The 55,334-nt window shown below is 66.4% G+C and carries 55 protein-coding genes, 2 tRNA genes and 2 pseudogenes (2 of these 59 cut by a window edge); 25 read left to right on the forward strand and 34 right to left on the reverse strand.

The window, feature by feature from the left end; all coding sequences use genetic code 11:
* Together purN and purM are read right to left on the reverse strand one after the other, a co-directional pair.
* Positions 1–298 carry the 5' portion of a phosphoribosylglycinamide formyltransferase gene (gene purN / locus F9288_RS14805; protein WP_174837492.1) on the reverse strand. The gene continues 266 nt to the left of window position 1, outside the view, so only the first 298 of its 564 coding nucleotides appear in the window; the start codon lies at positions 296–298; the stop codon falls past the left edge of the window.
* The gene (gene purM / locus F9288_RS14810; RefSeq protein ID WP_174837493.1) at positions 295–1,398 is read right to left on the reverse strand and encodes a phosphoribosylformylglycinamidine cyclo-ligase; all 1,104 of its coding nucleotides are present in this window, start codon (positions 1,396–1,398) and stop codon (positions 295–297) included. The genes purN and purM overlap by 4 nt, the downstream gene beginning before the upstream one ends.
* Positions 1,399–1,462: 64 nt before the next feature.
* On the opposite strand from purM, the gene F9288_RS14815 reads away from it, so the two are divergent.
* The 4 genes from F9288_RS14815 to F9288_RS14830 are packed head-to-tail and all read left to right on the forward strand — an operon-like array spanning position 1,463 to position 6,951.
* Complete coding sequence (locus F9288_RS14815; protein ID WP_174837494.1) at positions 1,463–2,695, forward strand: heavy-metal-associated domain-containing protein; 1,233 nt, start codon at positions 1,463–1,465, stop codon at positions 2,693–2,695.
* Positions 2,692–3,315 carry a DnaA/Hda family protein gene (locus F9288_RS14820; RefSeq protein ID WP_174837495.1) on the forward strand — a complete coding sequence of 208 codons (624 nt, stop codon included), beginning with the start codon at positions 2,692–2,694 and terminating at the stop codon, positions 3,313–3,315. The genes F9288_RS14815 and F9288_RS14820 overlap by 4 nt, the downstream gene beginning before the upstream one ends.
* A complete protein-coding gene (locus F9288_RS14825; RefSeq protein WP_174837496.1) occupies positions 3,312–5,489 on the forward strand; it encodes an RNA degradosome polyphosphate kinase in 2,178 nt (725 codons plus the stop codon). Before F9288_RS14820 ends, F9288_RS14825 begins: the two co-directional genes overlap by 4 nt.
* A 10-nt stretch (positions 5,490–5,499) precedes the next feature.
* Positions 5,500–6,951 carry a Ppx/GppA family phosphatase gene (locus tag F9288_RS14830; protein WP_174837497.1) on the forward strand — a complete coding sequence of 484 codons (1,452 nt, stop codon included), beginning with the start codon at positions 5,500–5,502 and terminating at the stop codon, positions 6,949–6,951.
* A 6-nt stretch (positions 6,952–6,957) separates the two neighbouring features.
* Here the strand turns inward: F9288_RS14830 and F9288_RS14835 are convergent, their stop codons facing one another.
* Positions 6,958–7,251 carry an I78 family peptidase inhibitor gene (locus F9288_RS14835; RefSeq protein ID WP_174837498.1) on the reverse strand — a complete coding sequence of 98 codons (294 nt, stop codon included), beginning with the start codon at positions 7,249–7,251 and terminating at the stop codon, positions 6,958–6,960.
* On the reverse strand, positions 7,248–8,426 hold the full coding sequence (rnd, locus tag F9288_RS14840; protein ID WP_174837499.1) for a ribonuclease D: 1,179 nt from the start codon (positions 8,424–8,426) through the stop codon (positions 7,248–7,250). The genes F9288_RS14835 and rnd overlap by 4 nt, the downstream gene beginning before the upstream one ends.
* A gap of 76 nt (positions 8,427–8,502) precedes the next feature.
* Between rnd and aspS the strand changes: the two genes are divergently transcribed.
* Positions 8,503–10,323, forward strand: coding sequence for an aspartate--tRNA ligase (gene aspS, locus F9288_RS14845; protein WP_174839111.1), 1,821 nt, complete (start codon positions 8,503–8,505; stop codon positions 10,321–10,323).
* Positions 10,324–10,377: 54 nt separating this feature from the next.
* Positions 10,378–11,148: a polyphosphate kinase 2 family protein gene (locus F9288_RS14850; protein ID WP_174837500.1), complete on the forward strand. Its 771-nt coding sequence runs from the start codon at positions 10,378–10,380 to the stop codon at positions 11,146–11,148.
* A 22-nt stretch (positions 11,149–11,170) separates the two neighbouring features.
* Here F9288_RS14850 and F9288_RS14855 read toward each other — a convergent pair whose 3' ends face one another.
* Positions 11,171–11,803 carry a carbonic anhydrase gene (locus F9288_RS14855; protein ID WP_174837501.1) on the reverse strand — a complete coding sequence of 211 codons (633 nt, stop codon included), beginning with the start codon at positions 11,801–11,803 and terminating at the stop codon, positions 11,171–11,173.
* A 54-nt stretch (positions 11,804–11,857) separates the two neighbouring features.
* Between F9288_RS14855 and lipA the strand changes: the two genes are divergently transcribed.
* Both lipA and F9288_RS14865 read left to right on the forward strand, forming a co-directional pair.
* Positions 11,858–12,775: a lipoyl synthase gene (gene lipA, locus F9288_RS14860; RefSeq protein WP_174837502.1), complete on the forward strand. Its 918-nt coding sequence runs from the start codon at positions 11,858–11,860 to the stop codon at positions 12,773–12,775.
* Entirely contained in the window at positions 12,762–13,253 is a 492-nt protein-coding gene (locus tag F9288_RS14865) for a type II toxin-antitoxin system RatA family toxin (protein WP_174837503.1), read from the forward strand. Before lipA ends, F9288_RS14865 begins: the two co-directional genes overlap by 14 nt.
* Here F9288_RS14865 and F9288_RS14870 read toward each other — a convergent pair.
* Genes F9288_RS14870 through F9288_RS14880 form a run of 3 tightly spaced genes read right to left on the reverse strand, consistent with a single transcriptional unit; the run spans position 13,181 to position 15,359 of the window.
* Complete coding sequence (locus F9288_RS14870; RefSeq protein ID WP_174837504.1) at positions 13,181–13,717, reverse strand: CinA family protein; 537 nt, start codon at positions 13,715–13,717, stop codon at positions 13,181–13,183. The genes F9288_RS14865 and F9288_RS14870 overlap by 73 nt on opposite strands.
* Positions 13,714–14,238 carry a hypothetical protein gene (locus F9288_RS14875; protein WP_174837505.1) on the reverse strand — a complete coding sequence of 175 codons (525 nt, stop codon included), beginning with the start codon at positions 14,236–14,238 and terminating at the stop codon, positions 13,714–13,716. Before F9288_RS14875 ends, F9288_RS14870 begins: the two co-directional genes overlap by 4 nt.
* A complete protein-coding gene (locus F9288_RS14880) occupies positions 14,235–15,359 on the reverse strand; it encodes a bifunctional 2-C-methyl-D-erythritol 4-phosphate cytidylyltransferase/2-C-methyl-D-erythritol 2,4-cyclodiphosphate synthase (protein ID WP_174837506.1) in 1,125 nt (374 codons plus the stop codon). Before F9288_RS14880 ends, F9288_RS14875 begins: the two co-directional genes overlap by 4 nt.
* Before the next feature lie 255 nt (positions 15,360–15,614).
* Here F9288_RS14880 and F9288_RS14885 point away from each other — a divergent pair, with 255 nt between their 5' ends.
* A complete protein-coding gene (locus F9288_RS14885) occupies positions 15,615–16,904 on the forward strand; it encodes an MFS transporter (RefSeq protein WP_174837507.1) in 1,290 nt (429 codons plus the stop codon).
* On the opposite strand, the gene rsmD is transcribed toward F9288_RS14885, so the two are convergent.
* On the reverse strand, positions 16,901–17,440 hold the full coding sequence (gene rsmD / locus F9288_RS14890) for a 16S rRNA (guanine(966)-N(2))-methyltransferase RsmD (RefSeq protein WP_174837508.1): 540 nt from the start codon (positions 17,438–17,440) through the stop codon (positions 16,901–16,903). The two genes, F9288_RS14885 and rsmD, sit on opposite strands and share 4 nt — an antisense overlap.
* A gap of 227 nt (positions 17,441–17,667) precedes the next feature.
* Positions 17,668–18,372: pseudogene (locus F9288_RS14895) on the reverse strand (pseudouridine synthase); the annotation flags it as partial.
* Between the two features lie 139 nt (positions 18,373–18,511).
* Here F9288_RS14895 and F9288_RS14900 point away from each other — a divergent pair.
* Complete coding sequence (locus F9288_RS14900) at positions 18,512–18,964, forward strand: response regulator (RefSeq protein ID WP_174839112.1); 453 nt, start codon at positions 18,512–18,514, stop codon at positions 18,962–18,964.
* Here F9288_RS14900 and F9288_RS14905 read toward each other — a convergent pair.
* The 10 genes from F9288_RS14905 to F9288_RS14950 all read right to left on the reverse strand — a co-directional run bounded on the left by F9288_RS14905 (position 18,961) and on the right by F9288_RS14950 (position 28,399).
* A complete protein-coding gene (locus F9288_RS14905; RefSeq protein ID WP_174837509.1) occupies positions 18,961–19,395 on the reverse strand; it encodes a DUF6628 family protein in 435 nt (144 codons plus the stop codon). The genes F9288_RS14900 and F9288_RS14905 overlap by 4 nt on opposite strands.
* 67 nt (positions 19,396–19,462) lie before the next feature.
* Entirely contained in the window at positions 19,463–20,812 is a 1,350-nt protein-coding gene (locus tag F9288_RS14910) for a folylpolyglutamate synthase/dihydrofolate synthase family protein (protein WP_174837510.1), read from the reverse strand.
* A 10-nt stretch (positions 20,813–20,822) separates the two neighbouring features.
* Positions 20,823–21,680 carry an acetyl-CoA carboxylase, carboxyltransferase subunit beta gene (gene accD, locus F9288_RS14915; protein WP_174837511.1) on the reverse strand — a complete coding sequence of 286 codons (858 nt, stop codon included), beginning with the start codon at positions 21,678–21,680 and terminating at the stop codon, positions 20,823–20,825.
* The gene (trpA, locus tag F9288_RS14920) at positions 21,677–22,477 is read right to left on the reverse strand and encodes a tryptophan synthase subunit alpha (protein WP_174837512.1); all 801 of its coding nucleotides are present in this window, start codon (positions 22,475–22,477) and stop codon (positions 21,677–21,679) included. The genes accD and trpA overlap by 4 nt, the downstream gene beginning before the upstream one ends.
* Positions 22,474–23,685, reverse strand: a complete 1,212-nt coding sequence (gene trpB / locus F9288_RS14925) for a tryptophan synthase subunit beta (protein WP_174837513.1) — start codon at positions 23,683–23,685, stop codon at positions 22,474–22,476. Before trpB ends, trpA begins: the two co-directional genes overlap by 4 nt.
* Positions 23,682–24,317, reverse strand: coding sequence for a phosphoribosylanthranilate isomerase (locus F9288_RS14930; protein ID WP_174837514.1), 636 nt, complete (start codon positions 24,315–24,317; stop codon positions 23,682–23,684). Before F9288_RS14930 ends, trpB begins: the two co-directional genes overlap by 4 nt.
* Positions 24,318–24,359: 42 nt before the next feature.
* Positions 24,360–25,034 (reverse strand): orotidine-5'-phosphate decarboxylase, encoded by a 675-nt coding sequence (gene pyrF / locus F9288_RS14935; protein WP_174837515.1) that lies wholly within the window; start codon positions 25,032–25,034, stop codon positions 24,360–24,362.
* Positions 25,031–25,345 carry a lipopolysaccharide assembly protein LapA domain-containing protein gene (locus tag F9288_RS14940; protein WP_174837516.1) on the reverse strand — a complete coding sequence of 105 codons (315 nt, stop codon included), beginning with the start codon at positions 25,343–25,345 and terminating at the stop codon, positions 25,031–25,033. Before F9288_RS14940 ends, pyrF begins: the two co-directional genes overlap by 4 nt.
* A gap of 55 nt (positions 25,346–25,400) precedes the next feature.
* Positions 25,401–27,707: a patatin-like protein gene (locus F9288_RS14945; RefSeq protein ID WP_174837517.1), complete on the reverse strand. Its 2,307-nt coding sequence runs from the start codon at positions 27,705–27,707 to the stop codon at positions 25,401–25,403.
* Positions 27,704–28,399 (reverse strand): endonuclease/exonuclease/phosphatase family protein, encoded by a 696-nt coding sequence (locus F9288_RS14950; RefSeq protein ID WP_174837518.1) that lies wholly within the window; start codon positions 28,397–28,399, stop codon positions 27,704–27,706. Before F9288_RS14950 ends, F9288_RS14945 begins: the two co-directional genes overlap by 4 nt.
* Before the next feature lie 282 nt (positions 28,400–28,681).
* On the opposite strand from F9288_RS14950, the gene F9288_RS14955 reads away from it, so the two are divergent.
* The 7 genes and pseudogenes from F9288_RS14955 (at position 28,682) to F9288_RS14980 (ending at position 32,333) form a co-directional block, all read left to right on the forward strand.
* Positions 28,682–28,757 (forward strand) — tRNA-Thr (locus F9288_RS14955).
* A 217-nt stretch (positions 28,758–28,974) separates the two neighbouring features.
* Positions 28,975–29,262 (forward strand): annotated as a pseudogene (locus tag F9288_RS14960) (transposase); the annotation flags it as partial.
* A gap of 425 nt (positions 29,263–29,687) precedes the next feature.
* A complete protein-coding gene (locus tag F9288_RS22200) occupies positions 29,688–30,140 on the forward strand; it encodes an Arm DNA-binding domain-containing protein (protein ID WP_254620899.1) in 453 nt (150 codons plus the stop codon).
* 93 nt (positions 30,141–30,233) lie between these two features.
* On the forward strand, positions 30,234–31,040 hold the full coding sequence (locus F9288_RS22205; protein ID WP_254620900.1) for a site-specific integrase: 807 nt from the start codon (positions 30,234–30,236) through the stop codon (positions 31,038–31,040).
* A gap of 165 nt (positions 31,041–31,205) precedes the next feature.
* Positions 31,206–31,595, forward strand: coding sequence for a type II toxin-antitoxin system RelE/ParE family toxin (locus tag F9288_RS14970; protein ID WP_174837519.1), 390 nt, complete (start codon positions 31,206–31,208; stop codon positions 31,593–31,595).
* The gene (locus F9288_RS14975; RefSeq protein WP_174837520.1) at positions 31,573–31,905 is read left to right on the forward strand and encodes a DNA-binding transcriptional regulator; all 333 of its coding nucleotides are present in this window, start codon (positions 31,573–31,575) and stop codon (positions 31,903–31,905) included. Before F9288_RS14970 ends, F9288_RS14975 begins: the two co-directional genes overlap by 23 nt.
* 188 nt (positions 31,906–32,093) lie before the next feature.
* Complete coding sequence (locus F9288_RS14980) at positions 32,094–32,333, forward strand: hypothetical protein (RefSeq protein WP_174837521.1); 240 nt, start codon at positions 32,094–32,096, stop codon at positions 32,331–32,333.
* Positions 32,334–32,404: 71 nt separating this feature from the next.
* Here the strand turns inward: F9288_RS14980 and F9288_RS14985 are convergent, their stop codons facing one another.
* Complete coding sequence (locus F9288_RS14985; protein ID WP_174837522.1) at positions 32,405–33,148, reverse strand: DUF5710 domain-containing protein; 744 nt, start codon at positions 33,146–33,148, stop codon at positions 32,405–32,407.
* 290 nt (positions 33,149–33,438) lie between these two features.
* Between F9288_RS14985 and F9288_RS14990 the strand changes: the two genes are divergently transcribed.
* Genes F9288_RS14990 through F9288_RS15000 form a run of 3 tightly spaced genes read left to right on the forward strand, consistent with a single transcriptional unit; the run spans position 33,439 to position 35,635 of the window.
* Positions 33,439–34,731 carry a hypothetical protein gene (locus tag F9288_RS14990; protein WP_174837523.1) on the forward strand — a complete coding sequence of 431 codons (1,293 nt, stop codon included), beginning with the start codon at positions 33,439–33,441 and terminating at the stop codon, positions 34,729–34,731.
* A gap of 2 nt (positions 34,732–34,733) precedes the next feature.
* Complete coding sequence (locus F9288_RS14995) at positions 34,734–35,072, forward strand: hypothetical protein (protein WP_174837524.1); 339 nt, start codon at positions 34,734–34,736, stop codon at positions 35,070–35,072.
* A gap of 2 nt (positions 35,073–35,074) precedes the next feature.
* On the forward strand, positions 35,075–35,635 hold the full coding sequence (locus F9288_RS15000; protein WP_174837525.1) for an RES family NAD+ phosphorylase: 561 nt from the start codon (positions 35,075–35,077) through the stop codon (positions 35,633–35,635).
* Positions 35,636–35,833: 198 nt separating this feature from the next.
* Here the strand turns inward: F9288_RS15000 and F9288_RS15005 are convergent, their stop codons facing one another.
* The 9 genes from F9288_RS15005 to dnaK form a co-directional block, all read right to left on the reverse strand.
* Entirely contained in the window at positions 35,834–37,198 is a 1,365-nt protein-coding gene (locus tag F9288_RS15005; protein WP_174837526.1) for an exonuclease domain-containing protein, read from the reverse strand.
* Between the two features lie 270 nt (positions 37,199–37,468).
* Positions 37,469–38,377 carry a hypothetical protein gene (locus F9288_RS15010; protein WP_174837527.1) on the reverse strand — a complete coding sequence of 303 codons (909 nt, stop codon included), beginning with the start codon at positions 38,375–38,377 and terminating at the stop codon, positions 37,469–37,471.
* Positions 38,367–41,309: an RNA-directed DNA polymerase gene (locus F9288_RS15015; RefSeq protein ID WP_174837528.1), complete on the reverse strand. Its 2,943-nt coding sequence runs from the start codon at positions 41,307–41,309 to the stop codon at positions 38,367–38,369. The genes F9288_RS15010 and F9288_RS15015 overlap by 11 nt, the downstream gene beginning before the upstream one ends.
* A gap of 36 nt (positions 41,310–41,345) precedes the next feature.
* Complete coding sequence (locus F9288_RS15020) at positions 41,346–41,627, reverse strand: hypothetical protein (RefSeq protein WP_174837529.1); 282 nt, start codon at positions 41,625–41,627, stop codon at positions 41,346–41,348.
* Positions 41,624–42,766 carry a toprim domain-containing protein gene (locus tag F9288_RS15025; protein ID WP_368076237.1) on the reverse strand — a complete coding sequence of 381 codons (1,143 nt, stop codon included), beginning with the start codon at positions 42,764–42,766 and terminating at the stop codon, positions 41,624–41,626. The genes F9288_RS15020 and F9288_RS15025 overlap by 4 nt, the downstream gene beginning before the upstream one ends.
* 429 nt (positions 42,767–43,195) lie before the next feature.
* Positions 43,196–43,272: transfer RNA gene (locus tag F9288_RS15030), tRNA-Arg, on the reverse strand.
* Between the two features lie 45 nt (positions 43,273–43,317).
* Positions 43,318–43,692 carry a hypothetical protein gene (locus F9288_RS15035; protein WP_174837531.1) on the reverse strand — a complete coding sequence of 125 codons (375 nt, stop codon included), beginning with the start codon at positions 43,690–43,692 and terminating at the stop codon, positions 43,318–43,320.
* Between the two features lie 19 nt (positions 43,693–43,711).
* Positions 43,712–44,824 (reverse strand): molecular chaperone DnaJ, encoded by a 1,113-nt coding sequence (gene dnaJ / locus F9288_RS15040; RefSeq protein ID WP_174837532.1) that lies wholly within the window; start codon positions 44,822–44,824, stop codon positions 43,712–43,714.
* Between the two features lie 63 nt (positions 44,825–44,887).
* On the reverse strand, positions 44,888–46,798 hold the full coding sequence (gene dnaK / locus F9288_RS15045) for a molecular chaperone DnaK (protein WP_174837533.1): 1,911 nt from the start codon (positions 46,796–46,798) through the stop codon (positions 44,888–44,890).
* Between the two features lie 164 nt (positions 46,799–46,962).
* On the opposite strand from dnaK, the gene F9288_RS15050 reads away from it, so the two are divergent.
* Both F9288_RS15050 and F9288_RS15055 read left to right on the forward strand, forming a co-directional pair.
* Positions 46,963–47,403 (forward strand): copper chaperone PCu(A)C, encoded by a 441-nt coding sequence (locus F9288_RS15050; protein ID WP_174837534.1) that lies wholly within the window; start codon positions 46,963–46,965, stop codon positions 47,401–47,403.
* Positions 47,366–47,872, forward strand: coding sequence for a vgr related protein (locus tag F9288_RS15055; RefSeq protein ID WP_174837535.1), 507 nt, complete (start codon positions 47,366–47,368; stop codon positions 47,870–47,872). Before F9288_RS15050 ends, F9288_RS15055 begins: the two co-directional genes overlap by 38 nt.
* On the opposite strand, the gene F9288_RS15060 is transcribed toward F9288_RS15055, so the two are convergent.
* Positions 47,869–48,636, reverse strand: a complete 768-nt coding sequence (locus F9288_RS15060) for a class I SAM-dependent methyltransferase (protein WP_254620901.1) — start codon at positions 48,634–48,636, stop codon at positions 47,869–47,871. The two genes, F9288_RS15055 and F9288_RS15060, sit on opposite strands and share 4 nt — an antisense overlap.
* A gap of 309 nt (positions 48,637–48,945) precedes the next feature.
* Complete coding sequence (gene purB / locus F9288_RS15065; protein WP_174837536.1) at positions 48,946–50,262, reverse strand: adenylosuccinate lyase; 1,317 nt, start codon at positions 50,260–50,262, stop codon at positions 48,946–48,948.
* A gap of 154 nt (positions 50,263–50,416) precedes the next feature.
* Between purB and F9288_RS15070 the strand changes: the two genes are divergently transcribed.
* Positions 50,417–51,853, forward strand: coding sequence for an NAD-dependent succinate-semialdehyde dehydrogenase (locus F9288_RS15070; RefSeq protein ID WP_174837537.1), 1,437 nt, complete (start codon positions 50,417–50,419; stop codon positions 51,851–51,853).
* Positions 51,854–51,877: 24 nt separating this feature from the next.
* Here F9288_RS15070 and F9288_RS15075 read toward each other — a convergent pair whose 3' ends face one another.
* Together F9288_RS15075 and F9288_RS15080 are read right to left on the reverse strand one after the other, a co-directional pair.
* On the reverse strand, positions 51,878–53,050 hold the full coding sequence (locus F9288_RS15075; RefSeq protein WP_254620902.1) for an acyl-CoA dehydrogenase family protein: 1,173 nt from the start codon (positions 53,048–53,050) through the stop codon (positions 51,878–51,880).
* The gene (locus F9288_RS15080; RefSeq protein WP_174837538.1) at positions 53,026–54,003 is read right to left on the reverse strand and encodes an acyl-CoA dehydrogenase family protein; all 978 of its coding nucleotides are present in this window, start codon (positions 54,001–54,003) and stop codon (positions 53,026–53,028) included. The genes F9288_RS15075 and F9288_RS15080 overlap by 25 nt, the downstream gene beginning before the upstream one ends.
* A 72-nt stretch (positions 54,004–54,075) precedes the next feature.
* On the opposite strand from F9288_RS15080, the gene F9288_RS15085 reads away from it, so the two are divergent.
* Positions 54,076–54,861: a metallophosphoesterase gene (locus F9288_RS15085; RefSeq protein WP_254620903.1), complete on the forward strand. Its 786-nt coding sequence runs from the start codon at positions 54,076–54,078 to the stop codon at positions 54,859–54,861.
* A 44-nt stretch (positions 54,862–54,905) separates the two neighbouring features.
* On the forward strand, positions 54,906–55,334 hold the 5' portion of the coding sequence (locus tag F9288_RS15090) for a bifunctional riboflavin kinase/FAD synthetase (RefSeq protein ID WP_174837539.1). Its footprint extends 498 nt past the window's final position; only the first 429 of its 927 coding nucleotides appear in the window; its start codon is at positions 54,906–54,908; its stop codon lies off the right edge, out of view.

Below are 55,334 nucleotides of genomic sequence, written 5' to 3' on the forward strand. Positions count from 1 at the left end.
AGTCCGCGACGAACTTGTCGGACAGCAGCCGCATATAGCCGGCGAGCGCGATATATTCGGCGCCCGCCGCGCGCAGCGCGCCGTCCAGCGCGGCCTCATAGGCGATCTTGCCGATGCCCTTGGGCGACAGCGCGAAGGTGGGGATACCCCGTTCGCGCGCCCAGGCCAGGCCGGCGGCCTCCGGTTTGTCGGAGGCGACCACCACCACCTGATAGACGTCGCCTGCCGCCTTCACCAGCGATTGCATGTTCGATCCGCGCCCGGAAACGAGGATCGCGATCTTCGCCGGCCCGCTCATGCGTTATGCGTCGCGGTCCAGTCGCCGCGCGCGCTCCACGTCTCGGCCGAGCCACGCACGGTACAGCCGCGCTCGCCCGCGGCGATCGCGCCGATGCGGAACACGGTTTCGCCGGCTTCCTCCAGCGCAATGGTCACCGCTCCGGCCGCATCGGCCGCGACGATCACCGCCATGCCGATGCCGCAGTTGAAGGTGCGCGCCATCTCCTCCGGCTCGATCGTGCCCTGCGCCTGGAGGAAAGCCATCAGGCGCGGTTGCGGCCAGGCATCCGCATCGATCGTCGCATGGCAGCCGGCGGGCAGCACGCGCGGGATATTCTCCAGCAGGCCGCCGCCGGTGATATGCGCCAGCCCCTTGACGCGGCGCTCGCGGACGAGTGGCAGCAGGCTTTTCACATAGATGCGGGTCGGCGCCATCAGCGTGTCGATCAGCAGCCGGTCCCGGTCGAACAGCGCGGGGCGATCGAGCTTCCAGCCCTTGTCGGCCGCCAGCCGCCGGACCAGCGAGAAGCCGTTGGAATGAACGCCGGACGAAGCGAGGCCGAGGATGACGTCGCCGGGCGCGATATCCGCCCCGGTCAGCACCGCCGACCGCTCCACCGCGCCGACGCAGAAGCCGGCGAGGTCGTAATCGCCCTCGGCATACATGCCGGGCATCTCCGCCGTCTCGCCGCCGATTAGCGCGCAGCCGGCGATCCTGCACCCTTCCGCGATCGAGGCGACGACCTGCTCGGCGACGCCATTGTCGAGCCGGCCGGTCGCGTAATAATCGAGGAAGAACAGCGGCTCCGCGCCCTGCACGATCAGGTCGTTGGCGCACATCGCGACCAGATCCACGCCGACGCCCTCATGCCGCTCATGCTCGATCGCGAGCTTCAGCTTGGTGCCGACACCGTCGTTCGCCGCGACCAGCAGCGGATCGGTGAACCCCGCCGCGCGCAGATCGAAGAAGCCGCCGAATCCGCCGAGGTCCGCGTCCGCGCCCGGCCGCCGCGTCGCGCGGGCGAGGGGGGCGATGGCGCGGACCAGCGCGTTGCCGCTGGCGATCGAAACGCCCGCATCGGCGTAGGTATAGGGCGTGTTGCCACGATCTTCGGTCATATGGCGTGCGACTAACCACATCTCGCTTGGATTTCCACGCCTGCTTCGCCAAAAGGCAGGCAAGATGCGTCTTCGTCTGTTTTTCCTCACGACCGCCGCTGTCGCGCTGCTGCTCGGCACCGGCATCGGCATCGCGCAGATCGAGGGCGGCGATCGCGGCGTCGCGCCGGTCGACAGCTCCTCGGACTATGAGGTGAGCGGCATCTCCGTCGACGTGGCGGCGAAGGATGCGGACAGCGCGCGCTACGGCGGCTGGCGGCTGGCGCAGCGCAAGGCGTGGGTGCAATTGTCGCAACGGCTCGGCGCGGGCGGCGGGCTGGTTTCGGACGGGACGCTTGATTCGCTCGTCTCCGGCATCGTCATCGGGAACGAGCAGATCGGGCCGAACCGCTATATCGCGACGCTCGGCGTGCTGTTCGATCGCGCCAAGGCCAGCGCGGCGCTCGGCGTCAGCGACTATGTCAGCCGGTCGGCGCCGATGGTGGTGATCCCGGTGATGTGGTCCGGCGGCACGGCCACCGTGTTCGAGCAGCGGACGCCGTGGCAGGAGGCGTGGGCGCGCTATCGCACCGGCAACAGCACGGTCGATTATATCCGCCCGGTCGGCAGCGGGCCGGACCCGCTGTTGCTCAATTACGGCCAGACCCAGCGTCCGGGGCGCGGCTGGTGGCGATCGGTGCTCAATCAATATGGCGGCAGCGACGTGCTGATGCCGACCGTCAGACTCTATCGCCAATGGCCGGGTGGGCCGGTGGTCGGCGTGTTCCAGGCGCGGGGCGGGCCGGACAACCGGCTGTTCGGCCAGGTCGCGCTGCGCGTCGGCTCGGCGGCGGGCGTGCCGCAATTGCTCGATGCGGGCGTGAAGCGGCTGGACGATCTGTATCAGGCGGCGCTGCGCGGCGGTCTGCTGCGCGGCGATCCGGGCCTGTCCTATGTCCCGCCGGTCGAGGCGGCGAGCGATGTGGTGACGCCCGACGATTCGCCCCCGGTGGAGAGCGCGACGATCGGCGGCACGACCATCTCGGTGCAGTTCGATTCGCCCGGCGCGCCGGCGGTGAACAGCACGGAAGCGGCGATGCGCGCGGTGCCCGGCGTCGCGTCGGCGGCGACCTCCAGCCTCGCGCTCGGCGGCATATCGGTGATGACGGTGACCTATGGCGGCACCCCCGACGCCTTCCGCGCCGCGTTGCAGTCGCGCGGTTGGCAGGTGTTCGGCACCGGCGCGACGATCCGCATCCGCCGCGCCCCCCAATTGCTCCCGCCCGACGTGGCGGCGGACAACGCGACCGCCGAATGAGCCAGATCGCGCTGCCGCTGGAGTGGCCCGCCGATCCGCGCGACGAGGAGTTCCTGGTGACGCCCTCGAACGCGCGGGCGGCGCATCTGGTCGAGCATTGGGGGGCGTGGCCGGTGATGACCGCGCTGCTCACCGGCCCGCGCAAGTCCGGCCGCAGCCTGCTGGCGCGCATCTTCGCCTCCAAGAGCGGCGGGACGATCATCGACGATGCGGAGAAGCGCCCCGAGGCGGAGCTGTTCCACGCCTGGAATCAGGCGCAGGCGGAGCGCAAGCCGCTGCTGATCGTCGCCGACGCCGCGCCGCCCGAATGGCGGATCAGGCTGCCCGACCTGCGCTCGCGGCTCGGCGCGTCGCCGGTGGCGGAGATCGGCGCGCCCGACGACGAACTGATGCGCGCGCTGCTGGAGCGGCAGTTCCACCGGCGCGGGCTGGATGCGCGGCCCGATCTGATCGACTGGCTCGTCGCACGGATCGAGCGTAGTCATATTACTGTCATGCGAACGGTCGATGCGCTGGATCAGGAAGTGCTGGAACGTCGCAAGCGGCTCTCGATCCCGCTGGCGCGGACCACGCTTGCCGACGCCGCGCTGATCCCGCCACCGCCGATGGACCCCGAATGACCCGCCCAGCCCATATCGCCGCCAGCATCAGGGAAGACGACGACCCGTTCGAGCCGAGTACGGCCGGGCGTTATTTCAACCGCGAGCTTTCGTGGCTGGCGTTCAACCGGCGGGTGCTGGAGGAAGCGTGCAATCCGGCGCATCCGCTATTGGAGCGGCTGCGCTTCCTGTCGATCTCCGGCTCGAACCTCGACGAATTCTTCATGGTCCGCGTCGCGGGGCTGAAGGGCCAGCAATTGCTGGAGGTGGAGGCGCGCTCCGCCGACGGGCTGACCCCCTCGCAGCAGCTTGTCGCGATCACGGAGGCGGCGGACAAGCTGCTGATGGATCAGGAGAATGTGTGGCGCGATATCCGCCACGCGCTCGCCGATGCGGGCATCCAGGTGCTTGGCTCGAGCAAGGTCGATGCGGTGCTGTCGCTGGAGGAGATCGGCTGGCTCGAAACGCATTTCCGCGAGCAATTGCTGCCGGTCCTGACGCCGCAGGCGCTCGATCCCGCGCATCCCTTCCCGTTCCTGCCCAACAAGGGGCTGGCGGTCATGTTCGACCTGATGCGCCTGTCCGACGACGAGCCGATCCGCGAGCTGGTGATGCTGCCCGCGTCGATGCGTCGCTTCGTCCGCCTGCCGGGGGAGAGGGCGCGCTACGTCGCGATCGAATCGATCGTGAAGCGTTTCTCGCCGGTGCTGTTCCCCGGCTATCGCGTGCTCGGCGCGGCCGAGTTCCGCGTGCTGCGCGACAGCGATATCGAGATCGAGGAGGAGGCGGAGGACCTCGTCCGCTATTTTGCCAACGCCATCAAGCGCCGCCGGCGCGGGCGGGTGATCCGGCTGGAGCTGGAGACCGGAATGCCGGAGGCGCTGGAGACGGTGCTGCGCGACGAGCTTGGCGAGGTCGGCGCGCTCGTCACCGAGAGCGGCACCTTCCTCGGCATCGGCGAACTGGACCAGCTTTACGAGGAGGACCGGCCGGACCTGAAGTTCCCACCCTTCACGCCGCGCTTCCCGGAACGCATCCGCGAGTTCGGCGGTGATTGCTTCGCGGCGATCCGCTCCAAGGACATCATCGTCCACCACCCCTACGAGACGTTCGACGTGGTGCTGGCCTTCCTGAAGCAGGCGGCGGCGGACCCGGACGTGGTGGCGATCAAGCAGACGCTCTATCGCGCCGGCAAGCAATCAGCCGTCATCAACGCGCTGATCGCGGCGGCTGAGGCGGGCAAGTCGGTGACGGCGGTGGTCGAGCTGAAGGCGCGGTTCGACGAGGAGCAGAACATGCTCTGGGCCAGCGCGCTGGAGCGGGCCGGCGTGCAGGTGGTCTATGGCTTCATCGACTGGAAGACCCACGCCAAGATCTCGATGGTGGTGCGGCGTGAGGGCGGGCAGTTCCGCACCTACTGCCATTTCGGCACGGGCAATTATCATCCGATCACCGCGCGCATCTACACCGATCTCAGCTTCTTCACCGCCGATCCGCGCATCGGGCGCGACGCGGCGCAGGTGTTCAACTACATCACCGGCTATGTCGAGCCGCATGGGATGGAGCTGCTGGTCATCTCGCCGCGTGGGTTGCGCGACCGGCTGATCGAGCTGATCGACGCGGAGATCGCCTTCGCGCGGGCGGGCAGGCCGGCGTCGATCTGGGCGAAGATGAATAGCCTCGTCGATCCGGCGATCATCGAGAAGCTCTATGAGGCGAGCGGCGCGGGGGTGGAGATCGATCTCGTCATTCGCGGCATCTGCTGCCTCAGGCCCAAGGTGCCGGGCATGTCGGACAATATCCGCGTGAAATCGGTGGTCGGGCGGTTCCTGGAGCATAGCCGCATCGCCTGTTTCGGCAATGGCGCTGCGCTGCCCAACGACGGCGCGCATGTGCTGATCTCCTCGGCGGACTGGATGCCGCGCAACTTCGATCGCCGCGTCGAATATATGCTGCCGCTCACCAACGAGACGGTGCATGATCAGGTGCTCGATCAGGTGATGGTCGCCAACCTGATCGACGACGAGCAGAGCTGGGAACTGGAGCCGGACGGCAGCTACATACGCCTGAAGCCGGGCGACAAACCTTTCAACCTGCACCGCTATTTCATGACCAACCCTTCGCTTTCCGGCCGCGGCGCGGCGCTGGAGGAGGGCGGGCAGGTGCCGACCCTCTCGTTGCGCCGGCAAGGCTGAAGGGCGCGGGATGGCGGCGCCGCGCACGGCGATCATCGACATCGGCTCGAACTCGATCCGTCTGGTCGTCTATCAGGGGCCGGCGCGTCTGCCGGCGATCCTGTTCAACGAGAAGGTGCTGGCAGGGCTGGGGCGCAGCCTCGCGCAGACCGGCGCGATCGACGCGGAGGCGATGGCCGCCGCCGCGACCGCGCTCGTCCGTTTCGCCGCGCTGGCGCGCGAGATGCGCTGCGACACGGTACGCACCGTCGCCACCGCCGCCGCGCGCGACGCCGCCAACGGGGCCGAACTGCTCGCGGTGGCGGAAGCGGCGGGGCTGACCGTGGAGCTTCTTTCCGGCGCGGCGGAGGCGCGCGGCGCGGGCTATGGCGTGCTTTCCGCGATACCGCAGGCGGACGGCATCGTCGGCGACCTTGGCGGCGGCAGCCTCGAACTGGTGCGGGTGAAGAACGGCAAGGTCGGCAAGCATGTCTCCTTTCCGCTCGGCGTGCTGCGGGTTGCGGCGCTGCGCGAGAAGGGCGGGCTGGACCGCCGCGTCGGGTGGCTGCTGCGCGAGGCCGGCTGGGGCGGCGCCGGCAAGGGGTTGCCGCTCTATCTGGTCGGCGGATCGTGGCGCGCGCTGGCGCGGCTGGACATGGACCGCACCCATTATCCGCTGCCGATCATCCACCAATATGCCATGACGGCCGAGACGGTCGCGCGGCTGGGGCGGACGATCTCCCACGTAGCGAAGGGGCGGCTGAAGGCGGTGCCAGGCTTGTCGTCCGGCCGCATCCCGACGCTGGGCGATGCGGCGGCGGTGCTGGCCTCGCTGCTCAAGCATCTGAAGAGCAAGGGCACGATCGTCTCCGCTTACGGACTGCGCGAGGGATTGCTCTATGACGCGCTCGACGAGCGGACGCGCGCGCAGGACCCTTTGGTGGTCGCGACACGCGATGAAGGACGACGCGCTGGCCGCTTTCCCGAGCATGGCGACTTGCTCCACGAGTGGATCGCGCCACTGTTCGCCGGGGAGGTGCCGGCCGATGCGCGGCTGCGCCATGCCGCCTGCCAACTCGCCGACGTCGGCTGGCGCGCCAACCCGGAGTTCCGCGCGGAACGGGGGCTGGAGATCGCGCTCCACGGCAATTGGGTTGGCGTCGATGCGCGCGGCCGGGCGATGATGGGGCAGGCGCTATGGACCGGCCTGGGCGGCGACACCGCCAGCCCGCCGCCGCTGCCGGCGCTGGCGAGCGATTCGGACCTGCGCCGCGCGACCGGCTGGGGATTGGCGATGCGGCTGGGGCAGCGGCTGTCAGGCGGCCTCGCCGGTCCGTTGCAGCGCTCCCGCCTGACGGTCGACGCGCGCGCGCTGACGCTCGGCCTCGATGCCGGTGACCACGGCCTCTACGGCGAGGCAGTGGAGAAGCGGCACAATGCGCTGGCGGCGGCGCTGGGCCGCGCGCCGATCCTCATCGCCTGAGCGCGATCAGCCGCAACTGATGCTGCGCACGATATTCCGCTCACCGATCATGATGTTGAGGCGCTCGACACGGTAATCCATTGTCGCCGCCTGGCCGGGGTAGAGCACGCGCACGATGCGCGAGCCGCTGACTCGCTGCGCCCGGCGCTGGAGCTGCGGCGTGAACGGCATCCCGACGAAGCGCTGCGCCGGCTCCGCACGGCATTGGCGATGCGGCGGCGGGCCGGGCATCCCGGGGCGATCATCGACACATCCGGCGAGCGCGATCAGCGGCAGCGCGGCGATCAGGGCCTTGTTCATGCGGCAGTCCCCTCCGTTCGGGTCATCTTGAGCCTGCCGCCCTGAACCGCGAAGCCGAGTCGGCCCTCGACCAGATCTAGCGCGTCATGCCCGAACTGATCGTAGCGCCAACCGTCGAGAATCGCGAGACCCTCGCGCTGCCCGGCGGCCAGCGCCTCCAGCTCGTCGCTGCGCGCGAGCAGGCGCGGCGCCACGTCGATATCGCGCGCGCGAATCTTGAGCAGCAGCTTGAGCAGGTCCGCGACCAGCGAGCCTTCCTTGCCCAGCCCCGGCTTGCGATCGTCGCGCGGCGGCATCTCGGCGGCGGAGAGCGGCTGCGCCTCCGCGATGGCGGTCATCAGGCGCTTGCCGATGTCGTTCGACGCCCATGTCGCGGAAAGCCCGCGCACCTTCGACAGGTCGACCTGCTTCTTCGGCGGGTGGCCGGCAAGGTCCGCCAGCGTCTCGTCCTTGACGATGCGGCCGCGCGGCAAATCCTTGCTCCGCGCCTCCAGTTCGCGCCAGCGGGCGATCGCCTTCAGCCGCCCCAGCACCTCGGGCTTGCGGCCGGAGACGCGGACGCGTTTCCATGCGAGGTCCGGATCGTTGGCATAATTCGCCGGATCGGCCAGCCGTTCCATCTCCTGATCGAGCCACGCGCCGCGCCCGGTTTTCTTGAGGCGCTCCAGCATCCGCGGGAATATCTTCGACAGATGCGTGACGTCGCCGATGGCGTAATCCACCTGCCGCTGATCGAGCGGCCGCCGCGACCAGTCCGTGAAGCGCGCGCCCTTGTCGATCTGGATGCCGAGCCAGCTGTCGACGAGGTTGGAATAGCCGATCTGTTCGCCTTGCCCCAGCGCCATCGCGGCGACCTGCGTGTCGAACAGCGGATGCGGGGTCTTGCCGGTGAGGTTGTAGATGATCTCGATATCCTGCCCGCCGGCATGGAATACCTTCAGCACCTCCTCGTTATCGACCAGCAGGTCGAGCAGCGGCGTCATGTCCAGCCCCGGCGCCTTGGGGTCGATCGCGGCCGCCTCCTCGGTATCGGCGATCTGGATCAGGCACAGCTCCGGCCAATAGGTGCTCTCGCGCATGAATTCGGTATCGACGCAGATGAAGGGGGCGTCGGCGAGGCGGGCGCAGAGATTGGCGAGCGTCGCGCTGTCGGTGATCAATGGGTGAACGTGCATATGTCGCGCCCATAGCTCCACGCGCGCGCCTTGACAAAGAGGGGATGGAAGGGGAGGGCGCCGCGCTATGACACAGATGCACGCTTATCGTTCCCACACCTGCGCCCAGCTTGCCGCCGCGAACGTCGGGGAGGCCGTCCGCCTTTCCGGCTGGGTCCACCGCAAGCGCGATCATGGCGGCGTGCTGTTCGTCGATCTGCGCGATCATTACGGCATCACGCAGATCGTCGCGGACAGCGATTCGCCCGCGCTGCCGGTGCTGGAATCGCTGCGCGCCGAATCGGTGGTGACGATCGACGGCAATGTGAAGAAGCGTTCCGACGCCACGATCAACCCGAACCTCGCGACCGGCGAGATCGAGGTGTTCGCGACCGGCGTGACCGTCCAGTCGATGGCGCAGGAGCTGCCGATGCCGGTGGCGGGCGAGGCGGAATATCCCGAGGAGATCCGCCTGCGCTATCGCTTCCTCGACCTGCGTCGCGAGACGCTGCACGCGAACATCATGCTGCGCTCGTCGGTGATCGCCTCGATCCGGCGGCGGATGATCGACCAGGGCTTCACCGAGTTCCAGACGCCGATCCTCACCGCCTCCAGCCCGGAAGGCGCGCGCGACTATCTGGTGCCGAGCCGCGTCCACCCCGGCAAGTTCTACGCGCTGCCGCAGGCGCCGCAGATGTTCAAGCAGCTGCTGATGGTCGCCGGCTTCGACCGTTATTTCCAGATCGCGCCGTGCTTTCGCGACGAGGATGCGCGCGCGGATCGTAGCCCAGGCGAATTCTACCAGCTCGATTTCGAGATGAGCTACGTCACGCAAGAGGACGTGTTCGCCGCGATCGAGCCGGTGCTGCATGGCGTGTTCGAGGAGTTCGCCGACTGGCAGGGCAAGGGCCGCAGCGTGTCGCCGCTGCCGTTCCGCCGCATCCCGTACCGCGAATCGATGCTGAAATACGGCAACGACAAGCCGGACCTGCGCAACCCGATCCTGATTTCGGACGTATCGGCGCATTTCGCCGGCTCCGGCTTCGGCCGCTTCGCCTCGATCGTGGAGGCGGGCGACGTGGTGCGCGCGATCCCCGCGCCGAAAACCGCCGAGAAGTCGCGCAAATTCTTCGACGACATGAACGCCTGGGCACAGTCGGAGGGCTTCGCGGGCCTCGGCTATGCCACACGCAAGCAGGGCGAATGGGGCGGCCCGATCGCCAAGAACCACGGCGAGGACAAGATGAACGCGCTGGCCGACGCGCTCGGCCTCGGCCCGGAGGACGGCATCTTCTTCGCCGCCGGCAAGGAAGCGCAGGCGGCCAAGCTCGCCGGCCTCGCCCGCACGCGCGTCGGCGAGCAGCTCGACCTGGTCGACCAGAACCGCTTCGAATTCTGCTGGATCGTCGATTTTCCGATGTTCGAATATGATGAGGACGCGAAGAAGATCGACTTCAGCCACAATCCGTTCAGCATGCCGCAGGGCGAGCTGGAGGCGCTGGAGACGAAGGACCCGCTCGATATCCTCGCCTATCAGTACGATATCGTCTGCAACGGCGTCGAATTGTCGTCCGGCGCGATCCGGAACCACCGCCCGGAGATCATGTACAAGGCGTTCGAGATCGCGGGCTATACGCGCGCGGACGTCGATACGAATTTCGCCGGCATGATAAATGCGTTCAAGTACGGCGCGCCGCCGCACGGCGGGTCCGCGCCGGGGATCGACCGCATCGTCATGCTGCTCGCCGACCAGCCGAACATCCGCGAGGTGATCGTCTTCCCGATGACGCAGAAGGCGGAGGACCTCATGATGGGCGCGCCGAGCTTCGTCTCCGCGAAGCAGCTTCGCGAGCTGAACCTGCGCTCCACGGCGGAGGTGGCGAACGTCGACAAGGCGGTCGCGCCCGACGCGGGCTGAGCCGCGAATCGAACATGGCTGGCGTCCGGCCCGCTTTCGCGGCAGGTTGGCGCCATGATTGATCTCGCCGATTACGAAAAGGGCAAGCGCTACAAGGGGCATTACCGCCGCGATCTGGCAGCGCTTCAGAAGAGGCTGAACCATATCCTCGTCGCGCATATTGTGCATGAGCGGCCGGCGGTGGTGATGCTGGAGGGCTGGGATGCCGCCGGGAAGGGCGGGATCATCCAACGCCTTGTGGATACATGGGACCCGCGGCATTTCGAGGTCTACCCGATCTCCGCGCCCACGCCGGAGGAAAAGGCCCATCCGTTCCTCTGGCGCTTCCGCAAGCACCTTCCGGAGCCGGGCGACATCACGGTGTTCGACCGCAGCTGGTACGGCCGCGTGCTGGTCGAGCGCGTCGAGGGTTTCGCGACTCGCGCGGAGTGGAAGCGCGCTTACGGCCAGATCAACGATTTCGAGACGCGGCTGATCGATTCGGGCACGACGCTGGTGAAGCTGTTCATCCACGTCGGCCAGAAGGAGCAGGACAAGCGCCTGCGCGAGCGCCTCGACGATCCGTGGAAGCGCTGGAAGACGGGGCTGGAGGATTATCGCAACCGGGCGAAGCGCGCCGCCTATCTGGAGGCGATGCACGAGATGTTCGAGCGCACCGATACCGGGGTCGCGCCGTGGCACGTTATCGACGGCAACGACAAGAAAGCGGCGCGAATCGCGGCGCTGACCGTGGTGGCGGACGTGCTTTCCGCCAATGTGCCGATGGACCCGCCGGTGCTCGATCCCGAACTGGCGCGGGTGGCGCACGAGGCGCTGGACGGATAGGTCGCCCTTCGACGGGCGCGTATCACGCCGCCGGCGCGAACTCTCCGTCCTCGCCCATCACCCACAGCACGCCGCCACGGATCGAGAACCACGCGCCGCGCAGGGTGAGCCGGCCCTCAGCCTCCGCCTCGCGCACGCAGGGGAAGGTGCGCAAGTTGCTGAGGCTGACGCGCACTGTTTCCAGTTCGAGCTGGTGCGCGGCTTCCTCGCCCTCGCCATATTCGGCGACGATGCGGTCGCGCGCCTCGTCGAGCATGTCGATCCAGCGCGCGATGAACCCGCCTTCGCCCGGCCGCGCATGGTGGAAACGGCGGGTGAGCGAGGCATTGACGCCGCCGCACATGCCGTGACCCATCACGACGATGTCCTGGACCTTGAGCTGCGTCACGGCGAATTCCAGCGCGGCGGAAACGCCGTGGCGCGCCTCGTCGATCTCCAGCGGCGGCACGAGGTTCGAGACGTTGCGCACGACGAATATCTCGCCCGGCGACACATCGAACACGGTGGCGGGATCGGTGCGGCTGTCGGAACAGGCGATCACCATCACCTTGGGGCTTTGCCCCTCGGACAGCTCCGCCCATCGATCATGCTGCTCGACCCAACCATGTTCACGAAAACGCCGGTAGCCGGCGACGAGATCGGTGAAGTCGGTCATGGCGCGGCTCTTAGCGCGTTGTTTCGCGCGAGGGCAGTCGCTATTTGCCCCCACATGAACGAAATGTCCCCCGTCGCCGCGCCGCGCCAGCGCAAGCCTGACTGGATTCGCGTCAAGGCGCCGACCTCGACCGGCTTCGCCGAGACGAAGCAGCTGATGCGCCGGCTGAACCTCGCCACCGTGTGCGAGGAGGCGGCCTGCCCGAACATCGGCGAGTGCTGGACGAAGAAGCACGCGACGGTGATGATCCTGGGCGACACCTGCACCCGCGCCTGCGCCTTCTGCAACGTCAAGACGGGGATGCCGCGCGCGATCGACCCACTGGAGCCGGAGCATGTCGCGGTGGCGGCGGCCGAGCTGGGGCTGGAGCATATCGTCATCACCTCGGTCGATCGCGACGACTTGCCGGACGGCGGCGCGTCGCAGTTCGTGAAGGTGATCGAGGCGCTGCGCCGCAACACGCCGAACACGACGATCGAGATCCTCACCCCCGATTTCCGCAACAAGGCGCAAGGAGCGGTCGAGTCGATCGTCGCCGCGCGGCCGGACGTCTATAACCACAACCTCGAGACCGTCCCACGGCTCTATCCGACGATCCGCCCCGGCGCGCGTTACTACGCGTCGCTGCGCCTGCTGGAGAGCGTGAAGCGGCACGATCCGTCGATCTTCACCAAGTCCGGCGTGATGCTCGGGCTGGGCGAGGAGCGGCTGGAGGTGCATCAGGTGATGGACGACATGCGCTCCGCCGACATCGATTTCCTGACGATGGGGCAATATCTCCAGCCGACGCCGCGCCATGCCAAGGTCGCCGATTTCGTCACGCCCAAGGCGTTCGACGCTTATGCCGCGATCGCGCGGGCCAAGGGCTTCCTGCTGGTCGCCAGCTCGCCGCTGACCCGGTCGAGCTATCACGCGGGCGACGATTTCGCGAAGATGAGGGCGGCGCGCGAGGCGCAACTTGCCAAGGCATAAGGAAACCCGCCGCCTGCCCTATACGCGGGAGCAGATGTTCGATCTGGTCGCGGACGTGGGGCGTTATGCCGAGTTCCTGCCGTGGGTGGTGGCGATGCGCGTGCGCAGCGACACGCCGACGGAGACGATCGCGGACATGATCGTCGGCTTCAAGGGGCTGCGCGAGACCTTCACCTCGCGCGTGGTGAAGGAACGGCCGGCGGCGGTGCATGTCGATTATGTCGACGGGCCGCTGAAGTTCCTGCACAACGACTGGGGCTTCCGCGCCGATGGCGATGGCTGTTTCGTCGATTTCTCGGTCGATTTCGCCTTCCGCAACCGCGTGTTCGAGGCGATGGCGGGACAGGTGTTCGCCGCCGCGCTGCGCAGGATGATCGGCGCGTTCGAGGATCGGGCGGCTGCGCTCTACGGCGTCGGGGGCGCTTCCGGGGAAGGCGACGGCGGCATCAGCAGGTCGAGCGCGCACAGCGCCGCCTGAAGGCGGATGCGGCCACGGCCGAGATCGCCGAACTGGTGCTTGTCGGCCACCACGTCCGAAGGATCGCCGCCGCGTTCGGCGCGGGCGAAGACGACGGTGCCGACCGGCTTCTTCTCCGATCCGCCGCCCGGCCCGGCGACGCCGGTGATCGCCACCGCGACATCGGCATGGGTCGCCTCCAGCGCCCCCTGCGCCATGCTCCATGCGACCGCGATCGAAACCGCGCCGAACGTCTCGATCACGTCGTTGCTGACGTTGAGCAGCCCGAGCTTGGCGTCGTTGGAATACGTGACGAGGCTCGCCTCCAGCACGTCCGACGAGCCGGGGATCTCGGTGAGCGCGGCCGCGACCAGCCCGCCGGTGCAGCTTTCCGCGATGGCGATGCGGCGCCCGGCGGCGCGATTCGCTTCCACCACGCGCGCGGCGGCGGCGATGAGTTCGGGGGGGAGGACACTATCGGTCATTGGGACACCGTGGGACATACCGGAAGATCGGGAACGGCGGCAACCTGCTTCCCGCGTACCTTCCTGGCTTTCAGATATTGCAGCGTGGCGACGATGATCCCCGCCGTGTTGCGCGCGGGCAGCGGCTCCAGCAGCGTCACCAGCCGGTCGATCGTCGGGCAGTCGCCGGGCTGGACATGGCCGACGATCTGCGGCGCGAAGATCGAGGTGAGCAGGGGCCGCGCGTAATCGGACTGGAGCAGCATATCGACCGCCGGATCGCTCAGCTTGACGATCGCGGCGCGGGCGGCGGGCCATGCCGAGTCGGCGGCGGCCTCGTAGCGGGCGAGGAAGGCGCTGTTCGGCCGCCGCACGAGGCTGGCGGGCGGCAGGGCGGTGCAGACGCGCCCCGTCTCGCGGATGATGTCCGGCATGGCGACCAGGGCGATCGCCTCGGCGTCGGAGGCGGTGAGGCACGGGGCCTGCGCGCTGGCGGCGGCGGGCATGGCGACGAGCGCCAGCAGCGCGGCGAGGCGTCTCACAGCGCGCTTCCCGGCAGCATCGCGGTGACGACGGCCTGCGCGGCGATGCCCTCGCCGCGGCCGGTGAAGCCGAGGCGCTCGGTGGTGGTGGCCTTCACGCTGATCCGATCGGCTGAAACCTCCAGAAGTTCCGCGATCCGCGCGCGGATCGCCTCGCGATGCGGGCCGATCTTCGGCGCCTCGCAGATCAGGGTGAGGTCGACGAAGGTGACGCGGCCGCCGCGCGCCCGGAGCAGCGAGAGGGCGTGGCGCAGGAATTGCCCCGATTCGGCCCCGCGCCATTGCGGGTCGCTCGGCGGAAAGTGCATCCCGATATCGCCCGCCGCGATCGTGCCGAGCAGCGCATCGGTGATGGCGTGGAGCGCCACGTCCGCGTCGCTGTGCCCCGACAGGCCCTGATGGTGCGGGATGAGCACGCCGCCCAGCCACAATCGCTCCCCGTCGGCGAGGCGGTGGACGTCGGAGCCCAGCGCCGAGCGGGTTTCCATGCCCAGCCGCGCCTCGGCGGCGGCGATGTCGCCCGGCCAGGTGATCTTTTCCAGCATCGCATCGCCCTGCACCAGCGCGACCGATCCGCCAAGCGCGCGGACCATCTGCGCGTCGTCTGTGGCGTCGCCGCCGGTCCAGCGGCGATGCGCCTCGGCCAGCGATGCGTAGCGGAAAGCCTGCGGCGTCTGCACGCGATGGAGCGATTCGCGCGGCACCGTCTCGCCATCGTCGCGCACCAGCGTGTCGGCCACCGGCAGCACCGGCACCGCGCCTTCGTGCGAATCGAGCGCGGCGAGCAGCCGGTCGATCACGGCGGCGGGGAGGAACGGGCGCGCGGCGTCGTGCACCAGGATGCGGTCGGCGCCCGCCAGCGCGGCCAGCCCCGCCGCGACCGACTCGCGGCGTGTCGCCCCGCCGGTGATGTATGCCGCGTCGGGCAGCGCCTCGGCGATCAGCGCTTCCTGCCCCGCGCCGATCGCGACCAGCACCGTGTCGATCATCGGATGGCGGCTGAGCGCCGCGTGGCTCCACGCCAGCATCGCGCGGCCGCCGATCGCGGCATATTGCTTGGGCAGGGCCGCGCCGGTGCGCTCTCCCTTGCCGGCGGCGACGATCAGGGCGACGGTCTTCATGGCGCGGCGCCTTAGTCCGGGAGCGGGCGGCGGGCAATGGAAGGGAAAATCCGGGGCGGCCAGACAGGGGGAGGGCCGCCCCGTAGTTCAGGGAACGACCGGGAAAAGGGAGACCCGGCCATCGTCGGCGCGAGGGGACGTCACCGACGCATTACGGGCTAGGCCCGCGATGTTGCGGGAATGTGTCCGCGGAGAACGATCGTGTTTCCGCCACGAAATGTTGACGCATCGGCGATCTGCGGGGATGGAAGGCGCATGACATCGGCCGCCTCGACCCGCCGCATCCTGATCGCCAGCCTCGTCGGCACGACGGTCGAATTCTATGATTTCTATATCTATGCGACCGCCGCCGCGCTGGTGTTCGGCCCGCTGTTCTTCCCCGCGGAGAGCGCCTCGGTGCAATTGCTCTCCTCCTATGCCAGCCTCGCGGTGGCGTTCATCGCGCGGCCGGTGGGGGCGTGGGTGTTCGGCCATTATGGCGACCGGATCGGGCGGAAATCGACGCTGGTCGCCTCGCTGATGCTGATGGGCGGATCGACGCTCGCGATCGCCTTCCTGCCCGTTTACGCGACGATCGGCTGGTGGGCGCCGCTGCTGCTGTGCGTGCTGCGCTTCGGCCAGGGCTTCGGCCTTGGCGGCGAATGGGGCGGGGCGGCGCTGCTCGCGGTGGAGAACGCCCCGCCGGGATGGCGCGGCCGCTACGGCATGGTGCCGCAGCTCGGCGCGCCGATCGGCTTCATCGCCGCGAACGGGCTGTTCCTCGTGCTCGGCCTGATGATGACGCCGGCCGAGTTCATGGCGTGGGGCTGGCGGGTGCCGTTCCTGCTCTCCGTCGTGCTGGTCGGGCTGGGGCTGTGGGTGCGGCTGCGCATCGCCGAGACGCCGGCCTTCGCGAGGATGCTGGAGGAAGGGCCGCCGCCCGCCGTGCCGATGGGCGAGCTGCTGCGCGATCACTGGCGCGCCGCGCTGGGCGGCACGTTCGGCGCGATCGCCTGTTTCGCGGTCTATTATATCGCGACCGCCTTCGCGCTCGGCTATGCCACCACGACGCTGGGAATCGACCGGCAGACCTTCCTCGCGCTCCAGCTCGGCGCGATCCTGTTCATGGCGGTGGGCATCGTGCTTTCGGGCATCTGGGCGGATCGCAGCTCGCCGGCGAACGTGCTGACCTGGGGGTGCATCGGCGCGATCCTCGCCGGCTTCCTGCTGGTGCCGGGGCTTGGCTCCGGCTCGCTGGCGACGATCTTCGCCGCGCTGGCCTTCGCGCTGCTGGTAATGGGGTTCGTCTATGGCCCGCTCGGGGCGTGGCTGCCGGGGTTGTTTCCGGCGCGCGTGCGCTACACGGGCGTGAGCCTCGCTTTCAACATGGCCGGGATCATCGGCGGCGGGCTGACCCCGGTGGCCGCGCAATGGCTGTCGCAGCGCGGCGGCGGGGTCGCGGCGGTCGGCCTATATCTGGCGGTGGCGGCGCTGCTGAGCCTGATCGCGCTGGTCGCGCTGCGCCCGCGACGCGGCGTCGCGCCGATGGTGGTCGAGGGGCCTTAGCTGGGCCGCAGCAGCGTGAGCCGAGCGCGGCCGTGCTTGCGGTCCGCCTCGATGGTGAATCCGGCGACGTCGACCGGTTCGTTATGCGCGGTCTCGATGCTGATCCACGTCCCCGCGCCGACCCAGCCGAGCCGTGCCAGCCGATCGAGCGCGACATTGCCCGCGCCGGTGCCATAGGGCGGATCCATCAGGATCAGGTCAAACGGTTGCTGCGTCTGCGCCAGCGACAGGACGGAGGTGGCGCGGACCTCCGCGCCGGTTGCGCCGAGTTTGGCGATATTCGCGCGCAGCGCGTCGAGCGCGGCCTTGTCCTGCTCGACGAACAGGCAATGCCCGGCGCCGCGCGACAGCGCCTCCAGCCCGAGCGCGCCGGAGCCGGCGAACAGATCCGCCACGGCCAGCCCCTCGAAGCTGCCGACGCGGCTGGCGAGCATCGAGAACAAGGCCTCGCGCGTGCGGTCGGCGGTGGGACGGGTGGTATCCCCCTTGGGCGCGACGAGCGGGCGGCCGCGCCATTGGCCGGCGATGATCCTCATTTGCGCGGCCTCGCCGGGCCGGAGCGCGGCTTGGGTTTCGCCCAGCCGGCCTTGCGGCGCGGCGGACGCGCCGGGCGGGCGGTGCGCTCCGCCGCCGGTGGCGGCGATGTCTCGGCGCGCGTTTCGGCCGGCTTGCGTGGCGCGGTCTGCGCGCGGCGCGGCGCGCGTCGTGCCGGCGGCGCGTCGCTGGAGACCGCGATCGGCTCCGGCGTCGGCCCCTTGCGGTCGAGCGACTGGCGGAAGGCGACCAGATCGTGCTGCCGCACCTCGCCGATTCCACCGGGCGGCAGGTCGCCGAGCACGAACGGGCCGTAGCGGATGCGGATCAGCCGGTTCACCTCCAGCCCGAGATGTTCGAGCACGCGGCGCACCTCGCGGTTCTTGCCCTCGGTCAGGATCATCTCGATCCACAGGTTCGCGCCGGTGCGCCGCTCGATATTCGCGTCGATCGAACCGTAGCGGACGCCGTCGATCTCCACGCCCTCGATCAACGATTCGAGCTGCGACTGCGACACCTGGCCGAAGGCGCGCGCGCGATAGGTGCGTTCCACGCCGGTCGAGGGCAATTCCAGTTGCCGCTTCAGCTCGCCGTCGTTGGTCATCAGCAGCAGGCCCTCGGTATTATAATCGAGCCGCCCGACCGGCATGAGGCGCGGCAGGTCCTTCGGCAGCCGGTCGTAGATCGTCGGCCGCCCACGCGGATCGCGCTCCGTGGTGAGCACGCCGGCCGGCTTGTGGAACAGGAACAGCCGCGCGGGCACCGCCGCCGCGACCGGCTGGCCATCGACCGTCACGCCGTGGAGCGAGGCGAGCAAGGTCGCGGGCGTCTCGATCGTCGCGCCGTCCTTCGCGACGCGGCCCTCCTCGATCATCCGCTCGATCTCACGGCGCGAGGCGACTCCGGCGCGGGCGAGGAGCTTGGCGATGCGCTGCATGGGGCGCTGGTCTGACGGGCGGCTCGGCATGACGCGGCTGATACATTGCTTGCGTTGCATGCGCGAAAAAATTTGCGTCGAAAGTGCAGTCGCGGCGTTAAGGCGTTGGGGTTTGGCAGGCGGCATGATTCACACGATGTTGTTCGAGCGGAAAAAGCGGCGGATCACACGCCTCCTGCTGGTCGAGGACGAGCCGCTCGTTGCGTTCGATGCAGAGCATTTGTTGATCGCGGAACATTATCAGGTGGTCGCCACCGTCGATCGCGTCGCGCGGGCGGTGTCGATCATCGCTGACGGGCAGGCGATCGATCTCGTGCTGGTCGACGTGGAACTAGCCGACGGCAGCGGCGTGGACGTGGCGCGCGCGGCGGCCGGGCGCGGCATCCCGGTGCTGTTCGTCACCGCCAATTGCCCGAGCGAGGCATCGGCGCTCGCCGTCGGCTGCCTCGTCAAGCCGTTCGCCCAGCGCGACCTGCTGGCGGCGATCCGCGCGATCGAGGCGACGCTGGAGGGCGCGGCGCCGCGCCGCCTGCCGAGCGGTTTCCGGCTGTTCGCGCGGGCCGGCTTGTCCGAACCCGACGCGGCCTAGCGGAAGATCGGCCGCCCCTCGTCGGCGAAGGCGGCGGAAACGGCGGCGATGCTCGCCAGCACTCCGTCGGGCCGGCGGATGCCGAGCAGGTCGCCGAGCAGCAATGCGGCGGTTTCGGGCGCGGTCTCGACGCGCGCGATAGTGGTCAGCAGCGCCGATTCGGCCACCGTCATCCGCGCGCAGCAGCATGGCGCGATGGCGATCGGCAGCGCGGCATTGCCGGCGAGATCGGCCATCAGCGCGCGCAGCAGGGTGAGCGGCCGGCGGAACCCTTCGCGAAACAGGGTGAACATCGCGTGCGCCGCGCGCGCGTCGGCGAGGCCATGCGCGCCCATCCGCCTGATCGCGAACAGCAGCACGCGCGCGTTCGGGCATGACGGCAGCGGATAGGGGAGCGCGGTGGCGGCGGTGGTAGCGGCAGGCAAGGTCATAGGGACGATTCCTCTCGTCCGCGACCTTCGCGGTTCAGCTATTGCAAGTCAATCGCAATTAGAAGGATCAGTTCGGCGGCTCGTCGTTCGCGGCAAGCACCTCACCGGCGAGATAGAGCGAGCCGGCGACCAGCGCCGATTCGCCGGCGCCGGAGCGGGCGAGCTGGTCGAAAGCCGCCGTGACGTCGCCCGCCGTCGTTGCGGTCGACGCGCCATATCGCCGCGCCAGTGCCGCGAGCGCGGCGGGCGGGTGGCAAGCGTGATGCGGCACCGGCACCGCGATGACCTCGCAATCCGCGCGTCCGCCGATCAGGAGCCGCAGCACGCCCTCCGCGTCCTTGTTGGCGAGCATCCCGATGACGATCGCCGTGGGCGCGCCTTCGCCCCACGCACCGGCGATCGCGGCGGCGGCGGATTCGTTGTGCGCGCCATCGAGCCACACGCCGAACCGGCGCTGTTCCGGGCGCAGGCGGCGAATGAGCGGACCGTCGCCGAGCCGTTGCATCCGCGCTGGCCACGTCGCCGCGCGGATGCCCGCCGCCAGCGCGGCCGGATCGACGCTCACCGCCTGCTGATGCCGCAGCATGGCGACGGCCAGCCCGGCATTGGCGGCCTGATGGGGGCCGGTGAGCGCCGGCCGGGGAAGGACGAGTTCACCGGCGGCGTCGCGGTAGCGCAGCGAGTCGCCTTCCGTCGCGATCTCCCATTCCACGCCGCGCGCGATGAGCGGCGCGCCGCGCTCGCTCGCCACCGCGGCGATGCTCGCGGCGACCGAAGCCGGATAATGCTGCGTGACAAGCGGGACGCCAGGCTTGGCGATGCCGGCCTTCTCGAAGCCGATGCGGTCGAGCGGTTCGCTCGGCGTGCCGACTTCCTCCGCGAGCAGAAACGCCTCGTGATCGATGCCGAGTGCGGCGATGCCGCACACCGCAGGTTCGGGAATGACATTGGTGGCGTCGAGCCGCCCGCCGAGTCCCACCTCGATCACGCAGGCGTCGGCCGGCGTCCGGGTGAAGGCGAGGAAGGCGGCCGCCGTCGTCACCTCGAAGAAGCTCGCGCAGATCCCGCCGCCGGCATCGAGCACCTCCGCCAGCAGCGGGGCGAGCGCGGCATCCTCGATCAGCTTGCCCGCGACGCGGATACGCTCGTTGAAGCGCATGAGATGCGGGCTGGTGTAAGCGTGGACGCGGAGGCCCGCCGCCTCCAGCGCCGCGCGCAGGAAGGCGCAGGTCGAGCCCTTGCCGTTGGTGCCCGCGACGTGGAACACCGGCGGCAGGCGCAGGTGCGGGTTGCCGACGCGCTCCAGCAGCCGCGTGATCCGCCCCAGCCCCAGCACGTCCGCGCCGGGCGAGAGCGACCACAAGCGGTCGAGCTGCGCCTGCACCGCCGGATCGGCGGATATCGCGTGATCCGCCATGTCGGCTGTCTCAGGCGGCGGCGCGCTGGTGGCAGAGATAGGCGATCACCGTCGCCAGTTGCGCGCGCAGGTCCTTGCGGTGGACGATCATGTCGAGCATCCCGTGCTCGAGCAGATATTCCGATGTCTGGAAATCGTCGGGCAGCTTCTCGCGGATCGTGCTCTCGATCACGCGCCGCCCGGTGAAGGCGAGCGTCGCCTTCGGCTCGGCGATGTGGATGTCGCCCAGCATGGCATAGGCCGCCATCACGCCGCCGGAGGTGGGATCGGTCAGCACGACGATATAGGGCAGGCCCGCATCGTGGAGCATCTGGATCGCGACGGTGGCGCGCGGCATCTGCATCAGGCTGAGGATGCCCTCCTGCATCCGCGCGCCGCCCGAGGCGGTGAAGACGATATAGGGCGCCTTGTCCGCGATCGCCGCCTCGACGCCCTGGATGAACGCCTCGCCGACCGCCTGGCCCATCGATCCGCCCATGAAGGCGAAATCCTGCACGCCGATCACGACGCGATGGCCCTCGATCGCGCCGCGCGCGTTGATGAAGGCATCGCTCTCGCCGGTCTGCGCGCGGGCGGCCTTCAGGCGCTCGGTATAACGCTTCGAATCGCGGAACCTGAGCGGGTCTTCCGGGGTGCGCGGGGCGGGCAGCTCGACGCAGCTTCCCTCGTCCAGCAGTTGCGCGAAACGCTGCTTCGGCCCGATCCGCTCATGGTGACCGCATTTCGGGCAGACGCTGAGATTCTCCTCCAGCTCTTTCGTGAACACCATCTGCCCGCACCCCTTGCACTTGTGCCAGAGGGTGTCCGGGGTGTCCTTCTTCGGAATGACGGAGGACAGCGCGTTGCGGACGCTCGAAAGCCAGCTCATTTCGGTTCCTTGCGGGCGGCGCGGATCGCGTCGCTCAGGGTGCGTATATAGGCGGTGACGGCGGCGGGCGCATCCTTGCCGTGCCTGCCGACGAGATCGACGATCGCCGAGCCGACCACCACGCCGTCCGCGACGCGGGCGATCGCGCCGGCCTGCTCGGGGGTGCGGACGCCGAAGCCGACCGCGACGGGGAGGGCGGTCGCCGCCTTGAGCCGCGCCACCGCTTCCTCGATCGAAGCCTGCGCCGCCTGTTGCAGCCCGGTGATCCCCGCGACCGAGACGTAATAGAGGAACCCGCCCGCGCCATCGAGCACCGCCGGGAGCCGTGCGGCGTCGCTGGTCGGCGTGGCGAGGCGGACGAGGTCGATGCCCGCCGCGCGCAGTGCCGGGCCGATTGCGTCATCCTCCTCCGGCGGCACGTCGACGCAGATCACGCCGTCCACGCCGGCGTCGCGTGCCGCCTGCGCGAACCATTCCGCGCCACGCCGCAGCATCGGGTTGGCATAGCCCATCAGCACCAGCGGCACGTCGGGATGCCGCGCGCGGAAATCGCGGGCGATGTTCAGGATATCCGCCGTGGTGGTGCCCGCCGCGAGGCTGCGCAGGTTGGCCGCCTGGATCGCCGGGCCGTCCGCCATCGGATCGGTGAAGGGCATCCCCAGTTCGATCACGTCCGCGCCGCCGTCGACCAGGGCGTCGAGGATCGCGCCCGTCGCGGCCGGAGTCGGATCGCCCGCGGTGACGAAGCACACCAGAGCGGCGCGGTCGGCCGGGAAGGCGTTGGTGAGGCGGCTCATATCTCCACCCCCAGCGCTTCGGCGACGGTGAAGATGTCCTTGTCCCCCCGGCCGGAGACGTTGACGAGGATCATCGCGTCCTTGCCGTAATCCTTCACCACCTTGGGCAGCGCGGCGAGCGCATGGGCGCTTTCCAGTGCGGGGATGATCCCTTCCAGTCGGCAGCAGAGCTGGAACGCCTCCAGTGCTTCCCTGTCGGTGATCGGCAGGTAGCGGACGCGGCCGATCTCGTGCAGCCAGCTATGCTCCGGGCCGATGCCGGGATAGTCGAGGCCGGCGCTGATCGAATGCGCCTCGGTGATCTGGCCGTCCTCGTCCTGCAGCAGATAGGTCTTGTTGCCGTGGAGGATGCCCGGCGCGCCGCCGGTGAGGCTGGCGGCGTGCTGTCCCGTCTCGATGCCGTGGCCCGCCGCCTCCACGCCGATCATCGCCACGCCGGCATCGTCGAGGAAGGGGTGGAACAGCCCGATCGCGTTCGATCCGCCGCCCACCGCCGCGATCAGCAGGTCGGGCAGGCGGCCGGTGCGGGCGAGCATCTGCGCGCGCGCCTCCTTGCCGATCACGCTCTGGAAATCGCGCACCAGCTCCGGATAGGGATGCGGGCCGGCGGCGGTGCCGATGATGTAGAAAGTGTCGTGAACGTTGGCGACCCAGTCGCGCATCGCCTCGTTCATCGCATCCTTCAGCGTCATCGCGCCGGAGGTGACGGGCACTACCTGAGCGCCGAGCAATTTCATGCGGAACACATTGGGCTTCTGCCGCTCGACATCCTTCGCGCCCATGTAGATCACGCAGGGGATGCCGAAGCGCGCGCAGACGGTGGCGGTGGCGACGCCGTGCTGGCCCGCGCCGGTTTCCGCGATGATCCGCGTCTTGCCCATGCGGATCGCGAGCAGGATCTGGCCGATGCAATTGTTGATCTTGTGCGCGCCGGTGTGGTTCAGCTCCTCGCGCTTGAACCAGATCTGCGCGCCGCCGAGTTCCTCGGTGAGCCGGGGCGCGAAATAGAGCGGGCTGGGGCGGCCGACATAATGTTCGAGCAGGTCGTCGAACTCGGCCTGGAAGGCGGAATCGGCCTTGGCCGCGCGATATTCGCGTTCGAGATCGAGGATCAGCGGCATCAGCGTCTCGGCGACATAGCGGCCGCCGAACGCGCCGAAATGCCCGCGTTCGTCGGGCTGCGCGCGGAAGGAATTGGGGGTGGTCATCGCGACACCGCCTTAAGGAAAGCGGCGATCTTGTCCACGTCCTTCACGCCCGGCGCGGATTCCACACCGGAGGATACGTCGACCAATGTCGCGCCGGTGCGGCCGATCGCCTCCGCCACATTGCTCGCGTCCAGCCCGCCGGAGAGCGCCCAGGGCAGCGGGTGGCGGAAGCCGTCGAGCAGCGACCAGTCGAAGCGCAAACCCATGCCACCGGGAAGCGAGGCGCCGTCCGGCGTCCTGGCGTCATAGAGGATGCGGTGCGCCGCCCCGGTGAAATCGCGCGCGCGATCGAGGTCGGCGCGCGTCTTCACCGCGACGGCGGCCCAGCTTTCCAGCCCGGTGCGGCGGGCAAGCTCGGCGACGCGCATGGGCGCGGTCTTGTGGAGTTGCAGCGCATCGAGCCGGCCGGCGGTGACCGCCGTGTCGATCAGCGCGTCTTCGGGGTCCACGAACACGCCCACGCGGCGGACGTGGCCCGGCACACGCCCCGCCAGCGCCCGCGCGCGATCGGCGTCGAGGTTGCGGGGGGAGGGCGGGAAGAACACGAAGCCGACATGGCTCGCCCCGCCCGCGACGGCGGCGTCGAGCGTCTCGCGCGTGGTGAGGCCGCAGATCTTGGCGGTGATAAGCATGATCTTGCCTTTAGTCCGTTCGCCCGGACGGCAGGGGTTTGATTACAACGTGGCCCCGATCGCGCGCGCCGCCGCGTCCGGGTCTTCGGCCTGCGTGATCGGCCGGCCGACGACGAGGATCGACGCGCCGTTGTCCAGCGCCGCGCGCGGCGTCACCACGCGCTTCTGGTCCGCGACCACGCCGTCGGCGGGGCGCACGCCGGGGACGACGAAGAAGCCCTTCGGCCAGAGCTTGTGCGCCGCCTTCACCTCCTCGCCGGAGCAGACGATGCCGTCGACGCCCGCGCGCATAGCCAACTCGGTCAGTCGCAGCACCTGATCGTGTGGCGAGCCGCTGATGCCGGTCGCGTCGAGGTCGCGCTGGTCGAGGCTGGTGAGCATCGTCACCGCCACCACCTTCGTCCCCGCCGGCGCGGCGGCCTTGGCATCCTCCAGCATCGCCTGACCGCCCGAGGCATGGACCGTCAGGATCGCCGGCTCCAGCCCGCGCAGCGCCTGCACCGCCTTGGCGACGGTGTTCGGGATGTCGTGCAGCTTTAGGTCGAGGAAGATGGGGAGGCCGAGGTCCGCCATCTCGCGCACCCCGCTGCGCCCGTTGGCGGCGAAGAACTCCAGCCCCAGCTTGATCCCGCCGACATGGTGGCGCACGCGCTCCGCCACCGCCCTGGCGCGGTCGATGTCGGGCGTGTCGAGGGCGACGAAGATGCGGTTGCTCACGACGAGGCTACTCCGGCTGCGGGGACGTGGGCCTCGGTCGCCGGCGCGACGACCGGCGGCGCGGCGCGCAGATCGGCCAGCGCGCGCTCGGCGTTGTTCAGCCGCTGCCTGAGGCGCCAGCGCATCGCCCGCTGATAGATCAGGGTCGGCACGAAACCGACGAGGAAGGTGACGAGCAGGAGGAACGGCAGGTTCACCTCCGCGACGAGGTTGCCGAACAACTGGATCGTCACCCACTTCCAGTTGCCGAAGGTGAACACCGCCGCGATGAAGGCGATCAGGCACCAGAACAGGATTTTCAGAAACTGCATTCGGTGATCTCCCGCGCGAAAGGGAACTAGCGGCGGTCGCGCGGTTTTTCCAGCCTCAGCCGATCTCGCGCCGCAACTCCTCGATCAGCGCGATGGCGGTGTGGAGGCGCGGCGCTTCCTCGTCGAGGATCGCGTGGAACGCGGCGCGCTTGATTTCCGCGACGCGCCCCGGCCGCAGCCGCGCGTCGCGGGGCAGGGTGGAAACGGCGATGTCGATCATCCGCTCCGCGCCGTGCAGGCGGCCCCACAGATAGTCGTTCTCGCGATAGGCGCGGCTGAAGAACGCGCCGAAGCTGTTGAACTGGATGCCTTTCAGCGTCGCCTCCGCCCCGCCGCCGCGGATCGTGCGCGCGTCGTCCGGCGCGATGCGATCGACCTGGATCGGATCATATTCGTCCATTCCCTCGCCCTGTAGCAGCGGCAGGGTGGCGACGTCGAAATAAGGAAAGCCGAGATAGCGCAGCAGCAGCGCGCGGCGCAGACCGCGCGGCAGCCCGGCGAGCGCCTCCGCCAGCCGCTCGTCGGTTTCCGCGTCGAGCCGCTTCAGGTCCATCGATTCGGCCAGCCGGTCGAGCAGCGGGCCGGCGTCGCCGCTCAGCGCGCGCACCTCGCCGCGCAGCATGCGGTGCGATCGCGGGTTCTGGCAATCGAGATAGGCGGACAGCGATTCGTAGATCGCGTCGCGGATCGGCTGGAGTAGCGCGTCGTCCACGCCCGCCTCCAGTTCGGTCAGCCGGCGCGACATCAGCCGCAATCGGCGGATGCGGAAGCCGAGATCGAAGGTGCGCAGGAAGTCGATCGTCTCCGCGCTGCCCGATACGTTGGGCGCGGCTTCATCATAGCCGCGATCGACCAGCGCGGCGTCGATCCGGCGGCGGATGCGTTGCCAGCGCTGCGGACCCGGCTCGCCGCCGATGCCGTGGAGCAGCGCGGTGATCGTCTCGATCACGCCGACGAGCTTGAGATGGGCGTAGGCGGCATAGCTGTAGCCGGCGTGCTCCACCGCCGCCACCTGCGCGCGCCGCCGCCACGCGGCCATGCGCGTCGCGGTCGGGCGATCGAGGAACAGGGTGCGGCCGAACAGCGCCTCCACCTTCGCCTCCACCTCCGGGCGCACGGCGGCGAGGATGCCGCGCATCCGCTCGATCCGGGCGGAGCGGCCGTTGATCGCCTCCAGATTGTCGCGTATCGGCTGCTGGCGCGGCAATTCGCTGATCGCGCCAAGGATCGTCTGGAAGAAGCCGGGCACGCCCTCGCTCTCGCCGGAGAGGCGGAATTTCGTGCCGGGCGAGGGGTCGATATAGACGAAGCGTCGGTCGATCTGCCGCCGCGCCGGCCGCTTGCGCAAGGCATCGAGCGCGGGGCGGAACGGCGCGTTGGCCAGCACCGATCCGTCGATCAGCACCGCCTTGTCCGCCGCATTGGCCGCCGCCTGACGCGGCAGCACGCGATAGAGGAAGGCGTCGCGCGTCGGCCAGTCCACCCCGCGATCCCTCAGCACCCCGTCAAGCTCGGCGACGGTGAAGGGCGGGAAGGCGCCGGGGAAGCTGGAGGTGGCGCGCGCCGCGAAGGCGAGTTCGGCCGCCGGCGCCAGCGTGTCGCGCTCCTCGCCATAGTCGCTGAACGGGAAGACCAGCCGATGCTCCGTCTCCACCACCTCCGGCGGCGAATGGAGCCGCAGCCGCTCGGGATGGCCGGTGAAGTCGGTGACGGTGACGAACAGGTCCAGCGGCTGGCCCGGCGGTAGCAGGCGCGGGCCGCACGGCGCGGCGGCCATCGCATCGAACGCGTCGAGCAGCATCCCGGTGAAGCCGGCGCCGCTGAACGGCGGCTCGAACCAGCGCGAGCGCACGAAATGGGAGAGCTTGCTGCGCACCTCCTCGCGCGTGCTCTCGTCCAGCGCCTCCAGCTTGTCCGCGCTGCGCCCGGCCGCCATCCATGCCAGCGGCAGCGCCCAGGCCTTCGAGAAGCGTGAGGCGGGGGCGGCGGCGGCGTCGATCAGCGCCTCCACGTCGCCGCGCTCCAGCCACATGTCGGTCAGCGGATCGAGCGACTGGCCGGAGGAGATCGCCTGCGCCAGGAAGATGCCGTTGATGCCCCCGGCGCTCGCCCCGGCGAGAATGTCGGGCAGGACCCGCACGCGCAGCCCGCCGTCCCGCGCCATCTCGTCGAGCAGTTCGGCATAGACGCCGGCGGTGCCGCCCGGCCGCTCGCCGTCATGGCTCGCGCGGCTGGCGCGGGCGAGATGCCACACCTCCTTGGTGATGCCGTGCATATAGACCGCGAGGCTGATCCCGCCGTAGCAGACCAGCGCCAGCCGCAATTCCTTTTCGCGCGCGTGGGGGGGCCGGGGCGTGCTCATGCGGCGGCGATGTCCGCCCAGATCGGCAGATGGTCGCTCGCCTTGCGCGCCGCATAGGAGGCGTGGACGCCGCAATCGACCACCTTCAGTCCCGACGACACCATGATCCGGTCGAGTCGCCCGACCGGCCGCCGGGCGTGGAAGCTCGGGCCGGTATCGGCGAAGGAGAACTCGCGGTCGAAATCCTGGAGGCAGCCCGCCGCGCGCGTCCATTCGTTGAGATCGCCCATCATCACGGTGGGATGCTGGCGCAGGCTGGCGGCGACATGGGTGAGGATCGCGTGCGCCTGCCGCCGCCGCCACAGGCCGGAAAGGTCGAGGTGCATGCCGACGACGCGGATCGTCTGCCCGTTGATCGCGAGGTCCGCCATCACCGCGCCTCGCGGCTCCAGCGCGGGTAGATGGATCACCTCGCGATCGATCACCTCGGCGCTCTTCGGCACGAGCAATGCGTTGCCGTGCCAGCCCATCGAGGCGGCGCGGGTGCCGAAATCGACCGGCTTCCACGCGCTATGCTCGTCGATCAGGTGCGGCGGGATCACCGCCGATCGCATGCCGAAGCGGCGATCCGCCTCCTGCAAGGCGACCACGTCGGCGTCGATTTCGCGCAGCACCTCCAGCGTGCGATCTGGATTGCGGCGCCGGTCGGTGCCGATGCCTTTGCGCATGTTGTAGCTGGCGACGCGGATCATTGATCCTGTCCAACGCCCGTGACGCGCGCCGGGTTGCCTGCGCGCGGGCGGGGACGGGACGAAAGGATGGTGCCGGTTGCAGGGATCGAACCCGCGGCCCCCTGATTACAAAACAAAATGGCAACCGCTATCTCAGGGCGATGAAAGTGGCAGAAAACCGCCATTTCCGAAGCCTAGTTAGTTCCGGGTTTCCTTTCAAGGGTACAATTTGAGCACACGTTTTTTGCGTCGGTGGAACGAGCGCTTGGCGTTGAGCGCGACTGCGATTATTGGGCGGCGAGCGCCGGCTTAGCTCAGTTGGTAGAGCGCGAGTTTTGTAAACTCGATGTCGCGGGTTCGATTCCTGCAGCCGGCACCAATCCCCTCGACTCCACCATTTCCAGTTGAATTTGCTGCATTATTTATCAATCTTCCGTTTGCGTCCTAATTCCGGTTTGGCAGTTAATCCTCACAGCATTCGACGGTTGGTGATGTCACCAACCGGGATTTGGAGGATTTAAACGAGTCGTGGTGGAAACGTGATCTCGTCCGACGCGGAGGTTAGGGCAGTTCATCGACGTCGGTGACCTATGAAAGGCGTCGTGCTGGACTTCTCGCGGCCCGGCACGCCCACCGACAACGCGTTCATCGAAAGCTTCAATGGCAAGTTCCGGGCGGAATGCCTGAACCAGCACTGGTTCATGAGCCTCGACGGCGCGGTCGGAAAATGCGAGACTTGGCGTAGAGATTATAACGAGGCGCGACCACGCAGCGCGATCGGCAATAAGCCGCTGATATCGTTGGTGAACCGGTCAGCGGCACACTGCCCGCCCTCGCCGGCAGGAACTGGATGGCGCCCAGTTGGGTGGTCCAAGAATGGGTAGCGGCTCACATCGGGCCGGACTCTAATCGCACTTGGAGGAAAATCAGGGGGTCACGTCAGCCCATCCGATTCGGCTATCATTCGAGGCTCGCCATTCTCGAAATGGATAAAGCCGCTTTGATTCGTCGCAGCCAGATTTTGTTAATGATTTGTCGGCGGCGGAAATCGCTGTTTCATGAAGTGAGCGATTTCTTATCTCGTTGATTTTCTTTTAAAAAAATGGCGCACTCGACAGGATTCGAACCTGTGGCCTCTGCCTTCGGAGCAAGTACAGGGACCATACCCATATATATCCGAAAGTATCCGGAACTACGATATGGCATTGAATCGAAAAGATAATTCTTGACGTTTCGCAGCCGGTGCTACGATCTGGCCATCGCTCAAGCGCTTCCTACACGCTTACGCGAGGTGTTGCCAGAAAGGTGATTGCAGTTGGTCAAGCTTACAAAACGAACCGTCGACGCGGCCCAAAGCCAGGAAGTGGACTATATCATCTGGGATGATGGTCTGCCCGGCTTTGGGCTGCGTGTCTTTGCTTCCGGCAAGCGGAGCTACGTCATCCAGTACCGGGCGGCGGGCCGCTCCCGCCGCTATACGATCGGCCTGCACGGAATCTGGACTCCAGAAGCTGCCCGGCGGGAAGCCAAGGATCTGCTGGGGCGAGTGGCGCGAGGCGGCAATCCCGCCGAGGACCGTCACCTCGATCGTCAGGCGATGTCCGTGGCGGAACTGTGCGAACGCTATCTGGAGGATCTCGATCGCGGACTCATTCTCGGGAAAGGTGATCGGCCAAAGAAGGCGAGCACGACGTCACCGATCGCGGCCGGATCAATCGGCACATCGTCCCCCTGCTCGGCAACCGAAAGGTCAAGGATCTGACCAAGGCTGATATCAGCCAAGCCTTGAGGGACATCATGGCCGGCAAGACGAAGGCCGATGTCAAAACGGAGAAAATTGCGCGGGCGGGCGATCGTGAAGGGAGGTGCGGGTACGGCAACGCGCACGATTGGCCTTCTCGGAGGAATTCTGACCTACGCCATCGAACTCGGGGTTCTCGACCAGAATCCCACGCATGGAATCCGCCGGCCGAAGGACAATGCCAGCAAGCGGCGGCTAAGCGAGGAGGAGTATCGCCTGCTCGGCGACATCCTCCGCGGCGCGGTCGCGGATGGGGCATACGCAACGGCGGCCGAGATGATCCGGCTCCTCGCGCTGACCGGTTGCCGCCGCAGCGAGATCATCAAGCTGAGCTGGGAGGAGGTCGATCGGGAGGGAAGCTGTCTGCGTCTGACAGACAGCAAGGAAGGAGCGTCCGTGCGCCCCATCGGACTGGCTGCCCTGGAACATCTCGAAGCCCGCTACGCGGAAGGTGCCGAGGGTTATGCTTTCCCAGGCTGGTCCGACGATACGCCGTTCGGAGCGCTGCCCGGGCATTGGTCGAAGATATTCGGCGAGACCAGCCTGGCCGACATCACCCCACATGTGCTGCGACACAGCTTTGCCAGCATCGCCAACGATCTCGGCTTCACCGAAGCGACGATTGCCGCGCTCGTCGGGCATTCGCGCGGGACGATGACGAGCCGGTACATTCATACCATCGATACGGCGCTCGTTATGGCGGCGGACAATGTCGCCGGTTATATTCAGGGTCTGCTCGACGGGCTCAAGCTCAAGCACATATCATATGCGCTCGATCGAGCGTCGCGGAAGGCATCGCTGGCCCATTTCCTGGGAACGGCAGATCATACCCCTGACGAGGCGTTTGAACTCGCGGCATGATGCCTCGGCTCCTGCGATCCGGGAGAACAGCGGGATGTGTAGGCGCTCGACGCAGGGCCTTCCCCGCGCCACAGCGGTCCGACCCCGGGACATGGCGGCGGCGTAGCGGTGTGGCGTCCGCACTTGAAATATGTAGCTCTGAGAGCTATAGGTATGGAGCATTGAATGTCGGTCTTCCTGACCAAGAGCTTCGCGCGCTTTGCCCGCAAGTCGGGTCTGGCCGACGAGGCGCTGATCGAAGCGGCCTCCGCGGTGGCATCTGGCCAGGCTGATGCCGATCTCGGCAGCGGCGTGTTCAAGCAGCGCGTTGCGCGAGCGGGTGGCGGGAAGTCTGGCGGGTATCGGACGATCATTCTGTTCAAGGTCGGTGGGCACAGCTTCTTTGCCCATGGCTTTGCCAAGAATGAGAAGGCCAACATCAGCGCGAAGGAACTGAAAGCGCTGAAGCAACTGGCGGTGCTCTATCTGGGCTACTCCGCCGACGAAATTAGCGCCGCCGTCAACGGAGGCGCGCTGATAGAGGTGATGGAAGATGGTCGCGAAGACGAAGAGTAAGCCAGCCGCCAGCCCGATCCTGGCGTCGGTGCATGAGGCGGCTGCCGACCTCCACAAGCTCGGACTCGTGGACAAATCGACGATGCGCGAATTCGATGCGCTTTGCCTGACGCCCGTCGAGCCGCTGTCGCCCGCCGAGATCCGCTTTCTGCGGGAACGCGAGCATGTGTCCCAGCCCGTGTTCGCGCACTATCTCAACGTACGGAAAGATGCGGTGAGCAAATGGGAGCGCGGCGAGAAGAAGCCGGATGGCCCGTCGCTCAAGCTGCTCAACCTTGTTCGGGCAAAGGGGCTGCAAGCCATCGCGTGAGCGGCCCGAGGCCGATTACCGAAACGCGGGTCGACAGAGGGTATCGCTGGCCCATTTCCCCGGAGCGGCGGAGGATGTCCATAACGAAGGGCTCGAGCCGGCGGCATGATTGTGGCGCCGGCATTGCAACTGGTGTCTGGGTCCGCACCTGGCTGGTTAGGAAGACTCCCTTCGCCTATGCTTGACCCATGACCGCGTCGCCGAGCAATCCAGTAGTTCCCGAGGTCGATCTTTGGTCGGAAATCGAAGCCGCGCTACAGGAGGATGATGGCGCCGCCGCCCGCGAGCATTTGGCTGCGGGTTTTCCCATCTACTATAGCGAACCCAACACGCCGGGGGATGTCGTCATCAAGGAATATCCTGACGGCCATCGTGAACTGGTACGCTTCGATCATGACGGCGAGCATCTCGTCTCGGTAATTGTGTAATTCAGCACGGCACGACGTGCTCGAGGTAGCAATCGCGAGTTGAAAGCAGGCCGCTAAACAGGGGGAACTGGCTAATCCCTGAACCGCGACGCCAATCGTGACCAGAAGGATTGGCGCTTCGGGAAAGGCTGAGGAGCGACGGGTCTCGCAACACGCTCGACCGGCACAGTTATCGGATGGCCGAGATCGCCGACGCCGGGGATGGCCGTTGCCACGTCGATGCCCAGCGAGAAATCGCCCGTCGCTTCGAAATAGGGGCCGAGAACCGCAGCTCGACTGCGTCGAGCCTCGTACTCGGTCGTGGGCATGAAGGCGCCGCCAGGCTTGCAAAACAGATTGAAGTCACCTTGACGAACACCGCACGATGGACAGTGATTTGCCCAATAGCGGCATTCCACAGCCTTGCTGTAGACCTGTCGGTAGGTCGGTGATCGGAACGTCGCAATCCGGGCAATCTCCGGCGAAAGCGCCCTGATGTAATGCGCGAAGCTCCAATCGTCATACTGGGTCCAATAACCGATCACCTCCTCTGGGCCGCTCTCCCATGAATCCTGCACCTCGAAGCCGGGGGCAAGCAGAAAGCCGATGACGGTGATGGAAGCCTTGCATCGCCAGCAATGCTCGGGCACGGTAACCAGGTAGGCCTCGCCGGCGCGGATATCCAGATCGAAGGTTTTCTCGGTGGTTTTCCACCAGCGCGAAAACGGGGTGAGGCTGAGCCCCTCGGGAATATACCAGCATCGACGCTCCGGACTCCACCGCGCGCCAAGTCGTTTGGCTTCATCTTTCTCGGAATAGGGGACTTTTAGGTCCATACGCCATACGCTTTCAGTCCACGAAATCTCGTTTCCGGTGATTCCACTCCGACGATCTTAATACAGAAACTTCGCAGGTTCAGCATAATCAGCCTGTTAGCTCACCGGCCACTCCGGTCAGGTGGCAGCTTCGCGCCGATTCTTACCCATCGAGTTGGGCAAAGGCAGGGGGCATCTTTGCCTGAGGCTCCGTCCAAAAACATGGATTTATATTTCTATTTCACATATTGATTTTGTGAAATGAAAATGTTAGATACTGCCTTGTGGCCAGCTAGGCCCGGAGAACCGTCATGGCAGCTACGCTACACGTCCTTCGCCCAACGACACCCACGATCGCGGGCTACCTCCGCGTCGGACACACTGGTCATAGAAAGCTGGCGGATCTGCATGCTGCGGGTCGGCTGCCATATCGGCGGGTTGTTTTCGACGCCGCGCATCTTGCCGAACAGCTAGAACTGGCCAAGACGCTCAAAGCGAGCGGTTGCGAGATCGTTCTGGATCCGAATTTCGCCGAGATGGCGACCCTCGGCCGATTTGGATCATCTGCAATCCAGAAGCTGGCTTGGGCAAACCTGGATCGGCCATGGGAGCCGTCGGACTTTGATCGACGCCGCAATCATGACGCGGCCAAGGCGATTGCCGAGTTCGCTGTAAATGCTGGCGTCCATGCCATCCTCGCTCCGACGCATCTCGTCGAGAATGTGAACGATGCGTGGCGGACGACTGACCTGCGCATGTGCGAAGCGCTGCGATATGAGCTTGATCGTTGCGGGGGCTCGGATATCGCCGTCGACTATCAGCTTATCACAACCTCGGCGCTGTTGAAGGATGCGGCAGTTAGGGCCGCATTCGTCGCCGATATCGAGGCGATGCCCGTCGAGAACGTATGGCTCCGGGCGTCCGGGTTTGGCGCCACTGCGACGGGTGCTGGAACGCGCCACTTCATCGAGTCCGTTCGGGCCCTCCACGGCATCGGCCGGCCCCTTATCGCTGACATGGCGGGAGGGTTTGCGGCGCTCGGAGCCGCCGCCTTCGGCGCGGTGGCAGGCATCAGCCATGGCGTTGGACAGAAGGAAAGCTTCAAGGCCGCCGATTGGCGCAAGCCTCCTACCGGCGGAGGCGGTGCTGCGGCGCGGGCCTATGTTCAGGAGCTCGATCGCTATTTCAAGGAGGATCAATTGCAGGCCATTTTCGAGGCAAAAGGCGGACGTTCACGGTTTAGTTGTGCGGATACGAGCTGCTGCACGCATGGCGGCGAGGACATGATTGAGAATGGACATGCTCACTTTGTCACGCAGCGTCATCGTCAGCTCGATGATCTATCCGGGGTGCCGGAAGATCGGCGAGCAAGCCACTTCCTCCTTCGTCACCTCGATCCTGCAATTCGCACGGCGCGTCACGCTGCCAAGCTCAAGATCGTGGACGACAAGGTTCTAGCCGCTGTAGGGCAGGCCAAAGTTCGGATGGTACGTCTTCGTGACGCGCTGGCGGACCTCGATGCAAAGGGGGCTGGCGAGACGCGCTCACGTGCGCCCAATTTCAGGGGCGGCACGAGGGCTGTCAGCGCAGTCCTGGGACGGTAATCATGGCAAGTGCAGTAGCGAATCTGATCGACGATCTTAGGCAGCGCGGAGGCCTAAAGGGCAGCGACGTTGCCAATATCGCGGCGGTGTCACCGGCCACCGTGTCACGGTGGACTTCTGGTGCATCGTTTCCGCATCCGAAGACCCAGCTTCTCATCTCCGATCTTCGTTATGTCGTCGATCGGCTGGCTGAACTGTATGATCCTGAGGAAACGCGCGTTTGGCTCTATTCTAAGCATCGCCTGCTCAACGGTGAGCGCGCGATCGATCTGATCCATTCGGGGCGAGCCGATGAGGTGCTTACTGTTATCGAGAGCCTGAACGAGGGATCCTACACCTGATCATGGCTACCTCTGGACGGGTTCACGATCGGGCCATCCTCGATGCGTTGGATGCGATGGATCCGGTACCGTTCGAAGGGACGGTCTGGCGCATCACGAGAACGGGTCGTGAGGCGACCCGAGGATCAGCGGCGAATGGCCGTTGGAGCCCGGGAGGCACGGTAGAGGTGCTCTATACGAGCCTAGAGCGTGACGGTGCGCTGGCGGAAATCGGATACAGGCTCTCGCTGGAACCGGTCTGGCCCAGTCGCCTGCAGCATGAAATCCACGAGCTGGCCGCCCAAAGCGAACGCACCTTGCAGTTTGCCGATGTCGCCAGCCTCACCACGCTCGGGGTCGACGCATCGAAATACGAGTCGTTCGATTATAGCGCCACACAAGCATTGGCTGCTGCTGCTCACTTCTTGGAGTTTGATGGCTTGCTCGTCCCGAGCGCACGCCATAGTTCCACAAACTTAGTTCTGTTTATGGACCGTGGTTTCCCTGGCTCACTCGAAATCAAGTCGAGCGAATCGGTCAATTGGGCGACTTGGCGTCGTCAACGAGCTCGGCCAACCTCCTAAAGCTCGTGCTTTGTCAACGAAGGTGCTCGCGTGCAATCGCTTTGCACCAATGTAAACGTCGGAACTTACCACAACGAACGGCTAACGGATGAGGATAGGACGAGTGCCTCTTAGCTGCAGAACATACCTGCATAGTTTAACTTCATGATCAGCTACCAAATCAGTACGTCTGCTTGCGCCGCTTTAATTGACCGGTGATCATCGATTGATGAGCCAAGTCATAATTTCCAATTCTTCAACTGTTGGAGTTCGCTCGGAATTAGCTTCAAGTTCCGCAATCGCATCCGAAATCGACCGCCAGCGATGCCCCCCGGCCTCGTCGCCGTCGAGGCGTCGCCGGATCCCTAACCGCATCTGCTCCAGCTCGCGTTCTCCCAGAAGATTTTGCGCGCGGACATAGAGAACGCGTATGGCGAGATGGCGAAAACGCGGATCTGAAAAGGCGCGGGCGATCATCAGCTGCTCGGGCGGATCGGCGAGCTGGAATTCCGCCATCAGCTGCTCGTCCTGGGCGCTTGCGAAACCGTCGAAAATCGTCTCCTCGACCTGTGCGCCAGCGATCGGCTCGGGTCGTGCGAAAGGCGCGACCATCTCCGTAAGCCGCAGGCAATAGTCGCTGTCTCCAGCGAGAAATTCGGCTTGCGCGAGCTCAGCAGCCTCGGGCGTAAGGCCGGCGATCGCTTCGGCCTCGCTGAGCGTGAATAGAAGCGGCGCCTTGTTGAGCGCGATGCGGTGCAGCGCCTTGCGCAAGGCAGCGGATTCGCCCGGTTTGAAAGAATCGATCTTCGCTTTCGCGCTCGTCCAGTCATAGCCGAGTTGGGCCAGCACCGCATGCGATCCGCGCCCATAGCCCTTGTCGATCCGATGATAGCAGGTGACCGGCGGCGTGCCGCCATGCCGAAATAGAAACACCGGTGCTCCCGAGCCAAGCAGCGCGGTCAGCTCGGCCTTCGGCGCACGCATCGACAGCGGACCCCAGAGTTCGGGAAACCCTTGCGCGATCTTCCGGGCAAGAAAGAGCGTTGCCTCGACGTCGCCCATCGCATCGTGTGCGCGATGGGCGTTGAAACCATTTGCAGGCGCGAGGCCGTCGAGCCGGAAGCTCGGTGCGCCCTTCTCGCCGAATGGAATATTGAGAAGGCCGGGCCGGAAACAGGCGGCGGCACGGATCAGCGGCAGGAGATCGAGGCGGGCGTTGCCGCCGGTCACCGTCAGATAGGGCGGGAGAAGCGCCTGCCAAAAAGCGCGCTGCAGGAAAGGCTCGTCGAAGCGCATCGAATTATAGCCGATAAAAGTTGCCGGACCCCAAGCGGCAAGCCGCTCGGCGATTTTTTGCATCATCGCGTAGAAATCTGGGAGCGAGGCATCTTCGAGACGGCCGACCGGCGTCGCGGTCACGATAAGCGCGTCCGGCGAGGGAACAATCCATGGAAGGAGCTGGCAGCGGATCTCGAACCGGTCGACCTCGACAAGATCCTCGTCGGTAAGGATCGCGCCAAATTGAAGGATTTGGTCATGGACGATATCGATGCCCGTCGTCTCGATGTCGTAGAAGATAAACATCGTCGGCCGTTCATTCGCATTCCGCCGGCTCGCCGGCGCAGCGTAGACGGACTGAGGACAGTTGGCTGCGACGTGGTTGAGCCGGGCCTGGCCGGCTCGGGCGCGAGCGGGTGGGGGCGGTCGATCTTGGCGTAAACAGCCCACGCATGAACGGCGGGGGCGTGCCCGCTCCGTGTACCTGTGGGCGAGGAGGCGGGAACCCTGGCGCCGGGATCCTCATACGTTCCAGCGTGCTCGGCGTTTGCGCGCGAGCGCAATGCTGCGCGGCGCTCACAATGCTTCGGTTATAGCCGCGAGCGGCTGGACCTCTTCGAACCCCGGCGGCAGGCTCTTGAAATCCTTGCCCTCTATGCCCTGCTGATGCGCCGCGAGCGCTGCCAGCGGCAGTTCGATAAGCTGCGCGTGTGGTAAGCATTGGCCGCTGTGCCGGTAGATCGAGCGCCGAAAAGGCTCTCGAAACGGACTGACCGCGAGCGACCCGCCGAACTGGCCGCAATTGCACACGACGACATTGCAAAAAAGCATACGCGACAAGGCTTCGGCGAGATGATCGAATGACGTCGTATCCCGGTTATAGGCGAGAATGAACAAGGTCTGGATCTTGTTGCGGTACATGACGATCCTGTCGAGATCCATGAAATCATAGCAGATCGCGACCGCGAATTTTCCGAGCTCGGCACTCTCGAAAATCCACACCGTTGGATGCGCGAGGAAAGCGACACTCGCCCCCGTGATAAGCTGGAGCTTTGTCTTTTCGGCAGGTGCCGGGTAGGTCTTGCCAACCCGGCGCACTTCGGTGTTCCGCGCAATCTGGCGTCCGCGCAGCCGCCTCGGCACGATCACGACCGCCTCGTTTGAAACTGTCGGTCGGGATTCGCCGGTCTGGATGCGATAGTCGAGCCCCGCGATGATGATCGCTTCGAGCTTTTCCGCAGCCTTTTTTAGCTTCGGCTCGAAGCCGAGTGGCACCGAAAGCTCAGGCAGCAGAATGACATCGGGCAAGCGGTCGACCCCACGCAGGGAGGCAAGGAAATGCCGGATTTCCCTCTTCGCGCGCCGCTCCTCGATTTCGGACATCTGGACGCATTGCTGCCAATTTCCCGACTTGTCGTCGACCCAGGCCGCACTGGCATGAAGCGAGGTTTGAATGACCCCGATATGGAACCGGTCATTCAGCATCGCTGCCTCCTTCGCCATCATTTGCGTTCGTGCCTTCCATCCCTGCGGCAAAATCGCTGAGGCGGAAGGGAATGAGCTGACGCGGCTGATTCCGTGCGACCGCGAGCTGATTGTCTTCAAGGATTTTTTGCGCGTGCCGGATTTCCTCGAGAAGGTCGGTCGATCCGAAGAAAAGCGGCGGATCGAAGGTTGCATCATTGGGACTTACGCCGTCACGCCAGCCAAACAGGCTGGGCTGGCGGGCAATCGCACGAGTTTCGGCCGGGCGGGCGCCGAGACAGCCGGCGAGGATGAGTGTCGTCGGCGACGATATGGCAAGCGTTTCGAACCATCGCGCGCGGGGCAGCTGGAATATGAGTTCGTTGCCGCGCAGATTCCAGATTCGCGGCGCTGCATGATCGTTACGTAGGAGTCCTAAAAGGAGGCGCCCTACCGACACTAGCCGTCGCTCGGCGTCTGGGATCGGCATGCCCGCCTTGCTTTCGATCGTATAGCGGTAGTCGGCGAGCGAGGTAGATGGCTCGCGCAGCCTCGCGCGATGTTTTGCATGCGTATTGTCGGTATTCTGAGCGAAATGCCGCCAAGTCTCCCAGCTGAGATCGGTACTCTCGCGACAACAGGGGAAATCCGTGACCCATTGCCGCGGAAGCAGCACATTATTGGGATGGAGCCGGTCGAGCATCGCCTCTTCGCCATCCGCCGATGTTGCCTCTTCGAGTAGCTGCGCGGTGATTTCCAGCGCGGTCCATTCGCCACGGCGCGGATCGAAGGGATTGCAAGCGTGGACGCTCCTTGTCCATTCGGTGATCGTCATCCAGTTCTTCGGCGCCGGCTCAAGTGAACGCGCAGCCCGGGTGAAGGCGTTCTTGCCGGTCGCTTGGGCTGCAGCGCGCTTATCCACGTCGTCGCCGATCACTTCGCTGAGCCAGGCCGAGTCATTCTCGGGCAACGGCTCGCGTGCCGCGAGCAGTTGCTGCCATCCGGCAGCGGGAAGCCATTCGGGATATCGCCGCGCGGCTTGTATATCGGATCGGTGATCGAAGGCAAAATGAGGGGCGAGCGCCTGCCAGGCGGCTGAAGGGCCTTCGTCGCGCCCTAAGTTGTTCTCGGCGAGATGCGCCCATACGCCCGATGTCTGGCCCGTCTCGGCCAGCCAGACATCGGCAGACGCGCCCGGCAAGACACGAGTATAGCTCTGCGAAAGCTCCGCCAGCCGCCGTGCGAGGGCTGCATATTCGGTCCGCGGCGCAAGCATCTCGGCGGCATGGATCAGGGCCACTCCAAATTCGCGGCGGCCGGCGGCATGATACCAAGTCTCGCGCGAAGGATGCACGTGGAAGTCTTTCGCGCCGAGCGTCGCGATATCCTCGAGATGGCTGATGGCCGCTTTGGTGTCCGACCGGAGTGCATCGGGTGCCTCGATCCGGCGCATTGTCACCAATATGCCGCTCGCCATAATCTGGAGCGAAAGTGCGATATAATAATCGGCCCAGACATCGTGCCCGGCGGTGCGGCTTTCCTTCAACCATTCGATAATCGCGTCAAGCCCGCGATGCCCTGTCATGCGGCAATATTGGTGAATGCGATAGAAAAGCCGGGCTTTACCCGGATGCTCGCGAAGCGACTGGAGGAGAAGCGCGAAGCAGCGATTGAGGAGTGCGAGCTCTGCCTCGTCATGTCGCTCGAGGCATATTTTGCGCTCTTCGATGAGCCTAGCAAGCTTTTCCTTATACTGCGTCCAGTCGGCCTCGGTCGCCCGCTCGGCGTCTGGTTGACGCAGGCGACAGACCGCGAGCGCGCGCTCTGCGTCGACAAGGCCGTCGGCTTCCTGGACGAGGACGGGCACGAGCGATGCAATCTGCCCGGCGGCAAAGGCCGCCCGCGTATCGGGGCGAATTTCGCGCTCGGGAATGTCGGCAAGCAGCAGCCATTCAAGCATCTTCAAACGCTCGCCGAGATCATCATCGTCGAGGATATGGATGTCGGCCGCGGCAATCGCCGAGACTTGCGCCAATGTCTTGGTCATGAGCTTGGTCGGGTTTTTCCCGTCGAGCCGTGTATCACGGACCGCTGCGCCGTAGAGGTCGGGCTTCTTCGCGCGAAGATCCGAAAATGGCCTACCCATCTTGATGAGCTTTATCCACTCGGCCAAGCTCGGCGGATCATATTTGTCGGGATTAATCTTGGCGCCGATATCCTGGTCGATCAGCAATTGTTCATACCAAGCGATCCAGTCGCACAGTGTCTCAAAATCATAGGCGATGACCGTATGATCGTCGACGAAACGGAAATGCGCGATATTCCGCTGCTCGTCGACCTTCTTCGCGACGATCTTGTCGACGGGAAGCATCGCGGCATTGGCGAGAAATCCCGCTACAAAAAGTCCTGTCGGAATGCCTTTGATGCCGCTCTTAAGAAAAGGCGGCTCGACATGTTCGAGCGCGGTATCGGGCATTCCCGCCATGTCGATCTGGAAATTCAACATGCCGTTGACAAGCTCCAAAATGCGTGGATCGCCCATCGCGCCGGCTTCGGCGAGCCCCGCGACAACTGCTTCGGTCTTCAGCTCCGGATAAAATTGCTTGAGATCAATCGAGGCGTGATAGAGATCGCTTTTCGCATCCGGTGCCGCCTTCTCCGGCCAGAAACCGCGAGTGAAATAGGCGAGATTGGCGCGCTCGGCCGTTGCTGCGGCAAGCTGATCGGACTCGTCCATTTCATCGCGCCGCAACTGGCGCCTCAGCACCATCATTCGCGCGGTCAGCGTGATATGGCGGCGGAACAAGGGCCAGCTATGCTGGAACTTGCGGTAGAGATGGCCGCTCGCATGGCGATAGGGTCCGATTTCGAGCGTCGAGATGCTTGCCTCATCTTTTTCGTACCAGGCGGGCCGATAGAGGCGATTTCCGTAGCTCCAGGGCTCCATTGTCATGTCGAGATCGGGTCCGAGCGCATTAACGAGCGCAATCTATGCGACCTGATCCTCGACCGCGACATGATAATATTGGCGGTTGACGGGTTGCTCTTCGTAAAGCTTCTTCGGCCGGGGAAGCGGTCGTAATTTCTTCAGCCGGTAGCTCCCGCGTTCGAACTGGCGGCGGATTTCAAGCAGGCACCGCTCGAGATCGAGTTCGAACGCAGCAAGCTCTGCGGTGTCGATATAGCCATCGACGCTGCGATAGAGGTTTTTAGCTTTAATCCAGGCATAATTGAGATTTTCGGGCAGAAGCAGCCGATCATAGACATTCATAGGCTGATATTCCCCTCCCGGAGATAATCATTGACGTCTTTCGCGCCGCTTCTGGGGGCGGTTCTGCGGGTTACTGCGACGCCGAAGCGGGCAAGTTCCTTGCGCAATGTCACGGCGCGCTTGTCGCCAGCTTCGTCCCAGTCAAGCAGTAGATTAACCTGCCTCCCGCGCAGAGCCATCATCTCGATATCGGTGAGCCGGGCGCTGACCCCGATCAGGCCGATCGCATCGCACCCGAGTTGCGCAGCCGAAAGCACGTCGATCGCGCCTTCGCAGATCGCTACGCGTTTTATTCTGGGCGCTGCGAGTATATCGGTATTGTAAAGGCGCCGTCTGCGATGGTTCAGATTGCGCCAGCGGCTGCCCTTCACTTCGCCTGTAATGATGCGTGCTTGGAGGTAAGCGATCTGACCCGCCTCCAGATAGGGAAAGAGCGGCGCATCTGCGGGAAAGATCGGTCGGTATCGATCTTGCGTCGATGACCGGACAAGTAGCCCGCCCGCCTCAACCCGCGCGAAACCGAAATGGCCGATAAGCTCGGTCGTCGCCGCGGCGCCGGGCATCTGGCCCACGGCAAAGCGCGCGATCACTGGGTCCAAAAGACTGCGGCCATGCAGATAGTTTCTGCCGGCCGATAAGAGCGGGGCGCGAGCAAGCAGCGCAGCGTAGAGTTCATGATCGGCTTGGGTTTCGGGCGCTTCGTTTGGCGCAACGGGCGAGGAAAACGACGACGGCCGCGGGAGTGGTCGTGGCGCGGCGGACTGAGGCAAGCTAGGGAGCTTTGTGGAGAAAGGTTGACGCGCGGTGCCTTCTGGATCGCGGCATTGATGCTCTGGCCAAACGCCTTGGCGTTCGTTCCGACCGAGCAGGCCGCTTGCTTCGGCAAGCCATCGCTTCGCCGTGGGAAACAGGAGGCCGCGGACAGCCATGACAAGATCAATGGCACCGCCTTTCTCGTTGCAGCCATAGCAGATCCAGCGACGCCCGCCCGGGCGGACTTCGAATGACGGCGTCGCGTCGTCATGAGTCGGCAAGGGGCAGCGTGCCATACCTTTGGTGGGCAGTCTGAGACCAAGAAGGCCGCCGACGGTTTGTACCGTCAGGTTGTTCAGTGCCCGAGTGTCCTCCCTTGCCCCCATAGTTTTACCTAGCGCGCGATTGCCGCGAACCAAAACTATATTGCATCTGGTACGGACGCCAAAGCTTACCGGTTGATCGCTTACTTTGGAGATCTCAAACCGGTTTTCCTGCTATCTCGTTTCGCGTCGCTAAGGTCGTCAGGTTCTGCAATCTTCAGCAAAAAGCCGGCAGGCCGCTAATGGCCAACCGCGTCGGGCGGTCGGAAAAGGCACTGCTGCCCACAAAGGCAACGCTCAATCTGGTTTATGCGATGCAGTGCATCATGTTTCCTTCAGGAAGGACGTTTACTCGTCTCTTAGATCTCCAGAAAGCGCCCTAAATCTATCGTCGACCGCCTGTGAAATAGGACGCAGTGCTTCCGCGAGCATCAACGGAGAAATTTCAAGGCTTACTTAGCCTAGAATAAGGTACTGAATTTATTAGAAAAATGGCGCACCCGACAGGATTCGAACCTGTGACCTCTGCCTTCGGAGGGCAGCGCTCTATCCAGCTGAGCTACGAGTGCGTGGTCCGGCGCGCCTAGCAGCCGGCGCGTGCGAATGCCAGAGGCTTATCTCTTTGCGATCTTCACCGGCTGAAATTCACCCAGCCCGCAGCTCGCGCCGCGCATCGGCGGGCTTTGGTAGAGCACCGTGATGATATCGGTCGAGCACAATTGGCTGAGCGAGGTCGAATAGGCAAAGCGCCGCTCAAAGCCCAGGCTCGGACAGGATTGTGGCAGCGTGACGCGATAGTAACGGTCGCCGGAGATATGGAAGTCGATCACGCGATCGTTGCGCACCAGACTCTCGCGGAGCTGGGTGATCGGTACGCAGCTCTGCGGCTTGCCGTCCGGCGTGGCGGCGGGAACTTCGTTACGGTCGCGCGCGGCGCCCGGGGCGGCAATGGCGGCTATCGCAATGGCGGCTGGTAACAGGATACGCATGATCCACCTCTCCGTTTGATCAATCCCCCGCAAAAGCATTCTTGAGCCGGGCGAAGAACCCCTGCGCTTCGGGGCATTCCTCGCCCGTCTCCGTCTCGCGGAACATCTCCAGCAACTCGCGCTGGCGCGTGGAGAGGCGCGTGGGCGTCTCCACGTCGATCTGGATGACGAGATCGCCGTGACCGCGCCCCTGCAGCACCGGCATCCCCGCGCCGCGCTGGCGCAATTGCTTGCCGGACTGGATGCCGGCGGGGATTTTCAGCTCGTGCGTTCGCCCGTCGAGGCCAGGGATGGAGAGCGTGCCGCCCAGCGCGGCGGTGGTGAAGCTGATCGGCGCGCGCGCGAACAGGGTGGTGCCCTCGCGCTCGAAGATCGCGTGCCGCTTCACATGGAGGAAGATGTAGAGATCGCCCGGCGGCGCGCCGCGCGGGCCGGCTTCGCCTTCGCCCGACATGCGCACGCGCGTACCCTCGTCGACGCCGGCGGGGATGTTTACGCTGAGCGTCCTCGTGCGCTCGACCCGCCCGTCGCCGCGACAATCGCGGCAGGGGTCGTCGATCACCTGCCCGGAGCCGCCACATACCGGGCAGGCGCGCTCGACCACGAAGAAGCCCTGTTGCGCACGCACCTTGCCGTGACCGGCGCAGGTGGAGCAGGTGTGGGCGTGGGTCCCGGGGCGCGCACCGCTGCCGTGGCAGGTCTCGCAGGTGGCGGTGACGTCGATGGTGATCTCGGCGGTCTTGCCGTGAAAGGCTTCCTCCAGCGAGATCTCCATGTCGTAACGCAGGTCGGCGCCGCGCCTGGGCTGCGCGCGGCCGCCACGGCCGCCGCCCATGAACTCGCCGAACACGCTCTCGAAAATGTCGGAGAAGCCGGCGAAATCATGCGCCCCGCCGCCGCCGCCGTTCTGGAAGGCGGCATGGCCGAAGCGATCATAGGCCGCGCGCTTCTGCGGGTCTTTCAGGCAGTCATAAGCCTCGTTGACCGCCTTGAACTTCGCCTCGTTTTCCTTGCACCCGCCGTTCTTGTCCGGGTGGTATTTCATCGCGAGCTTGCGATAAGCCGATTTGATCGTGGTGGCGTCGGCCCCGCGCTCTACTTCCAGAAGCTCGTAATAATCTACTTCAGTCATTCACGGCCCCCGCCGGATGCTCCGCGACCGCCGCCCGGTGACGGCGATCGCGGATCATCTCGTTCACGCCTTGTTGTCGTCCACTTCCGAGAATTCGGCGTCGACAACATCGTCACCGCCGGCTTCCGAGCCAGCAGCCGCACCGGCGGCGGGGGAAGCTTCCGCCTGCTGCTGCTTCTCGTAGATCGCCTGGCCGAGCTTCATCGCGACCTGCGCGAGCGCCTGGCTCTTCTCGTTCATCGCATCCGCGTCGCCGCCCTCGACGGCCGCCTTGGCCGCGTCGATCGCCGACTGGATCTCGCCCTTCAGGCTCTCGTCGACCTTGTCGCCATTGTCGGCAAGCTGGCGCTCGGTGGTGTGGATCAGGCTTTCGGCGTTGTTCTTCGCCTCGGCCGCCGCCTTGCGCTTCTTGTCCTCCTCCGCGAACTGCTCCGCGTCGCGCACCATCTGGTCGATGTCGGCGTCGCTGAGGCCGCCCGAGGCCTGGATGCGGATCTGCTGCTCCTTGCCGGTGCCCTTGTCCTTCGCGGAGACGTTGACGATGCCGTTGGCGTCGATGTCGAACGTCACCTCGATCTGCGGCACGCCGCGCGGGGCGGGGGGGATGCCGACCAGATCGAACTGGCCGAGCAGCTTGTTGTCCGCCGCCATCTCGCGCTCGCCCTGGAAGACGCGGATCGTCACCGCCTGCTGATTGTCGTCAGCGGTGGAATAGGTCTGCGACTTCTTGGTCGGGATCGTGGTGTTGCGGTCGATCATGCGGGTGAAGACACCGCCCAGCGTTTCGATGCCCAGCGACAGCGGGGTCACGTCGAGCAGCAGCACGTCCTTCACGTCGCCCTGCAGCACGCCGGCCTGGATGGCGGCGCCCATCGCGACCACCTCGTCCGGGTTGACGCCGGTGTGCGGCTCCTTCCCGAAGAAGCTCTTCACCACCTCGCGGACCTTGGGCATGCGGGTCTGACCGCCGACGAGCACGACCTCGGCGATATCGCTGGCCTTGACGCCCGCGTCCGCCAGCGCCTTGCGGCACGGCTCCAGCGTGCGATCGATCAGCGGTTCGACCAGCCGCTCCAGATCGGCGCGGGTGATCGTCTTGACGAGATGCTTCGGCCCGTTCTGGTCGGCGGTGATGAAGGGCAGGTTGACCTCGGTGGTCTGCGCCGAGGACAGCTCGATCTTCGCCTTTTCGGCGGCTTCCTTCAGCCGCTGGAGCGCCAGCTTGTCCTTGGTGAGGTCGATACCCTCGTCCTTCTTGAAGCCTTCGGCGAGATATTCGACGACCTTGGCGTCGAAATCCTCGCCGCCGAGGAAGGTGTCGCCGTTGGTCGACTTCACCTCGAACACGCCGTCGCCGATCTCGAGGATCGAGATGTCGAACGTGCCGCCGCCGAGGTCATAGACCGCGATCGTCTTGCCGTCCTGCTTCTCCAGGCCATAGGCCAGCGCGGCCGCGGTCGGCTCGTTGATGATGCGCAGCACCTCGAGGCCCGCGATCTGGCCAGCGTCCTTGGTGGCCTGACGCTGGGCGTCGTTGAAGTAGGCGGGAACGGTGATGACGGCCTGCGTCACGGTTTCGCCGAGATACGATTCGGCGGTTTCCTTCATCTTCTGGAGGATGAAGGCGGAAATCTGCGACGGGCTGTAATCCTTGCCGCCGGCCTCGACCCACGCGTCGCCGTTCGGCCCGCGCGCGATCTTGTACGGAACCAGTTCGGTGTCCTTCTTCGTCACTGGGTCGTCGTAGCGGCGGCCGATCAGGCGCTTCACCGCGAAGATCGTGTTGTCCGGGTTGGTGACGGCCTGGCGCTTCGCCGGCTGGCCGATCAGCCGCTCGCCGTCCTTGGCGAAGGCGACGATCGAAGGAGTGGTGCGGGCGCCTTCGGCATTCTCGATCACCTTGGGCTTGCCGCCCTCCATGACCGAAACGCACGAATTGGTGGTGCCGAGGTCGATACCGATAACTTTTGCCATGAGTGCTCTTCTAGCCCCTACATTTAACTACGCCCGCGTCCCGTGAAGCGGCGACGCGCAACGGTGTTGACCGGGCGGATATAGGTGTCGCGCGCCTTGCCGCAAGAAGGTGAGACGACTAGGTTTCATTTGCTGTTTCGTTACGGGAGAAACCCGCCTTGCGCATGTTCGCCACTTTCGTCCTCGCCGCCGCCGCGCTCGGTGGGTGCGCGCAGGAAAAGCAACTGTCGGTGAGCAACGTCTGGGTACGGCTGGCGGCGGTGCCGGGGCGGCCGGCGGCGGCCTATTTCACGATCCATGGCGGCCCGGCCAATGCGACGCTCATCAATGTTTCCGCCGACGTCGCGGTGCGCACCGAGATGCATGAGATGAAAACGGGCGGCCCGAACGGCGCGATGACGATGGACGCGGTGCAGCAGGTCAGCGTCCCGGCGCTCAAGACGGTGGCGTTCGCGCCGGGGGGCAAGCATGTGATGCTGTTCGACATGGACCCCAGCGTGAAGCCCGGCGGGCAGATCGCCATCACCCTGACCTTCTCGGACGGCCTGCGCATCCAGCAGCAGGCCGATGTCGTCGGCGCGGGCGATCCCGCGCCCAAGGGATGAGCGGCGACGGGTGAGCGAGCGCTGCCTGACGCCGGGCGAGATCGCGCTGGCTGGCGCGATGTTTGGCGAGACGATCGACTATGGCGCGGTGCGCATCGCGCGACGGCGCTGGGCCTTCTTCCAGCCCGCTAACGTCGTGATGGCACCGCGCGGCACGATCCATTTCCATCCGCGCGGGGCGAGCTATCGCGACGATTTCGCCTGCGCGCCGCTCGACCTGCAAGGCCTGTTCATCCATGAGATGTGCCATGTCTGGCAGCATCAGCGCGGCGTGTTCCTGCCGATCGCGCGCCATCCGTTCTGCCGCTATCATTACAGCTTCGTCCCCGGCTGGCCGCTCAAGCGCTACGGCATCGAGCAGCAGGCGGAGATCGTTCGCCACGCCTTCCTGCTCCGCGCCGGCCGCACCGTGCCCGGCGCTCCGGCGCTGGAGAGCTACGAGACGCTGCTGAGCGCTTTCCGCATCTAGCGCGGCTTGCGGAAGCGGAAGATGAAGCGGTCGGTCTTGCCGCGAATGGCGGGGTCGAACACGTTCTTCGTGTGATCGTCCGCCGGATTGGCGAGCAATGGGCTTTCCGCCTCCAGCATGAAGCCCGCGGAGGTGAAATCGGCCTTCACCGTCGCCGGATCGATGCGATGGAGCTTGTCGACCACCGCGCGCGTGTCGCCCGATGGGCCGGCATGATCGACGATGCCGACGATCCCGCCCGGCCTGGTGGCGGCGTAGAGCGCCTTCACGAACGCGGCCGGATCGGTGCGAGGGATGTGGTATTTGTCCGACTGCCAGTAGAGGTCGTGGTAGCTCAGGTTGATGATCGTGAAATCGAACTGGTTGGGCGCGGCGCTGAACGCCTCGAACGGATAGCGCACGAAGCGGATGTCCGGCCGGCGCGCGACCAGCGCCTGCCACTTCTTTTCCTCCTCGGGCGTGGAATAGAATTGGCTCGGCTCGAACGCGGCAACTCTGCCTTTTGGCCCGACGGCATTGGCCATGATCTCCGCCCAATAGCCGGAGCCGGTCATGATGTCGGCGGCCTGCATCCCGCGCCTGAGGCCGAGGAAGGCGAGCGTCTCGGCCGGCTTGCGGCTCTCGTCGAGTGCGATGGACTCCGCCGTGCGGCCGGGTTTCGCAACCGCCGCCGCAAGATCCGGGGCCTGCTCCACACGCGCCAACGCCGGCGTGACCTGACAGGTGACGGCGAATGCAGCCGTCCAGATGATCCCGTGCATCATCGCTCTCCCTCCGCTGGTGTATTGGGGTGACAATACAGTTGCGCGGATGGAATGAAAAGCGGCTTTGTCGCCGCGCCCGCCAGTCCGCCCCTTACGTGAAGGGGCGGCGGCGGATGCGTCAGAACGCGGTCGAGACCACGCCGACCACCAGCGCCTGAACCGCGATCACCAGCGCGAAGCTGGCAGCGGTTTCGAACATGCGCATGAGTATGGTCTCCTCGCCGGGAAGGTCCGGCGCGGGCTCATGTGTATTTTGTTTCGCCGCATTGCAACAATATGACAATGCATTCGCACTTGCACAAAACGCAATCAGGCGTCGCCGAACACCCGCGCGAAGATCGTGTCGACGTGCTTCAGATGATAGCCGAGGTCGAAACGATCCTCGATTTCTGCCGGAGACAGCGCGGCGATAACTTCCGAGTCGGCCTTGAGTAGCTCTTCCAGCGAAAGCGTACCGTCCGACTCCCACACCTTCATCGCGTTGCGCTGCACAAGACGATAAGCGTCCTCGCGGCTGACCCCGGCCTGCGTCAGCGCCAGCAGTACGCGCTGCGAATGGACGAGGCCGCCCATCCGGTCGAGATTCTTCTGCATCCGCTCCGGATAGACGAGCAGCTTGTCGATCACGCCGGTCAGCCGCGCGAGCGCGAAATCGAGCGTGATCGTCGCGTCCGGGCCGATATAGCGTTCGACCGACGAATGGCTGATGTCGCGCTCATGCCATAATGCGACATTCTCCAGCGCCGGGGTGACATAGCCGCGCACCATGCGGGCGAGGCCAGTGAGATTCTCGGTCAGCACCGGGTTGCGCTTGTGCGGCATCGCCGACGAGCCTTTCTGGCCGGGGGAGAAATATTCCTCCGCCTCCAGCACCTCGGTGCGCTGGAGGTGGCGGATCTCCACCGCGAGCCGCTCGATCGACGAGGCTATCACGCCGAGCGTCGCGAAGAACATCGCGTGGCGATCGCGCGGGATCACCTGCGTCGAGACCGGCTCGACCGACAGGCCGAGCTTTGCCGCGACATGTGCCTCCACCGCCGGCTCGATATTGGCGAAAGTGCCGACCGCGCCGGAAATCGCGCAGGTCGCGATGTCGCGGCGCGCGAAGGCGAGGCGCTCGCGATTGCGGCTGAACTCGGCATAAGCCTCGGCGAGCTTCAGGCCGAACGTCACCGGCTCGGCGTGGATGCCGTGGCTGCGCCCGATCGTCGGGGTGAGCTTATGCTCATAGGCGCGGCGCTTGAGCACGGCGAGCAACGCGTCGAGATCGGCGAGCAGGATATCCGCCGCGCGCGTCAATTGCACCGCGAGGCAGGTGTCCAGCACGTCCGAACTGGTCATGCCCTGGTGCATGAAGCGCGCCTCGTCGCCGACATGCTCGGCGACCCAGGTGAGGAAGGCGATCACGTCATGCTTGGTCACCGCCTCGATCGCGTCGATCGCGGGCACGTCGATCGACGGCTTCGTATCCCACCAGCGCCACAGCGCCGCCGCTGCCTCCTTCGGCACCACGCCCAGATCGGCGAGCGCATCGGTGGCGTGCGCCTCGATCTCGAACCAGATGCGGTAGCGCGTCTCGGCGGACCAGATGTCGGTCATCGCCGGGCGGGAATAACGCGGGATCATGCTGCTTCCTCGGGCAAGGTGAATCGTCTCGCGCGCCGCCTAGCAGCGTGGGCGTGGCGCGCCAACCGCCCGGTCTTTTTCGGCGCGGGGGTGGACAGGCGGGTGACGGGATCGCATCTGCGCCATCGAACCAGCTTCCAGCAAGGTGAGGAACATGAGCCAGAACGATCGCCCCGCACGCGCCCTCTATATCGCCGGCGAATGGCGCACCGGCGGCGGTCGGGCGGAGCAGGAGGTGCTGAACCCGGCGACGGGCGCGGCGATCGGCACCGTTCCCCACGCCTCGGCGGCCGATCTGGAGGAGGCGCTGGCGGCGGCCCAACGCGGTTTCCGCGCATGGCGCGAAACGCCGGGCGAGCAGCGCGGCGCCGTTCTCGCGCGCACCGCCGCGCTGATTCGCGAGCGTGTCGACCAACTCGCCGCGATCGCGACCGAGGAACAGGGCAAGCCGCTGGCGGAAGCGCGCGGCGAGACGCTCGGCGCGGCGGCGATCCTCGATTTCCATGCCGGGGAGGCGGTGCGCATCTATGGCCGCGTGTTGCCGCGCCCGACCGGCACGCGCAGCCTCGTGCTGAAGCAGCCGGTCGGCCCTGTCGCTGCCTTCTGCGCGTGGAATTTCCCGCTGCTCAACGTGGTGCGCAAGCTCTCGCCCGCGATCGCCTCCGGCTGCCCGGTGATCCTGAAGCCGAGTGAGGAGACGCCGGCCAGCGCCACCGCGATCCTGCAATGCTTCCAGGACGCGGGCTTGCCGGGCGATGTGGCGCAGATCGTGTTCGGCGTGCCGGATGAGGTGTCGCGCACGCTGCTCGCCTCGCCGGTGACGCGCAAGCTGAGCTTCACCGGATCGGTGCCGGTCGGCAAGCATCTGATGCGGCTCGCGGCCGATAGCGTGATGAAGATGACGATGGAGCTTGGCGGTCACGCGCCCGTGCTGGTGTTCGACGATTGCGATCTGGAGAAGACGCTGGACATGATGGTCGCGCACAAGTTCCGCAATGCGGGGCAAGTGTGCGTCTCGCCGACGCGCTTCTACGTGCAGGACGGCATCTACGATCGCTTCGCCGCCGGCTTTGCGGAGCGGACGCGCAATCTGGTGGTGGGCGACGGCAGCGCGGCCGGGACGAGGATGGGGCCGCTCGCCAACCCGCGCCGCCCGTCCGCGCTCGACGAGATGATCGCCAATGCGCGCGAGGTCGGCGCCAGGGTGCTGGCCGGCGGCGAGCGCGGGGACGGCGACGGCTTCTTCTATCGCCCGACCGTGCTGGCCGACGTGCCGCTGGAGGCGAAGGTGATGAACGAGGAACCGTTTGGTCCGCTTGCGCTGATGCGCCGCTTCGGTACGTTGGAGGAGGCGATCGAGCAGGCTAACCGACTCCCCTATGGCCTTGCTTCCTATTGCTTCACGGAGAACGGACGGCGGCAGGCGGTGCTCGGCGATGCGATCGAATCAGGGATGGTGTGCATCAACAACGTCCGTGCCTCATGGCCCGACGCGCCGTTCGGTGGGGTCAAGGATTCGGGCTTCGGCTCGGAGGACGGGCCGGAGGGGATCGAGGCGCATATGATCACCAAGACGGTGCATATTTCCTGACCCGCCGGGCGCTGGGGGTGCGGGCTATCGCACCCCCAGCCCGCGCGCGATGATGCCGCGCAATATCTCCCGCGTGCCGCCGCGCAGCGAGAAGCTCGGCGCGTTCAGCATCGTGTGCGCCAGCACCGCGACGAAATCGCTGGTGGAGGCGCGGTCCGGCTCGGCATCGACCAGCGCACGGGCGATTTCCGGCATGTCCTGCTCGAAGGTCGCGCCGAGATCCTTGACGATCGCGGCGTGGACGGCGGGATTCTCGCCCGCCTCCAGTAGCGCCGCCACCCCGCGCGACAGCCGCCGCAGCACGATGAGATGCGCGGTCAGCCGCCCCAGCGCCAGCCGCGCGGCATCGCCCGGCGCGTCGCCCAGAACCGCGATCAGCTCCAGCAGCAATTGCATCGAGGACAGGAATCGCTCCGGCCCGCTGCGTTCGAAGGCGAGTTCGCTCATCACCTGATTCCACCCGTTGCCCTCCGTGCCGATCAGCGCGGAAGACGGGAGGAAGGCGTCCTCGAAATGCACCTCGTTGAAATGATGCTGGCCGGCGAGGTCGATGATCGGGCGGATCGTCATGCCCTTGGTGGCGTGGAGATCGACCAGCAACTGGCTGGTGCCGGCCTGCCGGTCGGCGGCGGTGCCGCTCGTGCGGCAGAACAGGATCATGTAATCGGCGTGGTGCGCGCCGGTGGTCCACAATTTCGTGCCTGTCACACGCCAGCCGCCATCGACCGGCGTCGCGCGGGTGCGCGTCGCGGCGAGGTCGGAGCCGGAATCCGGCTCGCTCATCCCGATGCAGAACACCGCCTCGCCCGCGACGATCTTCGGGAGGATCGTAGCCTTCTGCTCCTCCGTGCCGAATTTCAGCAGGTTCGGCCCGCTCTGCCGGTCCGCGATCCAGTGCGCCGCGACCGGCGCGCCGGCGGCCAGCGCTTCCTCGACCACGACATAGCGCTCGAACGCGCTGCGCTCATGCCCGCCGTAGCGCTTCGGCCAGGTCATGCCGAGCCAACCCTTCGCGGCCATCGCGCGGCTGAAATCCCGGTCGAAGCCATTCCAGCTCTCCGCGCGCGACAGCGGGGAACGTTTCGCCAATTCCACGGCGAGGAAGGCGCGGACCTCCTCGCGCAAAGCCTCGGCGGCGGGGGAGGGCGGCGGCGAGGGGAAGCGGAAACCGGTCACGCCGCCGTCACCATCGGCCAATAGCCTTGTTTCCCGGCGGCGAAGGCGCGGTTGCCGAGCAATGTCGCCCAGTGCGTCGCGCCGCCGAACTCATCACGCCATGCCCACAGGCTGGTCGTGAACAGGTGCAGGCGATGCTCCGCCGTGAAGCCGATCGCGCCGTGGAGCTGGTGCGCGATGCCGTTCGCCCGGCCGACCGCCTCGCCGATCCGCACGCGCGCGACGGCGATCGCGAAGCCGGCGTCGGCGGGATCGGCGAGGAAGGTTTCCGCCGCGAGGTCCGCCGCCGCCGAAGCCGCCGCGACTTCCCCGGCGAGCTTCGCCAGCTCCTGCTGGACCGCCTGGAACTTCGCCAGTGGACGGCCGAACTGGACGCGCTCGGAAACGTGCGTGACGGTCAGTTCCAGCACGCGTTCCAGCGCCCCGGCGCATTGCAGCACGCGGACCAGCGCGCCGCGCTCGACCAGCCGGCCGGCGACCGGAATGGCGTCGTCGGGCTGTGGGAAGTGCATCGCGTCACGCGGCAGGCCGGCGAGATCGGCGCCCTCGCGCTCGATCGTCGCGCCGCCGTCGACTCGCACGATGCCGTCAGGCGTCTCCACGACGAACGTGCGACAGTGGCGTCCCCAGGCGACCCGCTTCGCACCATCGATCGGCACCAGCGCCGCCGGCCCGTCGGCGAGCGGCAACCCGGCCTCGGCAAGCGTGGCGTTGGCGAGCATCGTCTCGCCCAGCGGCAGCGGCACGGCATGGCGGCCGAACAGCCGGATCAGCTCCAGCGCGTCATGCGGATCGAGGCCGAAACCGCCGACTTCCTCCGGCACAAGCGCTAGCGGCACGCCCTGTTCCTCCAGCGCGTGCCATAATTCGTCCGGCCATTCCCCGGCGCGGGCGGCGCGCATCGTCCGCTCGTCCAGCCGCGCGTCGAGCAGCCGCTCGATCGATTCGGCCAGCATCGTCGCGATCTCGCTCACGGCCTCTCCATTCTTGCTATCGTGCGATACGGCTCTAAGTGGTTTCCCCTGCGGCGCAACAGAGGAAGTGGCGTGACGACGAAGCTGTTCCACGTCAGCGACGTTCACTTCGGGGCGGAAGACCCCGAGGCGCTCGCGTGGTTCGCCGAGCGGGTGGCGGATGAGAAGCCGGATGCCGTCATCATGACCGGCGACCTGACCATGCGCGCGCGTCCTTCGGAATTCGATGCCGGCGGGCGCTGGCTGCGCTCGCTCGACGTGCCGGTGACGCTGGAGGTGGGGAACCACGACCTGCCCTATTACTGGGACCCGGTGCGCCGGCTGTTCATGCCCTATCGCCGCTATGGCGCGGCCGAGAAGCTGATCGAGCGCCCGCTGGAGCTTGCCGGCGTGTCGATCATCCCGCTCAAGACGACCGCGCGCGCGCAGCTTCGCCTCAACTGGTCGAAGGGGCGGGTGGGGCGCGACGCGCTGGATCTCGCGCTGGGGCAGATCGCCGATGCTCCCAGGGGCAATCTGATCTTCGTTGTCGGCCATCATCCGCTGATCGAGGGGCCGACCACAGGATCGGGCCGCACGCGGGGCGGCGCGCGGGCGCTCGCGGCGCTGGCCGACGCGGGCGCGCATGCGGTGCTTTCCGGCCATGTCCACGATCCGTTCGATATTCCGTTCGACCGCGACGGCTGGCGCGTGCGGCTGATCGGGGCGGGGACGCTCTCGCGCCGCCTGCGCAAGACGCCGCCGAGCTTCAACGAGATCCGCGTCGATGGTAACCGCTTCGAGACATTGCTGCGCACGCTCTCGCCGCGCCCGGTGACGCCGATCAGCGCGGCGACCGATGCCGGGCCGATGCACTGACGCAGGCATTGCGGTCGGGGCGGACGGCCCGTAAGGGCGCTCGCATGGAGCGGCTGGACGGCGGCTCGGCGATCCCGCCGCACCTTGCTGGGGGTATCGTCGCGCTCGGTAATTTCGACGGTTTCCACCTGGGGCACCAGGCGGTGATCGCTCGCGCCGTCGATCAGGCGCGCGCCGAGGGGCGTCCGGCACTGGTCGCGACCTTCGATCCGCACCCCGTCCGCCATTTCCACCCGGATACCGCGCCGTTCCGCCTGACCACGCTCGACCAGCGCGAGCGGCTGTTCGCGGAGGCAGGCGCGGACGGGATGATCGTCTTCCGCTTCGATGGCGAACTGGCGGCGCTGGAGGCGGAGGAGTTCATTCGTGAGCGGCTCGTCGGCCTGCTCAAGATCGGCGGCGTCGTGACCGGTGAGGATTTCACCTTCGGCCACAACAAGAGCGGGAATGCGGTGGCGATGGCCGCGTTCGGC

The sequence above is a fragment of the Sphingomonas sp. CL5.1 genome, from assembly GCF_013344685.1.
Lineage (GTDB): Bacteria > Pseudomonadota > Alphaproteobacteria > Sphingomonadales > Sphingomonadaceae > Sphingomonas.

Excerpts from the sequence above, each read along its gene's own strand:
- F9288_RS14990 (WP_174837523.1), top strand. The coding sequence starts at position 33,439 with ATGGCAGCTACGCTACACGTCCTTCGCCCAACGACACCCACGATCGCG.
- F9288_RS14945 (WP_174837517.1), bottom strand. The coding sequence starts at position 27,707 with ATGAGCACGCCCCGGCCCCCCCACGCGCGCGAAAAGGAATTGCGGCTG.
- rsmD (WP_174837508.1), bottom strand. The coding sequence starts at position 17,440 with ATGAGGATCATCGCCGGCCAATGGCGCGGCCGCCCGCTCGTCGCGCCC.
- rnd (WP_174837499.1), bottom strand. The coding sequence starts at position 8,426 with ATGCACGTTCACCCATTGATCACCGACAGCGCGACGCTCGCCAATCTC.
- F9288_RS15070 (WP_174837537.1), top strand. The coding sequence starts at position 50,417 with ATGAGCCAGAACGATCGCCCCGCACGCGCCCTCTATATCGCCGGCGAA.
- F9288_RS15015 (WP_174837528.1), bottom strand. The coding sequence starts at position 41,309 with ATGACAATGGAGCCCTGGAGCTACGGAAATCGCCTCTATCGGCCCGCC.
- F9288_RS14900 (WP_174839112.1), top strand. The coding sequence starts at position 18,512 with ATGTTGTTCGAGCGGAAAAAGCGGCGGATCACACGCCTCCTGCTGGTC.
- accD (WP_174837511.1), bottom strand. The coding sequence starts at position 21,680 with ATGAGCTGGCTTTCGAGCGTCCGCAACGCGCTGTCCTCCGTCATTCCG.
- lipA (WP_174837502.1), top strand. The coding sequence starts at position 11,858 with ATGAACGAAATGTCCCCCGTCGCCGCGCCGCGCCAGCGCAAGCCTGAC.
- F9288_RS14930 (WP_174837514.1), bottom strand. The coding sequence starts at position 24,317 with ATGCTTATCACCGCCAAGATCTGCGGCCTCACCACGCGCGAGACGCTC.
- F9288_RS15035 (WP_174837531.1), bottom strand. The coding sequence starts at position 43,692 with ATGCGTATCCTGTTACCAGCCGCCATTGCGATAGCCGCCATTGCCGCC.
- F9288_RS15020 (WP_174837529.1), bottom strand. The coding sequence starts at position 41,627 with ATGAATGTCTATGATCGGCTGCTTCTGCCCGAAAATCTCAATTATGCC.
- trpA (WP_174837512.1), bottom strand. The coding sequence starts at position 22,477 with ATGAGCCGCCTCACCAACGCCTTCCCGGCCGACCGCGCCGCTCTGGTG.
- dnaJ (WP_174837532.1), bottom strand. The coding sequence starts at position 44,824 with ATGACTGAAGTAGATTATTACGAGCTTCTGGAAGTAGAGCGCGGGGCC.
- F9288_RS14940 (WP_174837516.1), bottom strand. The coding sequence starts at position 25,345 with ATGCAGTTTCTGAAAATCCTGTTCTGGTGCCTGATCGCCTTCATCGCG.
- F9288_RS15005 (WP_174837526.1), bottom strand. The coding sequence starts at position 37,198 with ATGTTTATCTTCTACGACATCGAGACGACGGGCATCGATATCGTCCAT.
- F9288_RS14985 (WP_174837522.1), bottom strand. The coding sequence starts at position 33,148 with ATGGACCTAAAAGTCCCCTATTCCGAGAAAGATGAAGCCAAACGACTT.
- F9288_RS14905 (WP_174837509.1), bottom strand. The coding sequence starts at position 19,395 with ATGACCTTGCCTGCCGCTACCACCGCCGCCACCGCGCTCCCCTATCCG.
- F9288_RS15055 (WP_174837535.1), top strand. The coding sequence starts at position 47,366 with ATGTCGTCGGCGCGGGCGATCCCGCGCCCAAGGGATGAGCGGCGACGG.
- dnaK (WP_174837533.1), bottom strand. The coding sequence starts at position 46,798 with ATGGCAAAAGTTATCGGTATCGACCTCGGCACCACCAATTCGTGCGTT.
- F9288_RS14820 (WP_174837495.1), top strand. The coding sequence starts at position 2,692 with ATGAGCCAGATCGCGCTGCCGCTGGAGTGGCCCGCCGATCCGCGCGAC.
- purM (WP_174837493.1), bottom strand. The coding sequence starts at position 1,398 with ATGACCGAAGATCGTGGCAACACGCCCTATACCTACGCCGATGCGGGC.
- F9288_RS14975 (WP_174837520.1), top strand. The coding sequence starts at position 31,573 with ATGGTCGCGAAGACGAAGAGTAAGCCAGCCGCCAGCCCGATCCTGGCG.
- F9288_RS15010 (WP_174837527.1), bottom strand. The coding sequence starts at position 38,377 with ATGCTGAATGACCGGTTCCATATCGGGGTCATTCAAACCTCGCTTCAT.
- F9288_RS14870 (WP_174837504.1), bottom strand. The coding sequence starts at position 13,717 with ATGACCGATAGTGTCCTCCCCCCCGAACTCATCGCCGCCGCCGCGCGC.
- F9288_RS14830 (WP_174837497.1), top strand. The coding sequence starts at position 5,500 with ATGGCGGCGCCGCGCACGGCGATCATCGACATCGGCTCGAACTCGATC.
- F9288_RS14880 (WP_174837506.1), bottom strand. The coding sequence starts at position 15,359 with ATGAAGACCGTCGCCCTGATCGTCGCCGCCGGCAAGGGAGAGCGCACC.
- F9288_RS14825 (WP_174837496.1), top strand. The coding sequence starts at position 3,312 with ATGACCCGCCCAGCCCATATCGCCGCCAGCATCAGGGAAGACGACGAC.
- F9288_RS14950 (WP_174837518.1), bottom strand. The coding sequence starts at position 28,399 with ATGATCCGCGTCGCCAGCTACAACATGCGCAAAGGCATCGGCACCGAC.
- F9288_RS14910 (WP_174837510.1), bottom strand. The coding sequence starts at position 20,812 with ATGGCGGATCACGCGATATCCGCCGATCCGGCGGTGCAGGCGCAGCTC.
- F9288_RS15000 (WP_174837525.1), top strand. The coding sequence starts at position 35,075 with ATGGCTACCTCTGGACGGGTTCACGATCGGGCCATCCTCGATGCGTTG.
- F9288_RS14855 (WP_174837501.1), bottom strand. The coding sequence starts at position 11,803 with ATGACCGACTTCACCGATCTCGTCGCCGGCTACCGGCGTTTTCGTGAA.
- F9288_RS14980 (WP_174837521.1), top strand. The coding sequence starts at position 32,094 with ATGACCGCGTCGCCGAGCAATCCAGTAGTTCCCGAGGTCGATCTTTGG.
- F9288_RS15060 (WP_254620901.1), bottom strand. The coding sequence starts at position 48,636 with ATGATGCACGGGATCATCTGGACGGCTGCATTCGCCGTCACCTGTCAG.
- F9288_RS14835 (WP_174837498.1), bottom strand. The coding sequence starts at position 7,251 with ATGAACAAGGCCCTGATCGCCGCGCTGCCGCTGATCGCGCTCGCCGGA.
- F9288_RS15050 (WP_174837534.1), top strand. The coding sequence starts at position 46,963 with ATGTTCGCCACTTTCGTCCTCGCCGCCGCCGCGCTCGGTGGGTGCGCG.
- purB (WP_174837536.1), bottom strand. The coding sequence starts at position 50,262 with ATGATCCCGCGTTATTCCCGCCCGGCGATGACCGACATCTGGTCCGCC.
- F9288_RS14815 (WP_174837494.1), top strand. The coding sequence starts at position 1,463 with ATGCGTCTTCGTCTGTTTTTCCTCACGACCGCCGCTGTCGCGCTGCTG.
- F9288_RS15025 (WP_368076237.1), bottom strand. The coding sequence starts at position 42,766 with ATGGGGGCAAGGGAGGACACTCGGGCACTGAACAACCTGACGGTACAA.
- F9288_RS14970 (WP_174837519.1), top strand. The coding sequence starts at position 31,206 with ATGTCGGTCTTCCTGACCAAGAGCTTCGCGCGCTTTGCCCGCAAGTCG.
- F9288_RS14995 (WP_174837524.1), top strand. The coding sequence starts at position 34,734 with ATGGCAAGTGCAGTAGCGAATCTGATCGACGATCTTAGGCAGCGCGGA.
- trpB (WP_174837513.1), bottom strand. The coding sequence starts at position 23,685 with ATGACCACCCCCAATTCCTTCCGCGCGCAGCCCGACGAACGCGGGCAT.
- F9288_RS14885 (WP_174837507.1), top strand. The coding sequence starts at position 15,615 with ATGACATCGGCCGCCTCGACCCGCCGCATCCTGATCGCCAGCCTCGTC.
- aspS (WP_174839111.1), top strand. The coding sequence starts at position 8,503 with ATGCACGCTTATCGTTCCCACACCTGCGCCCAGCTTGCCGCCGCGAAC.
- F9288_RS14850 (WP_174837500.1), top strand. The coding sequence starts at position 10,378 with ATGATTGATCTCGCCGATTACGAAAAGGGCAAGCGCTACAAGGGGCAT.